The organism is Salinivibrio proteolyticus, assembly GCF_001996165.1.
In the GTDB taxonomy this organism is placed as follows: Bacteria; Pseudomonadota; Gammaproteobacteria; order Enterobacterales; family Vibrionaceae; genus Salinivibrio; species Salinivibrio proteolyticus.
Window position 1 is genome coordinate 1 of record NZ_MUFP01000015.1, and the last position, 55,547, is coordinate 55,547.

The 55,547-nt window shown below is 45.7% G+C and carries 67 protein-coding genes, 4 pseudogenes and 1 other annotated feature (1 of these 72 running past the window's edge); of the genes and pseudogenes, 35 read left to right on the forward strand and 36 right to left on the reverse strand.

What is annotated here, in order from left to right:
- Positions 1-268: hypothetical protein (locus BZJ19_RS17280; RefSeq protein WP_235608223.1), on the reverse strand; the 268-nt coding region annotated here is incomplete at its 3' end.
- A 1,337-nt stretch (positions 269-1,605) separates the two neighbouring features.
- On the opposite strand from BZJ19_RS17280, the gene BZJ19_RS11560 reads away from it, so the two are divergent.
- From BZJ19_RS11560 to BZJ19_RS11650, 19 genes are all read left to right on the forward strand, one after another.
- Entirely contained in the window at positions 1,606-1,830 is a 225-nt protein-coding gene (locus BZJ19_RS11560; protein WP_077675746.1) for a hypothetical protein, read from the forward strand.
- Between the two features lie 76 nt (positions 1,831-1,906).
- The gene (locus BZJ19_RS17115) at positions 1,907-2,059 is read left to right on the forward strand and encodes a hypothetical protein (protein WP_157891187.1); all 153 of its coding nucleotides are present in this window, start codon (positions 1,907-1,909) and stop codon (positions 2,057-2,059) included.
- Entirely contained in the window at positions 2,035-3,159 is a 1,125-nt protein-coding gene (locus BZJ19_RS11565) for a helix-turn-helix domain-containing protein (protein WP_077675747.1), read from the forward strand. The genes BZJ19_RS17115 and BZJ19_RS11565 overlap by 25 nt, the downstream gene beginning before the upstream one ends.
- A 162-nt stretch (positions 3,160-3,321) precedes the next feature.
- Positions 3,322-3,531: a hypothetical protein gene (locus tag BZJ19_RS11570; protein WP_077675748.1), complete on the forward strand. Its 210-nt coding sequence runs from the start codon at positions 3,322-3,324 to the stop codon at positions 3,529-3,531.
- A 3-nt stretch (positions 3,532-3,534) separates the two neighbouring features.
- Positions 3,535-3,813 carry a hypothetical protein gene (locus BZJ19_RS11575; protein ID WP_077675749.1) on the forward strand — a complete coding sequence of 93 codons (279 nt, stop codon included), beginning with the start codon at positions 3,535-3,537 and terminating at the stop codon, positions 3,811-3,813.
- Between the two features lie 10 nt (positions 3,814-3,823).
- Positions 3,824-4,138, forward strand: a complete 315-nt coding sequence (locus BZJ19_RS11580; RefSeq protein ID WP_077675750.1) for a hypothetical protein — start codon at positions 3,824-3,826, stop codon at positions 4,136-4,138.
- Between the two features lie 12 nt (positions 4,139-4,150).
- Positions 4,151-4,627: a hypothetical protein gene (locus BZJ19_RS17075; protein WP_131826396.1), complete on the forward strand. Its 477-nt coding sequence runs from the start codon at positions 4,151-4,153 to the stop codon at positions 4,625-4,627.
- A gap of 698 nt (positions 4,628-5,325) precedes the next feature.
- On the forward strand, positions 5,326-5,808 hold the full coding sequence (locus tag BZJ19_RS11595; RefSeq protein ID WP_131826397.1) for a hypothetical protein: 483 nt from the start codon (positions 5,326-5,328) through the stop codon (positions 5,806-5,808).
- A 19-nt stretch (positions 5,809-5,827) separates the two neighbouring features.
- Complete coding sequence (locus BZJ19_RS11600; RefSeq protein WP_077675754.1) at positions 5,828-6,169, forward strand: hypothetical protein; 342 nt, start codon at positions 5,828-5,830, stop codon at positions 6,167-6,169.
- A gap of 19 nt (positions 6,170-6,188) precedes the next feature.
- Positions 6,189-6,992: a hypothetical protein gene (locus BZJ19_RS11605; RefSeq protein ID WP_077675755.1), complete on the forward strand. Its 804-nt coding sequence runs from the start codon at positions 6,189-6,191 to the stop codon at positions 6,990-6,992.
- A gap of 1 nt (position 6,993) precedes the next feature.
- Positions 6,994-7,212 (forward strand): hypothetical protein, encoded by a 219-nt coding sequence (locus BZJ19_RS11610; RefSeq protein WP_077675756.1) that lies wholly within the window; start codon positions 6,994-6,996, stop codon positions 7,210-7,212.
- A gap of 22 nt (positions 7,213-7,234) precedes the next feature.
- Positions 7,235-8,008 carry a hypothetical protein gene (locus BZJ19_RS11615; RefSeq protein WP_077675757.1) on the forward strand — a complete coding sequence of 258 codons (774 nt, stop codon included), beginning with the start codon at positions 7,235-7,237 and terminating at the stop codon, positions 8,006-8,008.
- 68 nt (positions 8,009-8,076) lie between these two features.
- A complete protein-coding gene (locus BZJ19_RS11620; RefSeq protein ID WP_077675758.1) occupies positions 8,077-8,334 on the forward strand; it encodes a hypothetical protein in 258 nt (85 codons plus the stop codon).
- A gap of 22 nt (positions 8,335-8,356) precedes the next feature.
- The gene (locus BZJ19_RS11625) at positions 8,357-8,866 is read left to right on the forward strand and encodes a phage tail assembly chaperone (RefSeq protein ID WP_077675759.1); all 510 of its coding nucleotides are present in this window, start codon (positions 8,357-8,359) and stop codon (positions 8,864-8,866) included.
- Positions 8,847-9,521: a hypothetical protein gene (locus BZJ19_RS11630; RefSeq protein WP_077675760.1), complete on the forward strand. Its 675-nt coding sequence runs from the start codon at positions 8,847-8,849 to the stop codon at positions 9,519-9,521. The genes BZJ19_RS11625 and BZJ19_RS11630 overlap by 20 nt, the downstream gene beginning before the upstream one ends.
- A gap of 19 nt (positions 9,522-9,540) precedes the next feature.
- Complete coding sequence (locus BZJ19_RS11635) at positions 9,541-9,885, forward strand: hypothetical protein (protein ID WP_077675761.1); 345 nt, start codon at positions 9,541-9,543, stop codon at positions 9,883-9,885.
- Positions 9,886-9,892: 7 nt separating this feature from the next.
- A complete protein-coding gene (locus tag BZJ19_RS11640) occupies positions 9,893-10,159 on the forward strand; it encodes a hypothetical protein (RefSeq protein WP_131826398.1) in 267 nt (88 codons plus the stop codon).
- A gap of 10 nt (positions 10,160-10,169) precedes the next feature.
- Positions 10,170-12,098 carry a phage tail family protein gene (locus BZJ19_RS11645; RefSeq protein ID WP_077675763.1) on the forward strand — a complete coding sequence of 643 codons (1,929 nt, stop codon included), beginning with the start codon at positions 10,170-10,172 and terminating at the stop codon, positions 12,096-12,098.
- Positions 12,099-12,110: 12 nt separating this feature from the next.
- Positions 12,111-12,617 carry a hypothetical protein gene (locus BZJ19_RS11650; protein ID WP_077675764.1) on the forward strand — a complete coding sequence of 169 codons (507 nt, stop codon included), beginning with the start codon at positions 12,111-12,113 and terminating at the stop codon, positions 12,615-12,617.
- Positions 12,618-13,518: 901 nt separating this feature from the next.
- Here BZJ19_RS11650 and BZJ19_RS11655 read toward each other — a convergent pair.
- From BZJ19_RS11655 to rnm, 7 genes are all read right to left on the reverse strand, one after another.
- A complete protein-coding gene (locus BZJ19_RS11655; RefSeq protein WP_077675765.1) occupies positions 13,519-15,180 on the reverse strand; it encodes a site-specific integrase in 1,662 nt (553 codons plus the stop codon).
- Between the two features lie 450 nt (positions 15,181-15,630).
- Positions 15,631-15,858 carry a hypothetical protein gene (locus tag BZJ19_RS11660; protein WP_069590133.1) on the reverse strand — a complete coding sequence of 76 codons (228 nt, stop codon included), beginning with the start codon at positions 15,856-15,858 and terminating at the stop codon, positions 15,631-15,633.
- A gap of 16 nt (positions 15,859-15,874) precedes the next feature.
- The gene (locus BZJ19_RS11665) at positions 15,875-16,693 is read right to left on the reverse strand and encodes a hypothetical protein (RefSeq protein WP_077675766.1); all 819 of its coding nucleotides are present in this window, start codon (positions 16,691-16,693) and stop codon (positions 15,875-15,877) included.
- A gap of 50 nt (positions 16,694-16,743) precedes the next feature.
- Positions 16,744-17,820: an HBL/NHE enterotoxin family protein gene (locus tag BZJ19_RS11670; protein WP_077675767.1), complete on the reverse strand. Its 1,077-nt coding sequence runs from the start codon at positions 17,818-17,820 to the stop codon at positions 16,744-16,746.
- A gap of 13 nt (positions 17,821-17,833) precedes the next feature.
- A complete protein-coding gene (locus BZJ19_RS11675; protein WP_069590127.1) occupies positions 17,834-18,958 on the reverse strand; it encodes a hypothetical protein in 1,125 nt (374 codons plus the stop codon).
- 430 nt (positions 18,959-19,388) lie between these two features.
- Positions 19,389-20,009, reverse strand: a complete 621-nt coding sequence (locus BZJ19_RS11680) for an L-threonylcarbamoyladenylate synthase (protein ID WP_077675768.1) — start codon at positions 20,007-20,009, stop codon at positions 19,389-19,391.
- A 90-nt stretch (positions 20,010-20,099) separates the two neighbouring features.
- Positions 20,100-21,002 carry an RNase RNM gene (gene rnm, locus BZJ19_RS11685; protein ID WP_077675769.1) on the reverse strand — a complete coding sequence of 301 codons (903 nt, stop codon included), beginning with the start codon at positions 21,000-21,002 and terminating at the stop codon, positions 20,100-20,102.
- Between the two features lie 415 nt (positions 21,003-21,417).
- Positions 21,418-21,512: a sequence feature (Trp leader region), on the forward strand.
- Positions 21,513-21,595: 83 nt separating this feature from the next.
- Here rnm and aroF point away from each other — a divergent pair.
- The 7 genes from aroF (at position 21,596) to trpA (ending at position 29,359) form a co-directional block, all read left to right on the forward strand.
- Entirely contained in the window at positions 21,596-22,609 is a 1,014-nt protein-coding gene (aroF, locus tag BZJ19_RS11690; RefSeq protein ID WP_077675841.1) for a 3-deoxy-7-phosphoheptulonate synthase, read from the forward strand.
- Positions 22,606-24,210 carry an anthranilate synthase component 1 gene (locus tag BZJ19_RS11695; protein ID WP_077675770.1) on the forward strand — a complete coding sequence of 535 codons (1,605 nt, stop codon included), beginning with the start codon at positions 22,606-22,608 and terminating at the stop codon, positions 24,208-24,210. Before aroF ends, BZJ19_RS11695 begins: the two co-directional genes overlap by 4 nt.
- A complete protein-coding gene (locus BZJ19_RS11700) occupies positions 24,207-24,821 on the forward strand; it encodes an aminodeoxychorismate/anthranilate synthase component II (RefSeq protein WP_077675771.1) in 615 nt (204 codons plus the stop codon). Before BZJ19_RS11695 ends, BZJ19_RS11700 begins: the two co-directional genes overlap by 4 nt.
- Positions 24,822-24,883: 62 nt before the next feature.
- Positions 24,884-25,888 carry an anthranilate phosphoribosyltransferase gene (gene trpD / locus BZJ19_RS11705; protein ID WP_077675772.1) on the forward strand — a complete coding sequence of 335 codons (1,005 nt, stop codon included), beginning with the start codon at positions 24,884-24,886 and terminating at the stop codon, positions 25,886-25,888.
- The gene (gene trpCF, locus BZJ19_RS11710; protein WP_077675773.1) at positions 25,885-27,273 is read left to right on the forward strand and encodes a bifunctional indole-3-glycerol-phosphate synthase TrpC/phosphoribosylanthranilate isomerase TrpF; all 1,389 of its coding nucleotides are present in this window, start codon (positions 25,885-25,887) and stop codon (positions 27,271-27,273) included. The genes trpD and trpCF overlap by 4 nt, the downstream gene beginning before the upstream one ends.
- Before the next feature lie 74 nt (positions 27,274-27,347).
- On the forward strand, positions 27,348-28,541 hold the full coding sequence (gene trpB, locus BZJ19_RS11715; protein ID WP_077675774.1) for a tryptophan synthase subunit beta: 1,194 nt from the start codon (positions 27,348-27,350) through the stop codon (positions 28,539-28,541).
- A complete protein-coding gene (gene trpA, locus BZJ19_RS11720; RefSeq protein ID WP_077675775.1) occupies positions 28,538-29,359 on the forward strand; it encodes a tryptophan synthase subunit alpha in 822 nt (273 codons plus the stop codon). The genes trpB and trpA overlap by 4 nt, the downstream gene beginning before the upstream one ends.
- Before the next feature lie 32 nt (positions 29,360-29,391).
- Here trpA and BZJ19_RS11725 read toward each other — a convergent pair whose 3' ends face one another.
- The 4 genes from BZJ19_RS11725 to cls all read right to left on the reverse strand — a co-directional run bounded on the left by BZJ19_RS11725 (position 29,392) and on the right by cls (position 33,455).
- The gene (locus BZJ19_RS11725) at positions 29,392-30,609 is read right to left on the reverse strand and encodes a GGDEF domain-containing protein (RefSeq protein WP_077675776.1); all 1,218 of its coding nucleotides are present in this window, start codon (positions 30,607-30,609) and stop codon (positions 29,392-29,394) included.
- A 10-nt stretch (positions 30,610-30,619) separates the two neighbouring features.
- Positions 30,620-31,162, reverse strand: coding sequence for a putative pterin-binding protein (locus BZJ19_RS11730; RefSeq protein WP_077675777.1), 543 nt, complete (start codon positions 31,160-31,162; stop codon positions 30,620-30,622).
- A 304-nt stretch (positions 31,163-31,466) separates the two neighbouring features.
- Complete coding sequence (locus BZJ19_RS11735) at positions 31,467-31,772, reverse strand: hypothetical protein (RefSeq protein WP_069590104.1); 306 nt, start codon at positions 31,770-31,772, stop codon at positions 31,467-31,469.
- Positions 31,773-31,994: 222 nt separating this feature from the next.
- Positions 31,995-33,455 carry a cardiolipin synthase gene (cls, locus tag BZJ19_RS11740; protein WP_069590102.1) on the reverse strand — a complete coding sequence of 487 codons (1,461 nt, stop codon included), beginning with the start codon at positions 33,453-33,455 and terminating at the stop codon, positions 31,995-31,997.
- 566 nt (positions 33,456-34,021) lie between these two features.
- Between cls and BZJ19_RS11745 the strand changes: the two genes are divergently transcribed.
- The 3 genes from BZJ19_RS11745 to yciA all read left to right on the forward strand — a co-directional run bounded on the left by BZJ19_RS11745 (position 34,022) and on the right by yciA (position 36,549).
- Positions 34,022-35,365 carry a sodium-dependent transporter gene (locus BZJ19_RS11745; RefSeq protein ID WP_069590100.1) on the forward strand — a complete coding sequence of 448 codons (1,344 nt, stop codon included), beginning with the start codon at positions 34,022-34,024 and terminating at the stop codon, positions 35,363-35,365.
- 150 nt (positions 35,366-35,515) lie between these two features.
- The gene (locus BZJ19_RS11750; RefSeq protein ID WP_077662984.1) at positions 35,516-36,058 is read left to right on the forward strand and encodes a septation protein A; all 543 of its coding nucleotides are present in this window, start codon (positions 35,516-35,518) and stop codon (positions 36,056-36,058) included.
- A 92-nt stretch (positions 36,059-36,150) separates the two neighbouring features.
- On the forward strand, positions 36,151-36,549 hold the full coding sequence (yciA, locus tag BZJ19_RS11755) for an acyl-CoA thioester hydrolase YciA (protein ID WP_069590096.1): 399 nt from the start codon (positions 36,151-36,153) through the stop codon (positions 36,547-36,549).
- Between the two features lie 126 nt (positions 36,550-36,675).
- Here yciA and BZJ19_RS11760 read toward each other — a convergent pair whose 3' ends face one another.
- The 11 genes from BZJ19_RS11760 to BZJ19_RS11815 all read right to left on the reverse strand — a co-directional run bounded on the left by BZJ19_RS11760 (position 36,676) and on the right by BZJ19_RS11815 (position 43,227).
- The gene (locus tag BZJ19_RS11760; protein WP_131826399.1) at positions 36,676-37,158 is read right to left on the reverse strand and encodes a hypothetical protein; all 483 of its coding nucleotides are present in this window, start codon (positions 37,156-37,158) and stop codon (positions 36,676-36,678) included.
- Positions 37,159-37,192: 34 nt separating this feature from the next.
- Positions 37,193-37,933, reverse strand: a complete 741-nt coding sequence (locus BZJ19_RS11765; RefSeq protein ID WP_077675778.1) for an SDR family NAD(P)-dependent oxidoreductase — start codon at positions 37,931-37,933, stop codon at positions 37,193-37,195.
- 31 nt (positions 37,934-37,964) lie between these two features.
- On the reverse strand, positions 37,965-38,360 hold the full coding sequence (locus BZJ19_RS11770; RefSeq protein WP_077675779.1) for a GFA family protein: 396 nt from the start codon (positions 38,358-38,360) through the stop codon (positions 37,965-37,967).
- Positions 38,357-38,854, reverse strand: a complete 498-nt coding sequence (locus BZJ19_RS11775; RefSeq protein WP_077675780.1) for an ASCH domain-containing protein — start codon at positions 38,852-38,854, stop codon at positions 38,357-38,359. The genes BZJ19_RS11770 and BZJ19_RS11775 overlap by 4 nt, the downstream gene beginning before the upstream one ends.
- Positions 38,855-39,075: 221 nt before the next feature.
- Positions 39,076-39,549, reverse strand: coding sequence for a hypothetical protein (locus BZJ19_RS11780; protein ID WP_131826400.1), 474 nt, complete (start codon positions 39,547-39,549; stop codon positions 39,076-39,078).
- A gap of 138 nt (positions 39,550-39,687) precedes the next feature.
- The gene (locus tag BZJ19_RS11785; protein WP_077675782.1) at positions 39,688-40,233 is read right to left on the reverse strand and encodes a GNAT family N-acetyltransferase; all 546 of its coding nucleotides are present in this window, start codon (positions 40,231-40,233) and stop codon (positions 39,688-39,690) included.
- 56 nt (positions 40,234-40,289) lie between these two features.
- Positions 40,290-40,628, reverse strand: a complete 339-nt coding sequence (locus BZJ19_RS11790) for a hypothetical protein (protein WP_077675842.1) — start codon at positions 40,626-40,628, stop codon at positions 40,290-40,292.
- A 153-nt stretch (positions 40,629-40,781) separates the two neighbouring features.
- On the reverse strand, positions 40,782-41,468 hold the full coding sequence (locus BZJ19_RS11795) for a GNAT family N-acetyltransferase (protein ID WP_157891188.1): 687 nt from the start codon (positions 41,466-41,468) through the stop codon (positions 40,782-40,784).
- A gap of 144 nt (positions 41,469-41,612) precedes the next feature.
- Positions 41,613-41,861, reverse strand: a complete 249-nt coding sequence (locus BZJ19_RS11800) for a hypothetical protein (RefSeq protein WP_235608225.1) — start codon at positions 41,859-41,861, stop codon at positions 41,613-41,615.
- 785 nt (positions 41,862-42,646) lie between these two features.
- Positions 42,647-42,949: a type II toxin-antitoxin system RelE/ParE family toxin gene (locus BZJ19_RS11810; RefSeq protein ID WP_077675785.1), complete on the reverse strand. Its 303-nt coding sequence runs from the start codon at positions 42,947-42,949 to the stop codon at positions 42,647-42,649.
- Complete coding sequence (locus tag BZJ19_RS11815; RefSeq protein ID WP_077675786.1) at positions 42,946-43,227, reverse strand: type II toxin-antitoxin system Phd/YefM family antitoxin; 282 nt, start codon at positions 43,225-43,227, stop codon at positions 42,946-42,948. Before BZJ19_RS11815 ends, BZJ19_RS11810 begins: the two co-directional genes overlap by 4 nt.
- An 82-nt stretch (positions 43,228-43,309) precedes the next feature.
- Here BZJ19_RS11815 and BZJ19_RS17460 point away from each other — a divergent pair, with 82 nt between their 5' ends.
- Positions 43,310-43,516 (forward strand): hypothetical protein, encoded by a 207-nt coding sequence (locus tag BZJ19_RS17460; RefSeq protein WP_420876437.1) that lies wholly within the window; start codon positions 43,310-43,312, stop codon positions 43,514-43,516.
- A pseudogene (locus BZJ19_RS17505) lies at positions 43,513-43,684 on the forward strand (type II toxin-antitoxin system RelE/ParE family toxin). The gene BZJ19_RS17460 and the pseudogene BZJ19_RS17505 overlap by 4 nt, the downstream one beginning before the upstream one ends.
- A gap of 45 nt (positions 43,685-43,729) precedes the next feature.
- Here BZJ19_RS17505 and BZJ19_RS11825 read toward each other — a convergent pair.
- Entirely contained in the window at positions 43,730-44,083 is a 354-nt protein-coding gene (locus tag BZJ19_RS11825) for a hypothetical protein (RefSeq protein WP_131826401.1), read from the reverse strand.
- A gap of 37 nt (positions 44,084-44,120) precedes the next feature.
- On the reverse strand, positions 44,121-44,753 hold the full coding sequence (gene catB, locus BZJ19_RS11830; RefSeq protein ID WP_077675788.1) for a type B chloramphenicol O-acetyltransferase: 633 nt from the start codon (positions 44,751-44,753) through the stop codon (positions 44,121-44,123).
- Positions 44,754-44,861: 108 nt separating this feature from the next.
- Here catB and BZJ19_RS17365 point away from each other — a divergent pair.
- Positions 44,862-44,969: pseudogene (locus BZJ19_RS17365) on the forward strand (IS110 family transposase); the annotation flags it as partial.
- 229 nt (positions 44,970-45,198) lie between these two features.
- Here the strand turns inward: BZJ19_RS17365 and BZJ19_RS11835 are convergent.
- Positions 45,199-45,714, reverse strand: a complete 516-nt coding sequence (locus tag BZJ19_RS11835) for a P-loop NTPase family protein (RefSeq protein ID WP_077675789.1) — start codon at positions 45,712-45,714, stop codon at positions 45,199-45,201.
- 274 nt (positions 45,715-45,988) lie between these two features.
- The gene (locus BZJ19_RS11840; RefSeq protein WP_077675790.1) at positions 45,989-46,444 is read right to left on the reverse strand and encodes a GNAT family N-acetyltransferase; all 456 of its coding nucleotides are present in this window, start codon (positions 46,442-46,444) and stop codon (positions 45,989-45,991) included.
- 206 nt (positions 46,445-46,650) lie between these two features.
- Between BZJ19_RS11840 and BZJ19_RS11850 the strand changes: the two are divergent.
- Positions 46,651-47,148, forward strand: a pseudogene (locus BZJ19_RS11850) (IS110 family transposase); the annotation flags it as partial.
- Positions 47,149-47,485: 337 nt separating this feature from the next.
- Here BZJ19_RS11850 and BZJ19_RS11855 read toward each other — a convergent pair.
- The 7 genes from BZJ19_RS11855 to BZJ19_RS11885 all read right to left on the reverse strand — a co-directional run bounded on the left by BZJ19_RS11855 (position 47,486) and on the right by BZJ19_RS11885 (position 52,464).
- On the reverse strand, positions 47,486-48,493 hold the full coding sequence (locus BZJ19_RS11855; protein ID WP_201249194.1) for a hypothetical protein: 1,008 nt from the start codon (positions 48,491-48,493) through the stop codon (positions 47,486-47,488).
- Positions 48,494-48,586: 93 nt separating this feature from the next.
- The gene (locus tag BZJ19_RS11860) at positions 48,587-49,081 is read right to left on the reverse strand and encodes a DUF695 domain-containing protein (protein ID WP_077675792.1); all 495 of its coding nucleotides are present in this window, start codon (positions 49,079-49,081) and stop codon (positions 48,587-48,589) included.
- A gap of 418 nt (positions 49,082-49,499) precedes the next feature.
- Complete coding sequence (locus tag BZJ19_RS11865; protein WP_077675793.1) at positions 49,500-49,844, reverse strand: 5-carboxymethyl-2-hydroxymuconate Delta-isomerase; 345 nt, start codon at positions 49,842-49,844, stop codon at positions 49,500-49,502.
- Between the two features lie 91 nt (positions 49,845-49,935).
- Complete coding sequence (locus BZJ19_RS11870) at positions 49,936-50,532, reverse strand: hypothetical protein (RefSeq protein WP_077675794.1); 597 nt, start codon at positions 50,530-50,532, stop codon at positions 49,936-49,938.
- Positions 50,533-50,631: 99 nt separating this feature from the next.
- On the reverse strand, positions 50,632-51,258 hold the full coding sequence (locus BZJ19_RS11875; protein WP_045153292.1) for a LysE family translocator: 627 nt from the start codon (positions 51,256-51,258) through the stop codon (positions 50,632-50,634).
- Positions 51,259-51,358: 100 nt separating this feature from the next.
- Complete coding sequence (locus BZJ19_RS11880) at positions 51,359-51,919, reverse strand: SMI1/KNR4 family protein (protein WP_077675795.1); 561 nt, start codon at positions 51,917-51,919, stop codon at positions 51,359-51,361.
- 149 nt (positions 51,920-52,068) lie between these two features.
- On the reverse strand, positions 52,069-52,464 hold the full coding sequence (locus BZJ19_RS11885) for a hypothetical protein (protein WP_131826402.1): 396 nt from the start codon (positions 52,462-52,464) through the stop codon (positions 52,069-52,071).
- 136 nt (positions 52,465-52,600) lie between these two features.
- Here BZJ19_RS11885 and BZJ19_RS11890 point away from each other — a divergent pair.
- A pseudogene (locus BZJ19_RS11890) lies at positions 52,601-53,706 on the forward strand (IS110 family RNA-guided transposase).
- Between the two features lie 377 nt (positions 53,707-54,083).
- On the opposite strand, the gene BZJ19_RS11895 reads toward BZJ19_RS11890, so the two are convergent.
- Entirely contained in the window at positions 54,084-54,572 is a 489-nt protein-coding gene (locus BZJ19_RS11895; RefSeq protein ID WP_020840814.1) for a hypothetical protein, read from the reverse strand.
- Positions 54,573-54,707: 135 nt separating this feature from the next.
- Positions 54,708-55,145 carry a DUF695 domain-containing protein gene (locus BZJ19_RS11900; protein WP_157891189.1) on the reverse strand — a complete coding sequence of 146 codons (438 nt, stop codon included), beginning with the start codon at positions 55,143-55,145 and terminating at the stop codon, positions 54,708-54,710.
- A gap of 378 nt (positions 55,146-55,523) precedes the next feature.
- Between BZJ19_RS11900 and BZJ19_RS17390 the strand changes: the two genes are divergently transcribed.
- Positions 55,524-55,547, forward strand: partial view of a phage integrase N-terminal SAM-like domain-containing protein gene (locus BZJ19_RS17390; RefSeq protein WP_276526538.1) — the 5' portion only. It continues 117 nt past the right edge of the window; only the first 24 of its 141 coding nucleotides appear in the window; the start codon lies at positions 55,524-55,526; its stop codon lies off the right edge, out of view.

The window sequence follows — 55,547 nt, forward strand, 5'->3', positions numbered from 1 at the left end:
GTAAACTCTTTACATAATAAACTATGTACCAAATTACATTACTAACAATTAGAATAAAAACTATTAATAAAGTCGCAACAGTATAGAATGTAAAACCTTCACAATTATATATAGCTTTCCCTATTGCTGAGATAAAAACAATCATAATGATATTGGTTGTATATCTAAAAGAGGCTTCTAATAATTCTTTAATTCCAACGGTATCTTCTAAACTCGATCTGTTTAATTTCTTCTTAACCCGTGATTTTCTTGCTCTTCTCTTTTTCATAAATCCTCAGTCACAAACTCTGTTAATAAAAACCACAGTTAACATTAACAGCTTCAAAGTTTACTGCAACATATCAAAACACACACTTAGAGGAACACAACCATCAAGGAGGAACGACACAGAGGGTTGATGTAGTGACGACAGGAACGATCCTCTTATACTTACCTCAAACCAAAGCGTAGCTTTAAAGATTATCTCAATGTCTACAGGACAACACAATATTAGCGTTAGCTAAAGTCTTAACACACAAGCAGTCAACGGAGTGACGTAGGAACGTAGTGATTGCTTGAATATTATTACTATCTCTTTATAAAAGATTATCTCAATCTAAAAAGAAAAGAACGCCGTAGGCTATGAAACACAACGAAGAATAAGTTGATGTTGAATCAGATGTTCATGGAGTGAGGAACGAACGTAGTGAACGATGTTCAATTATTATTGGGACAGCGAGGTAACGAGCGTAAGTGATCTGGAAGAGACGAAGGAACGGACAGAGCACTTAGAGCATTATTACTTTTAGAGAGCGAAGCTCTATACATATTATTATAGGGGCAATACGGGTGATCCGGTAGCGGTTCATATGGGTGAACTGGTCTATATTACTAACCAGATCATATGGGTGAACTGGTTCCCTATCTTAACCCTGCATATATTAAACTATAAGCGGTTCATACGGGTGATCCGGTTAACACCTATCCTTGACCAGATCATACGAGTGAACTGGTTGTGTAATGGAACCGCCAGCGGTCTCAAATCTAACCGGTTCATATGGGGGAACTGGTGACTACCTTCCTAATCCTGCTAACCTCAACTTTGAGGGCACCTATGTCCCAATATCTTAAATTCTGTGTTGACATAAAATAAATTTGGTGAATGATAATTTTACTGTTAAAATCGGTGTATGTAATAAGAAAAACACAAAACCTTAAAAGATAACACCCTAACCTATATAAAGTCAATCAAAAAGGTTGACATTGGTCACAAATAATGGCATAATTATTGTATGAGGTGTTGTTGAGGGATGAATACATTCACTAACGATCAGGGATTTTCACCCTTGGCATTACCTCAGAGATTGACAGGTGATGTTTCATTCGTCGATGGTTTGCAATCCTTGTCATTCTCTCCCCACTAATACTAAGGACGGGATGTCTCGAAGCTGACACTACTATTAAACTCAGGTTTTCTCTTATGTGATTCGTTATCTAAACGTTAGCTGACAGCCTCCCTTACCCTTTCTTACACCATAAACACCCAACCTGAACACACTTACCCAGCTTTGGAGCTATACAGCTTCCACGGCCTTTTTGTGTGTTTAAAATGGAGACATAAAGCAGATGAAAGATTACCTACTACAAAAATTTGAAGATATGGTGAAAGCGGCACCTGTTGAAACGCAAGTGATTATTAATGAGGTTTTGAGTAATAAGACGAATACCCGAGCGTTGGCAGTGCGACACCAACGAGCCAAGGCACATGGACAGATTGAAAAGGCTTTTTATATTAAAGCAGCAATGAACCTTCTCAAAACCCATGCGTGGATTATGGAGCTGGAACAATGATTTCTTTACTTATATGTGTGTGCATCGTCGTGCAATTCGCTGTATATAACATTTAGTTATAAAAGGAGGTTATTCAATGAACTACAAAATACCAAATCACTTACTTGATTTACTGATGCCGTTAGCGCGGGAACATGGCGTATCCCCCACTAAACTGATTGAACAAGCAATTCTACAAACCTATAACAATAAAGAGGACAATGTATGTCACAAGAGCACCAAGAAGTAAAAATCAACTGGAACAAACTTGACAAGTTTACAGCACTACCTTTTGAAATTTCCTCAATTTGCCAATATGCAGGTAAAACTCTAAGCTTACACCACAAGGTTTTGTACTCTTACTTTGCCAAACTGCAAGCTGATGGAAAGCTTAACGAAAATGGTTATGCAAGCTATGAGACGCTTATCCAGCGATTCGGGATCGGCTCACGTAACACTTTAACCAAATACATTGATTATCTTGTTAACCTTGGTTTGCTCGTTAAGCACTCTGAAAACGGTAATTGTAACACTTACGAAGTTAAACCCTTGCAAGCAGATCTTGTAAGTTATCCCGCCAAATCACACAGAGCAGACAGTAACAAAGCCCGTCGAGAAAAGCAGAAGCAGAAAGAACAGGCCAAGGAAGACAAGCCCAAAAAAGTTGACAACTACCTGATCATCGTTAAGCAACGAAAACTATACGAAGACAATCCAGAAAAACTCAAAGCGTGGAATAAGTTTGCAATCGGGTTTGATAAAGATAACCGAGAGATCACCAAGCAAGACATTGTAGATTTCACACGTAGTTATCAAGAAACGTTGGAACCAGCGACAGCCAAGCCAGAACCTTTTGTGTTCACCTCAGAACAATGGGTGTTCACCCCTACACTGGATGACCATGTTGATCCTGACATGGATCCTTGGGGCGACGAAGAAGAAGGGTTAGAACAGTGTGCGGAAGATTTTGTTTTACCTGCGACAACCCCTGATGTTGAGTCAGGTTTTAACAGTGACAGGGTAACGGACAGTAACAACGATGACAGTAAACAGTGGTTGCTTGCTTATCTTGAAAGGGGAGGTATTAGAGCAGATGCAGATTATGCAAACCGCGCCCAAGGTGCGGGATACTTTTTAAACCCATTAACCCATCGCTTAGAAACCTTGGATAATGACGAAGTGATCTCAGCACTTGCGGGGCTTGTATTCCGTGACTGGATTGATCAGTTGGATGCTACTACAGCAAGCAGAGTAAAGTTAAAGATTGAAGGTGAAAACGTCCCAGCGCCAACACCTGAACCAGAGCAGCATCAAGAAGACGACGAATTAGACGACCAGATCCCTTTCTAAGCTGCTACACGAATAATAACCCCTCCCCGCTACACCTTGGTAAGCTCAACTTTGAGTACACCTATTTAGCTAAAGCTAATACACATAATGACACCCCGCACTATCAGCCCACACGCTGATCGGTGGAATTTTTTTATATATATAACCAGAAGGAATAAGAATATGAATTTTAAAGAATACAAAATTAACACCGTCGAAATTGAAGCCCTTAAGAACCTCCTGAGCAAAAAGCGTGATTGCCCTATCACCAAACAAATTGCTTTAAGCATCATCGAAAACATTGAGAACCCACAACCCGACACCGGAAAAGGTTTTGACATGGGCGATGAAGACACTACCACCAACGACACCGACACCAACGAGGAGAAATAAGCAATGATGAACTTACTATCAGCAAATGCAGTGCCAGACGTAACCCACACTGACGGAGTTACAACAATTCGATTTTATGAACCAACAGCAGAAGAACTTGCGGGGCTTAAACAAGCACAAGAAACCCTTGATTTTATTTACTCACTTGATAGCGAAGCATACGGGAATGATTGCTTGCGGGACGTTGTGTCTGATCAGTATAGGGACATCCTTGAAAACTGCAAGCTGGCTTTAAATTACAGCTTTGTTGAGTCGCTCGAAGATTTCCACAAGCGGGGGTAAGGGGTTAACAATGACAAGTAAAGTAGAGTTTAAGCAAGCAAATGACGGGCGTGGAAACGCCCTCCCATACGGATCAATGACGGTTGACGGTGTTGAGTTTGGGCTTGATCGGCATGAGTGGCGAAAGTATCGAACTATGCAAAAGTGCGGGGAGATCGGGTTTTTTGTGGTTTGGTATTTTGAGCGTAAACGTAAGCCACTGCGCAAGCCTGGGACGCACTATAGCCCAGTTGAATTAATGCAGAAAATACAAGCTAGCGGGAAGCAATCAGGCGGTTTAATTGCTGACATCGAGCGATTAGCCAAGATTATGCAAGTTGAGTAAAAGGAGGAAATATTGAAGAAAACAAGAAAATGCTGCATATGCAGATCAGAGTTTACACCAAACGCGGGACATCCTCGCCACCTTTGCTTTAATCCTGAGTGCGATAAAGAGAAAAAACGATTACGCAGACAAGGGATTTATAAATACAGTTGCCTCAACTTAAACTGTAACAAGGTTGTGACGCTAAGCTACCCGATGCAAAAAAGTTGTTATTGTAGCGATGAATGCAAGCCACCAGAGCCAGTAAAGCAGCAAAAAGAAGAATCACCTGCAAATGATCCTAATTTCCCAGAGCAGCAGTTAATCCAGCAGACATACTACAAAATGCTAGCAGCAAAATCACCTTTACCAGAAGATGTAGACGCGCTGGTAGCACAGCTCGTTAAATTGTATCCAGAAGACGATTTAACCCTGCATAAAATAAGCTACAGATTACCCCTTGATGCTGTATTTAAAATCTCAGCATTCTACGGCACACACCTTAAATAGAAAATCAATAAAAAAGTTGAAATAAATATCTAAATGGTATTGATTCTTATTCTCATTCGCGCTATAATAGTATTATAAGGTAAAGAAATATAGATTACTTAGCTTTATTAGCAAGTTTTTGTTTTGTGATTTCTCCTTAGCTTCTCAAAATTGAAAAATACTCACTTCCTCGTGTTGAGTTGATTAAAACTTGTGGGTTTTCCGCCTCCTCCGGCCTCTTTTTCCCACACGATACCAAAGTTTTAGCCCGTCAGAGCCGCTTCCACAAGCGGGGGTTTTTCAAGGTATCACCTCCTTTTACATGATTCATGGTTCTACATAAAACATTATTCCTTTTGTTATTTAAAGACGGCACCCGAAACGGTGCTTCTTTTTTAACTATAGATGAATACCTTTTTGGTATTGGATACTAATGACACATGAATCAATAACACACCTCCACACTTTAAGATAAGGGTTACATATCGAAATGAATTTAAAATTATATGCTGACGAAGCAGAAGTTTTGCAGCTACTAACACACAACAAGTTATTAATTAGCTCAGCGTATGGTCATGCAAAACGACTCGAAAAAAAGGGTTACTTAAAACAAGCACAATTAATTCGCAACGCTGTTAAAAAGTTTAGAGTGCTGCGAAAAGTAGAAAAACTATAAATAACAACAATAAATAATAATAACAATACAGGAATACAGGAATATGAAGTGGAACGATGAATTAGTAGATACACTACCCCCGCAAACACGTAGTGCAATTAACTGCATGTGGAATAATATGCACCATCGGTGCCTTAGCAAGCCACAATACAAAGACGTAGAAGTATGTGAAGAATGGAGCAGCTTCCCGACGTTTTGTAAGTGGGTAGTGTGCGAAAGCAACTGGGAATATGACAAACGCAATGAATTATGCCTCAGCCGCTTAGGCGATAAAGGCGATTACTCCCCAGAAAATTGCACTTTTTATACAAAACAAGATTCAGCCAGAGAAGCGCACCAGAACATTTACTTGCTGTATTACTCGGGTGCAAGGAATTTGAATGAAAGTCGTGAAGTGTTTTTTGGATTATCGGAAATTGCAGAGTTGACAGGTGTATCAGCAAGTACATTAAGTAACTATACAGACACAGACAAATATGTAAACAGCGGGCGCACTCAGCCATTTAAGCTGTATAAATTAAGTTAATAAAGGTGGAAAACAGATAATGACAAACACGACACGAAAGCTGCAAGCACTATTAAAACAGTGCAATGCAGACGCAGAACTAAAGAAGCGGGTTTACTCAAGTTTAAAAAAGCTGGGGCTTGATAAAAACCCTCCGATCTCTATTCGCAAATCGCTACATATTACCCCCGCAAATATTCACACACTTGATGTTAAGCTTGCAAAAATTGCAGATGACGCAACACAACTACAAGTGGTGACAAGCACAACACTTAGCCACGGACAGCTATTTACTGTGTCTCAGATTATTAATTCGCATGGCTGGAAGCTGTTACACACAGATGCAGCAGAACACAACATTTCATTTTTTAAGCGTAAATAACAAATAAAGGTAGAAGACAATGAGCAAATACTTATTTTTAAAAATGGCGACAGGAACACGTCAATTAGAATATACTGATGTTGACACAGAGATTTACCCCAATGGCAATGTTAAGAGTATCAAGATTAATCTCACTGCAGGTGGAGAAGATCGTGTTGAAATTGTTAGCAGTGAGAACGGTGGCTCACCAACTATTACACACTACAAAACCAATGCTAACAACAAAGCGTTAAACAGTGACAGTGTAACAAGTGAACGTGCAGATAAGATCATTGTTAACCGTCATACACTGACCTCACTTGATACCGTCGAGGAGCTTAAAGAGTGGTATTCAAAGACCTTCAAAGCAGCTACCTTGATGAAGTCTGTGAAGAAAGCTAATACACCAACATTTAACACTGTAGAAAAAAGCTATAGTAAGCCAAAAACACAAGCTGATTCCCGCAGTGAGCAACTTAAAGCGTGGGTAGCCAAACATAAGGCAGTTAAAGAGTCAGCAGCTAAGCAAGCTGAGATTAAAAAGAGTGATCAGGAAATTATTCGCCAAGCTATCAGCAAGGCGAACCGAAATTATGATATGACTTTTGATGAAGTAGAAGAATGTTTACTTGTAAAAAATAACAAGACAAGCGAAGTTGTTAAGATCTCGCACTCCCCGTTTATGTATCACTTGTCAAAGATGATTACTAAATCGGGTTACAAGATGGACGGTGAACAACAAGACTATGTGGCTGCTATGGCGATCATGCACTCAGTCGAAACAGACGTGGTAAAAGCCGAGGAGCTTGCAAAAGAAGTCTTTACGCAAGTGATGGGGCTTTAATATGAAGCTATTAACAGTTAGCTATAAAACCCTTGAAACTTTTATGCAGCAAGTAAACGAACTTGAAGCTGATGAAGTTTGTGTGCAAATTGTGAGTGAGTTACCACAACGATTACACCTTACAGCAACAGTGACACAATTTCTAAACGTGCTGGGTTATTACGTAAAACAAAATAGCCATGTGACAGCGCAACATTTAATCTTTACTAAAAACCAATAATATAACTAATAAGGAATAGAACATGAAAACTTTAGACCAAATCGTTGAACTATATAGCCAGCAATTCTCGACAGTAGCCCCTACACGCGAACAAGTAGAGAAGCGTATCAAATTAGAGTTTGATAGCTTTATTCCACAAAAGCATGGCTGGGAATTTATTAAAGTACATATTACTCAGCAGGTAAATGTAGATCATTGGGTAGAGCAAATTAATACACGTAAAAACGAAAGGAATGGCTACTTATTCCCGCAAGTTGTTTTACAGACACGTTCAGCAACTAATTACGACTGGAACGCACTACTATTTAAGCTGTTTGAGCAAGGTTACACACTTGTTGACGATGCACAAAAACACCGTGGTGGTGGTCATGGTGAAAAAGTGATTGCACTTAATCGCCCCGATCATGTAATGCAAGCAAACCAAGTTGATATTGAAGCGGTAATTGATGCTGAGTTTAAAAAGCGTTACAAACAAGCTAAAGATGATTATTTTAATCTTGATGCTGTTGAAAAGTTTGTTGATGAATACGAAGAAAAGCAACGTGTTGAAGCTGCTAAGAGTAAACGCGATTCAATGATGCAATTGTTAGCTAAACAAGAACAGGACGCTGATTCTGCACAAGCTTTAAAACAAGCTATTAAGCAAGCTGGTGACACTGTTAAAGCAGCAGACGTGCATGAGCAAGTGAAAGACGTGTTTACTCTGCGTGAAGTGACAGACATGTTAAGCAGCTTGGGATACGAGAAGAAACGTCGTGCAGAAGGTAGCGTCTGGGTAGTTGCTGACGCTGAGTAATTGCTGATAATAATCAACAATAAAGGGAGCTACGCGCTCCCATTTTAATAACTGAGGAATAAGAGAACATGAGCATTATAGTTAATATTAAAAGTAAACAAGAAGAAATTGAGAAATTACAAAAACGTGTAGACCACTTACAAGAAAACTTTGATCAAGTGTTAGAACAAAAACTTGAAGAGTACCAAGCGGATCATATCGGTGGTTTAAATTACGGTTATTTAATTGAGGAGTTCGGGGAAGACATGGTGTTAGGTGAATTTGCAGAACAAGTAAAAATCGAGATTGCTACATTGCAAGCTCAAATCGAACAACTACAACAATAATAATTAAAGGAGAGAGAACAAAATGTATAACGATAACGTATTAGCAAACACTGAGATTGACGGCACGATTGTTAAGATTGTAGGTATCCAGCCGATCAAGAAATCATTGCTTATGTACAAGCTGAGTAAAGCTGTATTACCAAGCCTTGGATCACTGGGTGATGGGATGATGAGTAATGATCGATCAGTGATGTTAGCTTCATGTTTTAATATCCTTGCACGTAACTGTAATGCTGAGTTATTCGATGAACTGCAAGTAACCTTGTTGGGTAGTATCCTCGGAAGTGACAGTAATCCATTAGCAACACCAGAACGCATTAATGACTATTTAGAATCTAAGCAGCTAAACATTTTCGATCTGTTGGTGTGGGTGTTTGGTGAGCAAATTGCAAGTGAGATTACATCAAGCAACCTCTTTAAAGATAACATCGACAAGCTGACAGCGTTGAAAGCACAAGTGGGTGATTTGTTTGTTATGCCAAGTAAAGAACAAGCAGAGGAACAGCCAGCCGATGATGAACAATCCGAGTAATACCAAGGGGGCTACGTGCTCCCTCCCTATCCTTTCTTATACAACTATCTTTGATTGCCTTGACCACCTTGAAACCTCACAAGAGCTATCAGACAGCCTGTTAGAGCGACTATTAGAGCTTACTAATACAATCGGACAAGGTGAACTCCCAAATGCAATAGACGCCCTCTCAGCGGCTTACGCACTACTTGATGATGCTGTAAATTGTTTAACACACCACGAACGGCTGTTAAGTTTTGATGAAAATACAAAACAACTCGCTGACGATACGATTAAGCATTTAAAGCAACAACTTGCAAAAGAACAGGCAAAGCCAGATTGTAAAGATAGCACTGTAGATTGGCTACAAACTGAACTTAAAAACGCCCAGAAAGCGCGGGATAACTTAAATGAGAACCCCATGCATTCGATGAACCAACGCAGAGCACTGCGAGATCTGGAATCACAGCTCGGTAAAAATCGGTTTCGTGTTGAGAGTTGGATTAACACAGTAGCTGATAGCAATAATTTACAATTTGATGTTGTAGCCGCTTTACCGTATCCAGATTTTATACAAATGTATAACCGGATCGTGATGAAAAATAATCTTGAAGCTGCGAGAAATAAAGACGAAGAAGCGCAGAGAGCACGCCAAGCAGCAATGCAAAAACGATAATAATAAGAGACTTTAATTTATGGATGACAGCAACAGCTATAAGATTGATAAGAAATATGCAAAACATTACGGTTTTTTAGTTGTTGTCGCTTGTCTTTGGGTAGCTGTTAACGTGTGGTTTATAACAAGCTGGAACCGCTTACCAGCCGTGGGAATTATTACGGCTGTGTTGTATTACCCTACTAAAAAATACGCTGATAAAAAATATCCGCTCACTGAACTTACTGATAGTGAAAAGCAAATTGATGTAACTATCAGTTTAGAAGAATACAAGAAATTAAGAGAGATGAGAAATGCAGAACATGATAAACAGGTTAACACACAGGACGAAAAAGTTGTTAACTTTAGAAAGCATGGTGAATAAAAATTGTATGGAATATGTAGAGGATGATGCAGGTAATTTATTTGCAGACTGCGACACAACAGCTTTAAGTGATTTAGCAGACGTGCAAAGTTATGAGCAAAACTTAGTATTACAGTATAACCCACAACATGCAGAAGCACTTAAAAAGCAACATTTAAAGCGATTACAAGTAATGCTGCACAACTTGAAGACATTGGAAAGCGAAGGTGATTTAGAAGCTGTAGAGTTGCTTGCAGAGTTACAAGCTGAATATCCAGAGCTACAAAATTTATAGGTAATAATATATGAGCACAACACACCAATTCGTGTATGAAAGCGTGTTAGATAACAAACGCTTTTTAAAATCTCAAAAGAATTTAGAGCGTAGTATTCAACGGTTTGAAACCCGTGTGCAAAAGTTAAAAGCGGATACAGCACGTAAAGAAATACAGCACGAACAAAGCGTTCAAGCTGCTATAAAACGCAGTGAGACTGTTAAGCGTGGTGAGCTTGATAAAACCGCAGTCAAACAACAACGTGAGCTACAGAAGCAACAGCGTAAACAAGCAGCTTTTGAAAAGTGGAAGCTTACACAATTTCGATCAACAGCATTCCAACGGCTTAGCCTTGAACAGCAGATTAATGTAAAGCGGATTTTGTCAAGTAAGAAGTCAGAAGAAGAGATCAGGGACGAATTTCAGAAGACGACCCAAGCCTTCAAACGTGAGTTACAGCAACGTAAAGCATACGAGAAACGCCAGCGTAGTGTAGGCGGTGGCTCTGGGGCTGGTGGTGCTGCTGTAGCTGCCCGTGGTGGTGCTATGGGTGGTATGGCTGGTGGCTTGCTGGCTCTAGCGTCAAACCCCGTTGCCCTTGGAGTTGGTGCAACAGTTGGTGCTGGTGCAATGCTTGTTAATGCTGGTGCTGACCAATTTAAAGACTTGCAACGTGGTAGTGAGCTTACGGGCGTAGGCGTCCAACAATTACAACGTGATGCTTTTGTTGCAAGTAACTTGACGGGGATGAGCACAGAAGCATACACGGATAAGCTTAAAGACGTTAACGAGAAGTCTAAAGATTTTCGAGCTAACAGTGAGTTTGATGCAAAATCTGGGCAGTTTAAAGGCGGTGGCGAAGGTGTAGATGCTGCAAATGCTATGCTACAAGCTGGTTTAAAACCTTCAGAAGTTAAAGCTTTATTTAGTCAGCAAGATCCCACAAAAATTATAGATAGCTTAAACAAAACATTAGCTAATGCGGATGTGGGCACAAGGACACTTGCTTTTGAAGGCTTAGCAAACGACTTAACAGGCTTGGCGAACGCTTTACAAAACACTGAACGACGTCAAGCGGCTGAACAAACATACGACAGTTTAAACCTTGGTTTTAGTGATCAGGATTTAGCAAAGATCAAAGAGGCAACAAAAGCCACTGATTCGTTTTTTAGTGTGATTGCTAATGCACCCCTGCAAGCTTTTAAATCCTTTGCAAGTAACTTATCTCCAGAGACGCTGGAAATGCTGGGTAAAATCGGGGAATTGATTGTTAATGTTGCTGGGATCATCGGTGATGTACTATCCGTGGCACTGAATACCCTAAGCCCGATCCTCAATCCCTTACTTGATGTGCTGAACTGGGTTGTCCGTGGCTTAAAAGCGGTTACAGGGGCATGGGCTGATTTTGTATCAGGTTTCCATCCGATCACTGCCGCACTTGAGATTTTAGATAAGATTTTCAAAAAGGTGTTTGGTATCAGCTTAACAGACAGCTTTAAAGGCTTTATCGAAGATTGGGAGAATGGTTTAAGCATGGTGTTTGGCTTTTTAAAAAATAGTTTCAAAGGTTGGATCGCGGATTTGATCAACTTTTTACCCGACTGGCTTAAAACCGACAACATGAAAAAGTGGGCGGAAGGTGGTGATGATATGCCTAAAACCGCCAGCACAACAAAGCCTGTTACCCCACGTCCCCAAAACACAATGCCCAGTGCTGCAAGTAGTTACAATTTACGAGCGCAAGCAGCTAAAGCACAGCAGGCACTACCAACACCTGAAACTACACAAAACGCTTATGCAGCTAGGGTGCAAGCTATGCAACGTGTGCAAGTGCAGAATCAGGCGAATGTAACGCTTAATCTCGACGGTGAACAAATTGCAAATGTTGTAGTGGACAGTCAGCAGTTTAATGAAGGCACACAACGTGCGATGCGTAACGCTGCATTACCAAACTATTGATAAGGTGTTGATATGTTTAAACTTGATAGGAAACGTAGCACTGCACTGAGTAAGCTTGAGAAAATGCGTAAACGTGCAGAAGCAGCACACAGGGCAAAGATTAGCACTGGTATTAACAAGGGTGAAGGGATGCACAGCAGCGGCTTGAAGTATGCTGAGCTAATGGCTATCCATCACAACGGGGTGCCCTCACAGGGTATCCCTCCCCGTCCTGTTTTATCAATTGTAACCCGCTTATACGGTAAGCTGATTGCTAAGAAGGCTAAGCACGAGGTGTTTAAGTACTTAGACGGACAGCAATCACTTGATCACACATTGGCAAGCATTGGTAAAGTGAGCTTGAGCTACACACAAGATGTATTCGGGGATCCCACTGTGCTCCCTCAGAATGCTAAAGCAACGATTAGGATTAAGGGGCGTGATACACCCCTTGTTGATAGTGGTGAACTACAGGAGCACTTGAGCTACAGCTACACATGGAAAGGTGGTGAGAGTGGCAACGAGTACACGACTTTATAATCGTTTATTGTACGTAACCTGTTACCTTCAAACCTTCCTTCTCTAAGACTTAGCAAAGGGAGAGTTGCCCCTCCCCTGATAGTCGCTTATCAACTAAACCAATCATCAAAGTGGTCTTTGATCACAGAAATGATATAGAACCAACTGCTTATCAAAGAGTCTTTGAGCAAACACCAATTATCACTACGAATCAATGCTTTAACTAGTTTACCAGCAAAGATTCTTACTAAAAGCCGTAAAAGCTTCTTCATCTTTATCACCTCCTATAGGTGTAAAGTAACTTTACAACCAGCTGAGGTGTTGACTACAATGCAAATGGATTTATTAATACGCTGTAGTAACTATCTTCAGCTAGTCCCTTGACGACCGGAAGTAAGAAACACTGCCATGTTTCTCGCTCTGGTCGTTTTCTCTTTCTACAAGGTCAGAGTATACATTACCGAGATCTGAGGTTCGAAGCTTTTCCAAGCGATCTGTTCCCAGATTAAACAGTTACACGCATGTCAGCTTAAAACACCAAATTCAAAAAGTGTCGTCTCCTACTTGTAGTAGTTAAACCCAAGATACTCACACAAGATGTGGTGTCTTATCGGTCAACGCTTTACAAGATAGTGAGATAGATCTGATATTGCAAGAGAACGACACGCTGATGAGGTGTGGATATCTTGGGGATGTTATAACGCAAGTTAGTAATCACAAACCTAGCGTTCCAAGTGCGCCAAGATTACCGAGAATTTCAATGTCTGATGCAGCAAAAAGACCAAGAGAAAAAATTTATTTTGATTGATCTCCGCAATGATCAGTGATCGGTTTTAACTGATTGAAAAGGCGACAAACCCCACGGTTTGTGGGGTGTGATTTGGTTCTACAAAAAGGTTATTAATAGTAGCTCAGGCGCTTTTTATGATCTGCTTCCGCTTTTAGGTTCCTTCGCCCCTACTCGATACTGCTCTACCGCCTTCTGTAAAGTCACTAAATCAATATGCCTGTAACGCGCTGCTATCTCATTGCGATCACTGTGCCCCACCAACGGATTAACAGTAAGCTCACTAACCCCTGCACTGTGTAACGTACTGATAAAGCTATGACGCAGAGAATACAGGTTAAGGGCGTTACCCTCTGGATCTGAATCCGGCAAGCTCAAGGCTTGTTTCATCTGCCTGTAGGTATGGGCTAAGTTGTGAGTAGTGAAGCTGAACAAGGGTTGTTTGTCTTTAAGTTGCTCGACATACTCAATAAAGCCACGTTGTATCAAGTAGCTGTGGACAGGGATCCGTCGCTTACTTGCTTTTGTTTTGAGCGTCTTACCTTCCCCATCATCATTTATATCGATGAACCAGATCCCCTCTTCCTGCCTTACATCCTCCTTTGTAAGCTGAATCAGCTCTTTTTGTCGTGTCCCTGTGTGCATTTGCAGAGTTATGAAGCTATACCGATCACCCCAGCCGTCTGACTGGCTAGCACTATGATCACGTATTTTAACAAGCTGTGTTGGACTGAAAGCACCTCGACGGGCAGCAGCACCGATCTTAAATCGGGAGTTACTAAGCGGGTTTGTGTCGATGTGGTGTTTAGTGATAAGCCAATTAAAAAGAACATTCAGATCCTTTTTATACTTACGTACTGTTTCAGCACTGATCCTATTTTTCGGCTCACAATCCCCCGCTTTAGCAATAGCTAATTTTTCTTCTACACTGATACGCGCTTTAGGTATTTTACTGATGATATCAAGGGCTGTATCAAGCATACGGCCTGAGATTTGATCTACAGGTGTTTGTGGGTCAATTAGTGTTATCCAAGCTTGAAAAAACCGCTGGCGCTGATCACGCATACGCTCTGATAATCCTTTAGCCTCATCACTCGACCAATACAGATCAAGGGCTTGTTGTAATGTCGGGGCTGTTGGTGTCTCAGGAGTAGTAGCTGTGGTTGATTGTGGAGGTTGGGCTGCGGTTATCTCAGAGGTGAAAGCTTCAGGGGCAAAGGTTTGTTTAATGTTGTCTAGGTGGGTCTGTGCTTTGGTGAAATCACTCACTTCCAGAGCATCACGGATCGGATGGGTAGCATTAAAGAAGTTAGTTAGGTGGTGTACAGCTTGATAGTAACCTTGATCTGTGGGTGTAGCGATTGCATCTACAAGACTACGAGCTGCACGATCTGGATCGTCAGGACTTACAAAGCTTAGAGATATGTCACGCTGATCCGCGCAGGCTTGTACTTCTTGTACAGGTACCCCCTCTTCCTCTGCTGTATCAACGGCTCCATCTTCAAGCAAGAAATACAACTCTTCCCCTTCATCCCCAAACGGGTCACTAAAGCCAGTAACACGGCTTTCAAGACGCTTTATAAGTTGTACAGTGAATTGCTGTATTAGTTGTTTTGTAATCGCTTGCCCCATCGCTTTCGCCTCCTCTTTCTTACCCGCCAGTATTGTAACGATTTTCTCAGCTTGTGACGCACTATCTGTTTTTAAGCTTTGACGTAACACACCATCTTGGCACCGCATATTGAGCCAATAAGTGTTACCTCGGATAGTCGTGTTTTTGATCTTTTTACTAAGCATATGTAACCACCGTTGATCACATGCTTGTAACCATCCAGAGAGGATAAAGGGGGTTGAATCGGGGGTAAGATACTGAATTGATTGTGTAACTTTGGAAGCGTGACATAAATCACACCAAGCCTTCACAGGCGTCAAACTATTATCTGTCGGAAAGCGTACTTTCTTGCCCTACAAAACAATCACTTACAACTTAAAGTGAGTATGGAACACCTAGCGTAGATCATGTATTCAACTAGGTCAGTAACCACTTTTGTAACCAGCAAAGATTATAAAGCAGAGTAACGATGAGGAGAAGAAAAGATATGGTATCGCAAGCAACTAAATACGCCTCGTAGACAACCTGATATGTAACCAAACACCGGTCTACAGTGTGAATGGTCTCGATAAAGCCGGTCACAAGGCAGCGCTACCAACCTGACCGGCTTGAAAAACGCCGAGAGCGTAAGCCCTTTATATTTCGTAAACCTTACCGCTAGTCGGGACACCTTGAGAGCTACGATAATGTCCCGCCACGACTTGATTGATATCTAAATGATTAAATTCCGCATAGTTATCAATTGCGGCGCGAGTAAAGGCTTCGGACTCTTCGTGGCTAACATGCGGTTGACTCTGTTTACGGTAGTAAGTAATGGGTATGGTTTTATCGGCACTCATACTTTGTACCATATAATTTGCCATGCTTGTCTCCTCCTGATTAAGAAGCGTCGTTGACGAGACTTTTTAGCTCTTGAGAAGCCGCAGTAAAATACAACTTAATTTGGCTGCGATCAGTGATACCATCGTGTTCGATGTCTCCAGCAATATTGTTTACGTCACCAATGACAAAACTCAACGCATTACCCACTTTACTCACTTTATCTGTGAGGTCGCTGAAGTCTTGATTAAAATGCTGGGTCTGCATCAAAAACGCTTGCTGTTGATTTATCTGTGTCTGACAGCTTTTTATTTGCGACTCAAGCCCATGTACCTTGTCTTGCGCTTTAGATATTAATACGCCTAACGCAATCAGCCCTGGCGCGCCAAAAACACCCAGTCCGAGAAGGTAGTATTTTTTCTTATTTAAAGCATCTAGCTCCTGTTGCTCCCCCTGCAAATTAGACTGCAAGCCGGCAATATTCGCTTTTAATTGCACACTGATTTTTTCCAGCGCCTGAATGTTTTGTGTAATACTGGCGTTGGCATTGCGAGTTTGTTGCAAGCTCTCCTGAACCAACTGCTGCGTCGGTTTAGCCTGTTGCTGAATGTCATTGACAAAGGCTTGAAGTGCCGCCGCCGACTCCGTATCAACTAATTCAATTTGTTTTTGCAGCTTGTCTGAAAGTGACTCAGCAAACGAAAGCACTTGCGTTTGCATTTGCTGAATTTGAGGCAAGATACTGGTAACTGTGTGCTCGACACTCTGTTGAATAGCGATGGCATTACTAGGTAGCCCGCTAAACTGACGAATAATTTTCTCCGATGCCTGCATATTGGCAATCGCCTGAGACAAAATACCATTGGTTGACGTTGTCATGAGAGTCTCCTTTTCGATGGGAAAAGCCGGTTTCCCGGCTTTGCCATGATTTATGCCGCCAAGTTACCGACAAAGTCAGCAATAGTGGTATTTTTAGGGACAGAAAGCTCGCTAACACCTGCCATTTGTGCTTTGATCGTATTCACATCGGTCAACACAGTTTTAACCGTGCCATCGGCAGCCGTCAGCCATAGCTCACGCAGTGAGTCTGTGCTGGTAATGCCTTTGTCCAGATCAGCAATCATGGTACCCAAGTCCGAGGTTAGTGCGTCCCAAGCWTTAGCCATTTGTGTCGCCGCGTTTACCGAATTTTGTGCCTGCACTTGTAAACCTCGGTAACCACTACCAATTTGGCTAGCTAAGTTAACTTCAGCTTTCAGATTTGATTTCTTTTGGTATAAATCCTGACGTGCGTTTAGGGAGTTATGCAACACAATCGAGCCAGCTGTTATACCAGCAGTCCCAGCAACCATCATGGCAACACCGCCGATGACAACTGGAGTAGATGTGCCTGCGGTGACAAAGTCAGCCACTGCCCCGATAGCCGTGACGAACGCACCGCCAATCACCAATAAACCACCCGCGACAATCCCCGCAATCGCGCCATCAATGGCGGCATTAATTTTATCAATTTCCCCGTCCAACTGGCTAAGTACACCATTGTCCCCTTGCACTTTTGAATTGAGGTCAACCACAATGGCTTGGAAATTCTTCGAGTCCGTGATCAAGTTATTATTCAGATCAACAATGATTAACTTTGTCCCTTTGGACGTTTCTTGATAGGCCAAAGCTTGATCTCGAAGTGCTTGTAACTGTTTCAGCCACTCTTGTTTTGTTGCTCCCTTGGGAAGCACCGTRGGAATGGCATTATGTAGCTGATAATAATTGGAAATGTTTGAAATATTGGTAATGATTTGTGGCTGAATATCTGATAGATAGGAGTTAGCATGTTTTTTTGCTGTATCCAGTCCATGGTTAATTTGCGTTTCATTGTCCTTCAAATTTGGGAATTGAGAAAAATCAACGGGTACCTGCTGCAGCACACTGTTACAGAAGTTTTGAATTTGGAGTGCTTGTGAGCTTTGATGCGCCATTCCTTGATTAACGCCAATTGCTGTATCTGTCATTTTTTCGTCCTCTTTACGGGTGAGTGATGCCGTGTACCATGGGGATACCGGCATAAATTGCTTTGATACTGTCCATTTGATCTGAAAGCAGGTTCCACTGCGCGACACCTACTTCCAAAGACTCACGAATCACTTGAACCTGTTGCTCACTGGTGGCCGTTGCAACAATTTCTGCGCTACTCGAAAATTGTTTTTCAACTTTCTGCCAGTTTTCTTCTAGCCCACTCAAAGCCTGATAAGTGCGGGAAAATGCCCCCACAAACAGGTTGTTCTGAGCTTGGATAGACTTTACGACAGACAGCAAGCTGTTGTTTTTTGCGAGCTGTGTGTACAAAACACCCAATTTTTCGTTGTTGGTACGAAGCTCTCTCACTGATTGACTGGACTCACTGGCTCCCTGAGAGATGCCATTCAAGCCTGCAATCAGATATTGCGTGTCGATTTTCGATTTATTTTCATCTTCGTTTTTTTTATCTTTTTCCTTGTCTTGATCTTGCTTCTTATCTGTCACATCGATACTGGCCAGTATTGTTTGACCAATTTTATTTACACCCTCACCCGCTTTGGTGCCACCGTCGACGATCCCTTGAATGTTTTGCGCAATCTTTTGATTAAGCGTTTCAATTGCTTCTGTTTGCTGCTTAATATCAGCGGAGACGGACTGCTCTATCTGAGCGATAACCAAGTCATATTGCTTGTTGGAATAGGAGAGCTCTTGATTCATCACTCCGGCCTGAGCATATAAGCCTGCGGCATGCGTGGCGTACAGGCGCGCCTGAGTGGTTAAAGCACTTAGGGTATGAACAATCTGATCAGCTTGAGCAAGTAATGCGCTGTTGCTATTGGGCAGAGCACGCTGTGCAGCCGCGACTAACGCAGAGAAATTCGATCCGTTGGAAAAGGTAGTGATAACAGCAGGTAGCACGATCTGTAGATATTGATTGGCTTGCTGCCTCAGCTCCTCTTGAAACGCGCTAGATTTCACTGCCAAGTCTGAGCTCAGCTCAAAGCCTGCCAAGCTTTGCTGGCTGAGAAGCAAGTTAGCGTTCTTTTGTGTTATCAACCCACGGTTTGCAGCACTCAAGTAGGCTGCTAGCAAACCAGCATCTCCCGTATCGATAGTATTCACACCCGTCATTATTTTTCCCCTCTAACTGGAATAAAAACAGTCTGTTAACCACATAGGCATTCTGGCTTAGGCAGCACTAACACACCCCTCTCTCCTACCGTATTCTTCTACCGCGAGAACACAGGAGAGTTAAGATGGAAGCATAGAGTGAAATGCCTACTTTGCTGGGCAATATTCTGATAATGAGTCAATCACGGCACTTTTAGTGTGTAGGTAGGCAACCTATTGCACACTTCTATCAAGCGATCTCACCAAATCATTATTCGCCGAAACAACAAATGCGGATAGGCTCAAAGAGGACAAAAAAACGCCCAGCAAGGCGGCTGGGCGGGAATGGAAGGTCAACATGTCGCTGACACAACATCAGAACTAGCACATTGTCACAATGCAATCGCATTGTATGAGTAATTACGGCTCATGGTGACACTTGGTTCATTTTTTATTCAAATGATTGTGGATCACCACTGCCGTGGCGGCGAATTTCTGGGTTGCCTTCACTAAAATCAACCACTGTGGTGGGGTGCTCACCCAATACGCCACCGTGCATAATCAAATCCACACTGTGTTCGAGATGATCACGAATCGCTTCGGGATCGGATTCGGTAAAGTCGTTACCCGGCAGAATCAATGACGTCGACATCAAGGGTTCGCCCAGCGCCTCGAGTAAATCAAGCGCGATACGGTTATCCGGTACGCGAATGCCAATGGTCTTACGCTTCGGGTTCATTAATCGACGCGGCACTTCTTTCGTCGCCTTCAAAATGAAGGTGTAAGCGCCGGGGGTGTTATTTCGAATCAAGCGAAACGCGGTATTGTCTACCCGAGCATAAAGCGATAACTCGGATAAATCACGACATAGCAACGTAAAGTTATGGTCTTTGTCGAGATCACGAATCCGGCAAATGCGTTCTAGCGCCTGTTTATTTTCTAGTTGGCAGCCTAATGCGTAGCCCGAATCGGTCGGATAAATAATCACCCCACCATTTCGGATAATCGCCACCGCTTGATTAATCAACCGCGCTTGCGGGTTCTCTGGGTGGACGTAAAAAAACTGACTCATGGTTCCTCCTGCTTTAGCTCCGCCACACTAGGATGCTCAACCGCGATCCAGCGTTGGTGGCTAGCGCGCCGGATAATCCTTCTTATAGGTCTATTGTAACGCGTCTGGCTTGTCGCTATCTAGTTGATTTACTGATTGCCATTTTTGTTCAGCCGCCTCTAACCATGTCCAATCACACCAAACCGGCTGACTGTCCTTCGGCAGCCATAAATTGCGGCCCAGCTCTGTCCAAGGAGAGGGGTAATGAAAATCCGACCCCAGCGAGGCCAACAAACCATAATCTCGCGCGTAATCGGCCAGCAAACGACGCTCTTGTTGCGACTGCTGAGGAAGAGCGACTTCGATAGCATCGCCATTGGCTTCAGAAAACGCAGCCAGTAATCGTTTCAGCCACTTGGCTTTGAGTTTGTATCGACCCGGATGAGCAAGCACCGCTTGTCCCCCAGCCTCATGGATCGCTTCAACGGCCTCTGCAATCGAGCACCAATTGGGCGGCGCATAACCGGTGTTCCCTCGGGTTAAAAAGCGCTTGAAACAGGCTTGCATGGTTTTCGCGTGACCCTGCTCGACCAACCAGCGTGCAAAATGGGCACGGGTGAGCGGCGCATCGCCAGCCAGTTCACGCGCACCCGCGAGCGCCCCTGTGTAATGCGAACGCTCTAACCGCTCAGCAATCAGCTCAGCCCGTTGTTGGCGTCGCTCAGCTTGTTCCGCAATCAATGCGGTTAATGCCGGGTGCTGGGACTCGACATTTAATCCCACAATGTGAATATCAAAGTTCTGCCACAAGGTCGAAATTTCAATGCCATTGACCAGTGTAAGGGGCAAGTTTTGATGGTCGATTTCTGCTTGCGCCTCCACCAGCCCAGCGGTGGTGTCGTGGTCGGTAATCGCCAACACGCCCACGCGACGCTCGACCGCGCGCTGTACCAAATCTTTGGGTGATAGGCGACCGTCGGAAGCAGTGGTATGGCTATGTAAATCAATGATCATGGTGTATCGGGTTTCCTTAATGCGCTCGCGCCTTGGCACTGTCGGTTTGTGTCTTATCAGCCTGAGGCTAAGTACGCGCTACGGGGCTCAGTCAATGCGAACGCGCCAAGTTAATCAGCGCTTAGCGAGCACGGTGAATATCTTTGTTCTTTACTATGGTGTGCTTATTCCGCACTTTTTCTGCATTCTTTTCGATTTCCCCGTTGACACAGAAGCAAAATATCAGTTTACTAGTACGCAAGTTAACGCGCACCGTTTCTCTGTCTTGGGGAGCGATATGGCGCTAAGGGTAACAGTCACAACGGAGTCTCGCAGCATGTATTTCAACGCCGCGTCTAGATCACATTCGATTCACACTGCACCAGCTGCCGCACAGGCCGTGTGTGTATTGGCGACATCCATGACCTCTGTTGCGCTTATTTGGTGGCACGGCTCCTCGCGGGCGGTGTGACGCGCTGTATAAACAGCAACCTTATTCACAACGCCCGCCACTGATGCGGGCGTTTTTGTCTCTTAGTTTTGCCATCACGCGTTATCGTGCCACCACGCACTCAGCCACGGTAACCGGCAACCATAGTTTAAAAGGATATTTGATGATTATTGTACTTAAGCCCCAAGCCACCGAGCAGGATGCCAACGTCCTCCTCAATCAAATCGAGCAATGCGGTCTAAAACCGCTTTATATGCCGGGTGTGGAACGCATTGTATTGGGTGCGCTGGGTGATGAACGTGTGCTGCAACAATGCCATTTTGAAGCCAACCCTCTGGTTGAGGAAGTCAAACCGATTCTAACCAAGTACAAACGCGTGAGCCGTGATGTGCAGCCGCACGACAGCGTGGTGCATATCGGCAATGTACCTGTAGGCGGTCAACACTTCGTGGTCATGGCAGGTCCCTGCTCGGTGGAGTCCGAACAACAGCTATTGTCTGTGGCCGAGCGCGTTAAAATCCATGGCGCACGTGTGTTACGGGGCGGCGCCTTTAAACCTCGCACCAGCCCTTATGATTTCCAAGGCATGGGGGTTGAGGGGCTAAAGCTGCTCAAACAAGCCAGTGACCTGACTGGCATGCCAACCGTGTCAGAAGTAATGGAAATTAGCCAAGTCGACACCGTGTGCGAGTACATTGATTGCTTGCAAATTGGCGCACGTAACATGCAAAACTATGGCTTACTCAAAGCGGTAGGCGAAACCGGAAAACCTGTCTTGTTAAAACGTGGGCTTTCCGCCACTATCGAAGAATGTTTGCTGGCGGCGGAATATATTGTCGATGCAGGTAACCCCAATGTGATTTTATGTGAACGCGGTATTCGCACTTACGAAACCGCCACACGTAACACCTTGGATTTGAATGCCGTGGCCTTGATGAAGCAGCGCAGCCATTTGCCTGTGTTGGTCGATCCAAGCCACGGGACCGGTGTGCGAGAGCTGGTGACGCCACTATCACGCGCCGCAGCGGCCGTGGGCGCGGATGGCATCATTGTGGAAAGCCACCTAAACCCGAGCGAAGCACTGTCAGACGGCCACCAAGCGTTAACCGGCGATATGTTCGCGCAGCTGATGCAAGAACTTACCCCCTTTGTGCAAGCGGCAGGGAGAAAGCTGTGAACACTCATGATCCCCAACATGGCGAGCTTGATACGCTCCAACTCTCGGTGCCTTATGTGGCCGACCCGACCGAGTTGTATGCCGCCGTGTGCCAAGATAAGCCTTATAGCATGCTGTTGGAGTCGGCAGAGATTGACTCCAAACGCAACCTTAAAAGCTTGATGCTGATCGATGCGGCCGTGCGCATTGAATGCCGCGGGCAGCGCGTCACCTTACAAGCGCTTACTCATAATGGCAGTCATTTGCTGGAGAGCATCGCCCAGAGCGCAGCGCTGAAAGCCCTCGTCTGTGAGGTAGCACATGCCAACGATGGAGACTTTCCCGCCCTGACGTTGACGTTCCACCATCCTAACGACAATGGTGCGCTATTGGATGAAGACGCCCGTCTGCGCCAAGCGTCGGTGTTTGATGCCCTGCGTGTCATCAAACAAAGTATCGCGTTGGATAATCAACCGGACGATGCGCTCTTTATCGGTGGCCTGTTTGCCTATGATTTGGTGGCCAGCACTGAAACGCTGCCGGCGGTGGACGGCACCGAGCACTGCCCCGACTACCTGTTTTATGTCGCGGAAAGCTTACTAGTAATTGACCACCAGCACCGCCAAGCGCGCCTACAAGGCACCTTATTTGGTGGTGATAACGCCCGCGCTCACTATGTGGATTTATCGCGTCGCTTGCAGAGCATCAAAGAAGCCTGCCTATCGCCTGCGCCGCTTCCAGAAGCGCCCGTGGTCACCGATCACAGCGTCGCGGTTTCGGTCTCCGATTCAGATTTTTGTCAGCAAGTTGACGCGCTGAAAAAGCACGTCATTGCCGGAGATGTGTTTCAAGTGGTGCCATCGCGCCGCTTTACCCTCGCCTGTCCCTCGCCGCTCAATGCTTATCGAGCGTTGAAGCGTGGCAACCCTAGCCCGTATATGTTTTATCTGCGTGATAGCGAATTTAGCTTGTTTGGCGCCTCGCCGGAAAGCGCCCTCAAATATACTCAAGCGACTAATCAGGTTGAGATTTATCCCATCGCCGGTACGCGCCGACGCGGGAAAACTGCCCAAGGCGACATTGACCACGACTTGGATAGCCGCATTGAGCTTGAGCTGCGCAATGATGAAAAAGAAAACGCCGAGCACATGATGCTGGTCGATTTGGCCCGCAACGATGTGGCGCGAATTAGCACGCCCGGCAGCCGCCATGTCGCCGACTTGCTCAAAGTCGACCGCTACAGCCACGTCATGCATTTAGTTTCTCGGGTGGTGGGTCAGCTGAAACCCGATCTAGACGCGCTGCATGCGTACCAAGCCTGTATGAATATGGGCACGCTCACCGGTGCGCCCAAGCTTCGCGCGATGCAACTTATCCGTGACACCGAACAGTGCCGTCGCGGCAGTTATGGCGGGGCCGTGGGCTATTTTACCGGTTCGGGTGAGATGGATACCTGTATTGTGATCCGCTCTGCCTACGTTGAAAACGGCCTTGCCACCGTACAGGCCGGTGCGGGTGTAGTGTTTGATTCTGACCCTCAAGCCGAAGCGGACGAAACCCGCGGCAAAGCACAAGCGGTGATCCATGCGATTCAAACCGCCCATCAAGGAGGCCAATCATGAGTACCCCGCCAATGGACATCGTCCTGCTCGATAACATGGACTCCTTTACCTATAACTTAGTGGATCAATTTCGCGCACTCGGTTACCCGGTCACGGTGTTCCGCAATCATTTAGAGGCTGAGGCGATTGCTCGCCACATTCGAACCCTGCCCCAACCACTGCTGGTGCTCTCGCCCGGCCCTGGCGCGCCGGCTGACGCTGGCTGTATGCCCGCATTGATTGAAAAACTGCGCGGCCAAGTGCCAATGCTGGGGATTTGCCTAGGTCAGCAAGCGATCGTCGAAGCCTACGGCGGCACAGTCGCCGGTGCTGGCACCATCATGCACGGCAAGGCTTCGGCCATGCATCACCAACAGCATGCGGTATTTGGCCCATTGGCATCCCCACTCACCGTGGCCCGTTACCACTCACTGGTGGCGACTGAGGTGCCTGCCAGCTTGAATGTCATCGCCACCGTGTTTGATGGCGACGATCAAAAAGTAATGGCGGTGGTGAGCAATACCGACTACGTGGTCGGTTATCAATTCCATCCAGAGTCCATTTTGACCGCACAAGGCGCCGCCCTGCTCACCCACACTATCGATTGGGCGAGTGGCTACTATCAGTGCTAACAACAACACGTGCCAGATAAGCACGGAGCTCGAACAGACAAATACCGAGGTTAAGTACAGTGATGGATCAACTACTAGAGACGCTCTACCAACAACAGTCACTCAGCCAAGCGCAAAGCGAGCAGCTGTTTGGTGCGATCATTAAGGGTGAACTCGAGCCAGCACGATTAGCGGCTGCGTTAACCGCATTGAAGATTAAAGGGGAAACGCCTGAAGAAATCGCGGGCGCGGCAAAAGCACTCACCGACAACGCCGAGCCTTTCCCTCGACCTAGTTATCCGTTTGCCGATATCGTTGGCACGGGAGGCGATGGCGCGAACACCATTAATATTTCAACCACGRCCGCCTTTGTCGCCGCGGCCTGTGGCGTGAAAGTGGCCAAACACGGCAACCGCGGGGTATCGAGCAAATCGGGCTCCTCCGATTTACTCGCTGCCTTTGGCATTGATTTGGCGATGCCTGCCGACCACGCCCGCGAGGCCTTGGATAATCTGGGGGTTTGCTTTTTATTCGCGCCGCAATACCACACCGGCGTACGACACGCGATGCCCGTGCGCCAAGCGATGAAAACGCGCACCATCTTTAATCTGCTTGGGCCGTTAATTAACCCAGCGAAACCTAGCATTGAGCTGATGGGCGTGTACGACCAAGCCTTAGTTGCGCCAATTGCACAAACCATGCAAAACCTCAATATGACACGCGCGGCCGTGGTTCACGGTGACGGTCTGGATGAAGTGGCTATCCACGGCCCCACGACGGTGGCAGAAATCACCCCGACCCACATCGAGCATTACACCTTAACCCCCAACGACTTTGGTGTATCCCAATACCCGCTGGACAGCATTGCCGGGGGCACGCCGGAGCAGAACCGCGCGATGATCAGCGCGATTTTGCAAGGCAAAGGCACAGACGCCCAGCAAGCGGCGGTGGCTGTCAATGTGGCACTCTTGCTACGCTTATTCGGACAAGAAGACTTGAAAGCAAACACACAACAGGCCTTGGACGTGATGGCGTCGGGCAAGCCTTACACCATCATGCAAGCGTTAGCACAAAGGAGCGCAGTATGACCACCTCAGCCCTCAACGACACTATTTTAGGCCGCATTGTCGATGACAAAAAACGCTGGGTGGCCGCGCGTAAGCGCACTCAGCCGCTGGACAGCTTTATCGACCAACTGACGCCCAGTGATCGTGACTTTCGTGCTGCACTGGCCGCGCCGGGCTCACAGTTTATCTTGGAGTGCAAAAAAGCCTCACCTTCAAAAGGGTTGATTCGAGAAGACTTCGATCCAGCCAGTATCGCCCGTGCCTACCGACCCTTTGCCGCGGCCATTTCAGTCCTGACGGACGAGGACTACTTTCAGGGCAGTTTWGACTTCTTGCCGATCGTACGCGAACAAGTCGATGCGCCTGTGCTTTGCAAAGATTTTATTATCGACCCTTATCAGGTTTACCTCGCGCGTCATTATCAAGCCGATGCGATCTTATTGATGCTGTCAGTACTCGACGACGCCGAATACCGCGAGCTGGCCGATTTAGCCGAGTCGCTAAAGCTAGGAGTGCTTACCGAAGTGAGCACCGAAGACGAGCTCGCGCGTGCCAATGCCTTAGGGGCGGTGGTGATTGGGATTAACAACCGGAATTTACGTGATTTAAGCATCGATCGCGATCGCACCAAACGTTTAGCACCACAAGTGGGCGAAAAAGCGATCGTGATTTCAGAAAGTGGCATTCATAGCCACCGTCATGTGCGCGATCTTGCCCACCACGCGGATGGCTTTTTAATTGGCAGTGCATTAATGGCAGAACCTGATCTGACCCTCGCGCTACGTAAAGTGATCTTGGGGGAAAATAAAGTCTGTGGGCTTACCACCGCCGACGATGCCCTCGCCGCCTATAACGCTGGCGCTGTCTACGGCGGACTTATTTTTGTTGAGCACTCCCCTCGCGCGGTGACATCCGCCGTGGCCGAGCGCGTACAGCAAGGCGCGCCGCTGCGCTATGTGGGCGTGTTCCAAAATCATGCGCTAGATACCGTGGCTGAGTACGCACAACAGCTCAGCCTTCACGCGGTGCAACTGCATGGTGATGAAGACGCAGCATATCTACAAGCACTGCGCGAAAAGCTCCCTGTGCACTGTGAAATTTGGAAAGCGCACGGTGTCTCTGATGTCGCACCGGCTTTAGACGGTGTGAATGCTGACCGCCACCTTATCGACAGCCGAGTCGGCCAACAATCTGGCGGCACGGGTAAAACCTTTGATTGGCACCTGATCCCTAAAACCGCCAAAGACAAAGTCATGATTGCCGGCGGGCTCACCCCCGAGAATGCGGCCAAAGCGGCTGAACAGGGCTGCCTCGGGCTGGATTTTAACTCCGGCGTCGAGCATGCGCCCGGCGTGAAAGATGCCAACAAGTTACACGCGGCGTTCCGCGCCCTTCGCCGCTATTGATTTGGCTGAGAGGATAGATGTCGCCAAGACAGTCAACGTATCTCGGCCCCAGTTAAAGACGTAAAAGGATAATTATGAGCAAGCTTAACCCGTATTTTGGCGAATTTGGTGGTCAGTATGTGCCCCAAATTCTAGTGCCTGCGCTTGATCAGCTCGAACAGGCGTTTATTGATGCCCAAGACGACCCGAAATTTAAAGACGATTTTATCCGCCTGCTGCAAGAGTATGCCGGACGACCCACCGCGTTGACGCTTTGTCGTAACCTCACCAAGGGGACGAACACCAAGCTGTATCTTAAGCGTGAAGACTTGCTGCACGGCGGGGCGCACAAAACCAACCAAGTACTGGGCCAAGCGATGCTTGCCCAGCGTATGGGCAAATCAGAGATCATTGCCGAAACCGGAGCCGGCCAACACGGTGTGGCGACCGCACTGGCATGTGCGCTCTTGGGGCTGAAATGCCGCATCTACATGGGGGCCAAAGACGTTGAGCGCCAAAGCCCTAATGTGTTTCGAATGAAGCTGATGGGTGCCACTGTGATCCCAGTACATGCGGGCTCTGCGACGCTAAAAGATGCATGTAACGAAGCGATGCGCGACTGGTCAGCCAACTATGATACCGCCCACTATTTGCTCGGCACTGCGGCAGGCCCGCACCCCTTCCCGACCATTGTGCGCGAGTTTCAGCGTATTATTGGTGAGGAAACCCGTGCGCAAATTCAGCAGGTAGAAGGCCGATTGCCGGATGCGGTAATCGCCTGTGTGGGCGGTGGCTCAAACGCGATTGGCATGTTTGCTGACTTTATCGAAGACAAAGATGTGCGTTTAATTGGTGTTGAGCCCGCGGGCAAAGGACTCGATACCGACCAACACGGCGCGCCTTTAAAGCACGGCAAGCCCGGTATTTTCTTCGGTATGAAGTCCCCATTGATGCAAGATGAATATGGTCAAGTGGAAGAGTCGTATTCAGTGTCTGCAGGGTTAGACTTCCCGTCGGTGGGGCCGCAGCATGCGCACCTTAACGCCATTGGTCGTGCCGAATATCCGGCGGTCACCGACGATGAAGCCTTAGAAGCGTTTCAATCACTTGCGCGCAACGAAGGTATTATTCCCGCGCTAGAATCTGCCCATGCACTGGCTCAAGCCCAAAAAATGATTGCCGCTGATCCTGAAAAAGAGCAGCTTTTGGTGGTCAATCTATCCGGACGTGGCGATAAAGATATCTTTACTGTATATGACATTTTAGAAGGAAAAGGAGAGCTGTCATGATGGCATCATCAACTCGATATCAAGCGATGTTCGCAAATCTGGATGCCAAACAGCAAGGTGCCTTTGTTCCTTTTGTCACCTTGGGGGATCCAAATCCAGAACAATCACTCGCCGTGGTCGATGCCTTGGTTGAAGGCGGCGCCGACGCGCTGGAGCTTGGTATGCCGTTTTCCGACCCATTGGCTGATGGACCTACTATTCAAGACGCGACATTACGTGCACGAGCCGCTGGCACCACACCCGATACCTGTTTCGACATGCTGGCAGCCATTCGCGCCAAGCATCCGACCATTCCAATTGGGTTGCTGATGTATGCCAACCTCGTCTACGCCCGTGGTATTGACGCTTTTTACCGCCGGTGTGCGGACGTCGGGGTCGATTCGGTGCTGGTAGCAGATGTGCCAATTGCTGAATCTGCGCCATTTCGCGAACAAGCGCTAGCGCATGGTATTGATCCGATTTTTATTGCCCCACCCAACGCAGACGATGCAACCTTGGCTCAGGTTGCGGAGCTGGGTCGTGGCTATACCTATCTGGTGTCGCGCGCCGGCGTCACAGGGGCAGAAGCCAAAGCAGAGGCTCCGGTTGAGCATTTACTCGGCACCTTGCATCATCATGAAGCACCGCGTCCGCTGCTTGGTTTTGGCATCTCAACCCCTGAGCAAGTCCAAGCGGCAATCAGCGCTGGGGCGGCAGGCGCCATCTCTGGCTCGGCGGTGGTGAAAATCATCGAGCAGCATCAACATGATGTGCCCACGATGCTGGCGGCACTAACGGACTTCGTCAAAACCATGAAAGCGGCGACAGCACGCCAATAATACCAAGCTGGATAACACTGAGCTTGATAACACTAAGCGTTGGGCGATGTCTGTTCAGCATCGCCCTGCGGATGGCTACTTACCTGATATGTGACCTCTTCGAACCGCGATTCCTCACGACTGTGCCGTTTTCCATTGGGAGGCTGCATAGTGTCATGATACATGCGATATTGGTTCTTCCCTGCCCGCTTTGCGGCGTACATTGCCGTGTCCGCATGGGTCAGTAAACGCTCTCCGCTCAGTTTATCCTTTCCATGCGCGATACCCACGCTGGCCGACACTTGGCAGAGGTATGTGTCAATGAGGATCGGTTGATGCGCCACGTCGACAAGAACACGAGCAAGCACTCTCGACTCATCGTCGCGCTGATAAGGCATCACCACTGCAAACTCGTCGCCTCCTAACCGTGCAATGACCGCATGCGGCGGGAGTGCCATCGCTAGCTTTTCTGCCAACGCAGACAGAAAAAGATCGCCCACATCATGGCCAAAGTTGTCGTTAATCGCCTTAAAGCCATCAAGGTCGATCACCAATATCGCCATATTATGGGTATTGAATACATAGCGACCGTTTAACGTATCAAACAGCCAATGGCGATTGTGCAACCCTGTCAGTTGGTCTTCGCGCGCTAAGCGATAATAGCGTTTGGCATCCAATGCCAGCAGCATCAATACTGTCGCGCCCACGGCTATCATCCCTAACGTCATCACGGTGGTCAGTTGTCCGAGCTGGTTAAGTAACCGCGTATGCTCGCGATAACCATGACCCGGCATGGCTAACGATTGCTGAAAAAAGCCATCGAGCAATTGACGCTGCTGGCGATAATGCGCAATCAGCGGGCTCATGCCCTGACTGGAAAAGCGCAAGGCATAGAAGCGGCTTTCATACCCTTTAAGATCAGCAAACAGGGCTTTTAGTAGCGCCGTCGGATGCGCCTGTTCCGTATCACCACTATTCGCCATTGTTATCGCAACCGGAAAGCGACTCCATAAGATCTCGTGCTGAATCGCCAACTGATCAAAACTGCTCTTTCCACCTTGGTAGCGTTCCAGCAAGCTGATCAGCGCATCGTACTCTTTGGACAAGCTGAGCATATACCACACAAGCTTGCTTTGGCCATTGGTTAGGCGCTCAGATAACGCGGTGATCTTATTGGTGGTTAACACCACACCGACTGCCATGATCGCAATACACACCACTAAAATAGTGCGTTTAATCGGCATCACCTTCAGTTGGGCATTTCTCATCATTCGTCACTCCTTAGGGCTGGCACGCTATGTCAGTCAGCTGCCACACCATTGCCGAGTAGAATCGGTCATTCTGAATGGCCGGGTATTGGTCGAGAGGAAACACTAACCAAAGTGGACCGAGTGTTCTGAGTGTCATCGCTTGCCCGTTGCGTTTCATCGCAATCACTGGCTGATAACGTGCCACCATGTCGGCACTGAGTATCGCTTGGTATCGATTCATCGCGCTCAGTGTTAAGTCAGCACATTCCCCTATCCCCGCAGCGTCCAAAACGGTTGATAGCGCCACACCCTCAAAGCGTTGCTCACCTTGGGTAAATGGGGTCTGAGTGATGATTTGTGCCGAAGGTAAGGCCTCGAGCGCCTGTCGATTGAATCGCATACTGTGCTCTGGTGTAACACTTACGGTGAGATTGATCGGCACGCGCAAGGAGGCGACAGCGCTGAAGGTAATCAAAACGCCAATCACCACCATCGCGACAGTGGGGGCTTGAACTAAACCACGCAGCAATACAATAGGTGCTGCAAGAAAGGCTGTGCGAGGTTTTTCTTTCATTTTTCACCAGTGACATCATAACGACAACCGGAGACTTGGCGGTCAGCAGCAAGGGGCTTGAAGCTGGCCTCACAAATGTAAGTCACGTGTCTGTATTACGTCACGGATGTGACGCTGTTGGGACTAGTGTGCTTGAAAGGGGTTAACGATTTATAGTGTTTGAGCCAGCATTTATTAACAAATCTCACAATTGAGATAAACTCGCAGCACAAAAAAAGTCAGGGATAGAGAGCTGACGGTGGCAATAGGCCATAAACAAAAAAGCCTGCCGATACTGTGTGTATCGACAGGCAAACAACGCTGATTAGCTAAGATCGCGCATTAATATTTCAAGCTCTTCCTGAGCCTGATCAATCAAGGACGCCAGCTCGTTTGCATCATCATGATGCATTGGCAGTGCCCAATTTTCTCGTCTTCCCGGCTCGACATGCTCTGCGACCAGCTGGGTGATTTTTCCTTTACGCTCAAACTTCACCTCATCAAATTCCGCGAGGTGCGGTTTTTTTTCGTTGGCAATCTGGATCAACACATTGCCATTTGGCACGACCCGCACGTGCGCCTTTCGCGCGGGTGTGGTGTTCAATGTATAACTGCGTGAACGGATAGACATGTCTACCTCCTGTCACTCGATATGGGGCACTAGTAAGTGTAGTAACTCTGCCCTCAAACGGCAGCGAAAGGCGCCGGATTTTTAGGATATAAGGGAATAAATGGTTACCAATTGTGAGGCACTTAATAATCTTAATACTGACAAGCGATTAGGATAACGGCCCCTATACGGTAAGCATAACCAAACGCACTTTGTGCATGTTCAATCAAACGCGCGCGCAGATCATAGCAACGGACTGAACATGTAGAAAAACTGTTCAATCGGCTTGTGATAAACCGGTCGTTGTTGCCACGTTTTGGGTTCCACACGCAAAGATTGGGTGAGATAGCGCTGGTGTAACGCGTTCACACTGGCACAAAAATCAGGATCATCGACCGTGAGCGTTAACTCAAAGTTCAACCACAAGCTGCGCATGTCGAGGTTTACGGTGCCAATCAAACAGTACTTTTCATCAACCAACACAGATTTGGTGTGTAGTAAGCCGCCGCCAAAGCGGTAGATCTCAATACCTGAGGCCATTAGATCGGCAAAAAAGGATCGACTGGCCCACTCCACCATTAAGGAATCGTTTTTCTCCGGCACAATCACTGTCACTTTCACGCCTCGTTGCGCTGCCGTTTGTAGGCTAAACAGTAGCCCTTCACTCGGCACCAAATACGGCGTGGTAATGGTAATGCTGTCATGGGCTTGGTGGATAGCCAAGGTTAGCACCTGCTGGATCATACCATCCGGCAAACCCGGTCCCGATGGAATGGCTTGCACCGCGTGATTGGCATGTTGGTGATCTTCAATGAGTGAGCATTCTGGTTGTGCGGGTAAATTGCGCAGTCCCGTTTCTACTTCCCAATCCCAAGAAAAGATGCTGCTGAGCACAGGAACGGTGGGGCCGGTGACACGTACCATCACGTCTACCCATTGACCCACGCCCGCGTTTTGCTTAAAAAAGCGCGGATCGACCATGTTCATCGAACCTGTGTATGCCAGATGATTATCGATAATCACCACTTTGCGGTGCTGGCGAATGTCGAGCCGACGGAAAAACATCCGAAACGGATTGACGGCCAGTGCTTCAATCAGCTCTATCCCCGCTTCTCGCATCACACTGGGCCATTTGCTGCGGAAAAACGTCTTACTCCCCGCAGAATCAAGCATGATACGAACCGGAATGCCCCGCTTCGCGGTATCACACGCGGCTTGCGCAACCTCATCGGCATGGCCGCCAGGATGCCAAATATAAAACACCATGTTCACGCTTTGTGTAGCGTGACGAATATCAAAGGCAATGGATTTAAGAATATCTGCCGGATCGGTCTGCAAGTGAAGTTGGTTGCCCGTTAATTCAGGGACACCAATCCGCGCTTGGCATAATTGGTTAACATGATGAGATTGCTCGCGCACGTGCTGAGGACGATGCGCCGGACACGCCTGTAAGCTGAGCAACCATTGCCGATACGGTTCAAACATCGCTTTGGCACGTACCGCACGCGTCTTACCTAGATTGAGCTCGCCAAATAGCAGGTAGGCGATGACACCGACAATCGGCAGGATGTAAATAATCATCAACCATGCGATAGACACCCCGAGCGCACGACGCTTAAAGACCACACGAATAGTGACCGCCGCGATCGTTAGCCAATACGCGAGTAACAAAATAAGAGTCAGGATCTCGTAGACTTTTTCCATGCTTGTTTGCGCACACCTTATTGTTGGAATCGACGGGTTATCAACCACATGGTCTTCCCCTATTCTGCCTAGCTTGCCTCTGGGTGCAAGCAGTGTTTTGTCTAGATTTATGACAACACCAGTCACCAAAAGTGAAGTGGCCCACAGTAGAAATGTCATAGATGAATAACCGACACATAAATACGTGACGCAACATCACCTTGTTAACATTGTGTTAAATCAATAATTGCGACAGAGAAAGCCACTGTGGTACTGACTATAGACAGTGAATCGCACTCGCTATCGGTGAATAAGTAAGCAGACGCGGAAAGAATATCGGGAAGTTGGCTCGTTTGGGGGTATTACATACGGCAAGATCTTCAAATTTTACGCATAAACTGTTTTACTTACGAGCCTTAGAGGAACGAATCACTAGCTTCAATCTGTAATTATAAGTTTACACACCATGAGGTGTCGCTCGCGCATCAGCGATGGGCATTATGAGCAGTATCAATCATCTATACCCAAGCAGCTGGACGCACTCGCGTAGAGCTAAACGGGTATGTCGCATAAACTGACGAGTAGATATGGCAAACACACAACGCGCACAATTTTCATCCCGATTAGGGTTTATCTTGGCGGCAGCCGGCTCAGCGATTGGGCTGGGCAATATTTGGGGGTTCCCGACCCAAACAGCTTCAAACGGCGGCGCCGTTTTTCTGTTCATTTATTTGATCATGGTTTTTGTCCTGGCGTATCCCCTTTTAATAGCAGAACTCACTATTGGACGCTACGGCAATGCTAACCCGGTTCGGTCTTTGTCCTCAGTGGCAGGTGGGCAAAAATGGTTGGGTCGCTTACTCGGCTTAGTCGGTATGCTCGGGGCAACCGGTATCCTTAGCTTCTATGCTATTGTCGCTGGTTGGTTGGTCGGCTTTATGGTGTCACCACTGCTTACCGCGCTGGGTTTTGTTAATGCGGCGAACTGGTTAGAGTCATTTAGCGAAACCCGTAACCTTGCCCTCATGCTGTGCTTTATGGTGCCAACTATTTTGGTGGTTCGTAACGGGATTGCTAACGGGATCGAGCGTTGGTCGTCTCGCTTAATGCCGGTACTGTTTTTACTCTTCGTGGTAATGGTGGTGTATATCTTGTTCCAGCCTGGCGCGATTGAGGGGTTAAAAATGTACCTGATCCCCGATCCTTCTCATCTTTCGCCAAGTCTGGTGGTGAGTGCAATGGGGCAGGCTTTCTTCTCGCTCTCTCTCGGTGTGTGCGTAATGATGGTTTATGGCTCTTACTTATCAAAGTCAGCCAGTATTCCCAAAACTGCCGCCCAAGTAGCACTGCTCGATACCGGTATCGCCTTTATTGCCGGACTATTGATTATGCCAGCGATGTTCGTTGCCCAGCATAACGGGGTAGCGATTTACAGTGAAAGCGGGGATCTACTCAGCAGCGATACTCTGGTCTTCAGCGTCTTGCCTGCCATGTTCGATACCATGGGCAGTGCTGGCTTGTTTATCGGCTTCGCTTTCTTCTTACTGATGGTCATTGCGGCTCTCACATCGGCCATTTCAATGCTTGAAGTGCCCGTGGCTTGTGCAACCGAAGAACTGCGCCAGTCTCGCGAGAAAGCCGTTTGGTGGATTGGTGGTTTGATCACCCTTGCCTCTGCCACCATTGTGTATAACTTTGGCGATCTGTTCGGCTTGGTGGTTACCGTGACCACCGAATACGCACAGCCTATTCTCGGCCTGCTGTTTGCCTTGGTCGCAGGTTGGTTGTGGCACCGTAACGAAATCTTGAAAGAGCTGGTGCAAGGTAGCCCTGAGCTTGGCGAAACCTGGTTTTGGAAGATCTGGCCGGGCTATGTACGAGTGATTTGCCCCATCTTAATGATCTTGGTCTTTGGTTGGGACTGGATCTAACCGCACACCGCTCAGTACATGAGGTGTTATGCGCTGGGCGGTATCTTCTCTTCCCCCTTTTTACGCCATTTCGTATTTCCTCCCCTCGCCACAATTGGTTACACTGCCAAAACATTTGTTCAATCCGCCTAAAAGGCATCGTGTCGTTTTATGAAACAACTGATTGATTTTATTCCACTCATTATCTTCTTCGCGCTGTATAAGTTTTACGATATTTATGTCGCCACAGGCGCCCTGATCATCGCGACCCTGATCCAAGTCGCCTTAGTGTGGGTGCTGTATAAAAAAGTGGAGAAAATGCAGATTGTCACTGCGGCTTTAGTGGCGGTGTTTGGGGGAATGACACTCTTCTTCCATGATGACAACTTCATTAAATGGAAAGTGACCATCGTCTATGTGTTGTTTGCGGTGGGCTTGGTGGCCTCTGAGCTGATGGGTAAACCCTTAATCAAAAACATGCTCAGCAAAGAACTAGACTTACCCGATCGCGTATGGCGCACCATTAACTGGGCGTGGGTGAGTTTTTTCTCGGTATTAGCCGGGGTCAATATTTACGTCGCATACAGCATGCCGCTTGATGTCTGGGTGAACTTTAAAGTGTTTGGCACCATGATCTTAACGTTCTTATATCTCATCGCGACAGGTATCTACATCTACCGCCATATGCCCAAAGAGAGCAACTCGGACCAATAAAAACTTGCCCAAATGCTGTGTCAGAGGTCACAATTCTAATCTTATCCTGAAAAAAGGGGCTAGCCCCTTTTGAATAAGATGTGAAGAGAGCCATGTCTGACAATAAAAACAACTGCCCACGCGGCCAACTGTTGCTGCGTACACTTGCGATGCCAGCCGATACCAATGCCAATGGCGATATCTTTGGCGGCTGGATCATGTCTCAGCTCGATTTAGCCGGCGCAATCCTCGCCAAAGAAATCTCTGGTGGACGTGTCGTGACTGTCTCAGTGAACGAAATTACCTTCAAAGCGCCAGTTAGCGTGGGTGATGTGGTCTGCTGCTATGGGACATGCAGTCGCATTGGTAATACCTCGATGAGTGTCGCGCTCGAGGTATGGGTAAAACCGGTTAAGCATGACGGTGTCGGCGAACGCTACAAGGTGAGCGATGCCGTATTTAACTATGTTGCCATTGATGAAAGCGGTCGTCCGCGTCCGATCAAAAAATAAAAAAAGGGCCTGCTAATCAACAGGCCCTTATTCTTCAACTCATCGCCACATCACTAGCGAGCGACTTCGCGCTACAACACGCTGGTTAAGCTAAGCAGCGCAGGTGTTGATGTGGTTTGCTACGCCCTAGTCAGCGCTTGCGTTTCTTTTACATTGCCAACTGTCGTAGTCATCGCCGATTTGCATACGCGATTCAGATAACGCCTCAACGTCGTACTGAAATCGCCGAGTGCCATTCCATGCTGGCGTAATGTATACGGTTTCAATCTCTGACAGATAGGCTTGGCTAAAGCTATCATTGCTCTGAAATTCAAAAGGATTGTAAACCAGCTTAATCGTGTCGTTGATTAACTCCCACTCACCCGTAGCATTGTATGAAAAGCGCGCACTTTCCTCGCCAAGAAAATATTCAACACGCCCATTTAATACGAATTCCTTGTGATCTTTTAATGCCCAACTTTCCTCATAAACTTTGTCTCCCTGCATAGTAAATGAGCATATCCACTGCCCCGTTACGTTACTCTTATTGATCGGCAGTTCAGACGCTGCCGCGGAGGATAACCCCAACGAAGAGAAAAAAAGTACAACACATGTATTTAGCGATTTCATATTAATGTGATTCTCTTAATCCTATGTAAATGGCTTACACCAAAGAGAGGCCACCATCAACAACGAGCGTATGGCCGACGATATAACTAGCTTTATCCGAGAGCAAAAACTCAATGGCATCAACAACCTCCTCCACGCGTGCAAAGCGCTTGGCGGGCACTTGCTCTTCAACATCGAGCTTTATTGTCGGTTGACGAGTTTGTCGCTCGTCCCACCTTGGTGTCCACGTTACGCCCGGCGCCACAGCGTTAATACGGATATTATTTCTGATTGCTTCTAGCGCGACGGATTGTGTTAGCCCTTCTAGGGCATGCTTTGCCGCACTGTACATCGCTGCATTTGGCGTTGGTCGCAAGCCATTGATTGAGCTGACATTAACAATGGCTCCACCTGTCTCCATCAACTTAATTTGATACTGCAAGCATTGGGCGTGCCCCCAAAAGTCATTATTTAACGTTTCTTTCAACGCAAACATATCAACTTGATGATAAAGGCCACTCGATCCTAACGCCGGTGAGGCATTATTTACTGCAATATCTAACTGACCATATTGCTCGCGAATATGGCGGAAAAGCTGCTCTAGCGAAGCCTGATCGGCTAAATTAGCTTGTTGATAATCAACGGTTTTAAGTGCAGGGTATTCAGTAACAACGGCCTGCCACACATCTACGTTGCGCGAGCACGTGATCACTTGATAACCTGCCTCAACTAACCGCAAAACACAGCCTAAACCGATTCCTTTCGACCCACCCGATACAAATGCCAATTTCGTCATAGCCACTCCTCAAAACGATATCCGCGACATCCTAGCGATCCGCTGGATGATGAACTCCATCCATCACGGGAATATTCTCCAACTCAAACGGATTGACGCCATCTAAGCAGGCAAGATTGAACCCAAACTCACTCGGATTGGAGCGACGTTGGTGATGGGTGTAAATGCCACAGCGTGAGCAGAAGTAGTGCTTAGCTGTGTGAGTATTAAAGGAATACACACTGAGTTGCTCACTGCCAGCAACGACACGCAATTGTGCAAGCTTGACTGAGCCAACAATGGCGCCCCGGCGTCGACACATCGAGCAATCGCAGCGTCTGGGGTTTTCAATCCCATTGGGTAACGCGAGGGCTAACACAACCGTCCCGCAGTGACAGCGAGCCAAGTGTTCGGGTTGGATGAGCGTTTGACCGACTTGTTTTATCATGCGCTTACCTGCTCAGTTTCATGGTGATCAAGCGGATAGACTTTCTCAAAGCGCTCTAACACCAAAGGGGATTGAGTTGTAAACGGTACACCGAGAGCCTGCCCCTCTTGCTCAAAAAACGCAAGATGTGCCTGCCGCCACCACGCATAACTCTTGTCGCCTTCACCTTCCGCTGCGGCGAACTCAGCAGTCACTTGATCAAACGGGCACTCGCTCACTTCAGTCACTTTAATAATACAAACCGGCTGCTGCGCCCAGTTAAGCACCACGGTTAAACGCCCGACTTGCGGGTAAGGTTCGTTTTCGATCTCGTAGCAAGCTTTTAAGCTGCACGATGCGCGTTTTATGCCTTGATCAATCAAACGGGCGCATTCGTTGGCATTGTATTCATCCGCACAAAAGTACTCGGCAATGGCTTCAGGCACCGCCTGACGTTCTGCTTCACTTAAGGTGGCAAGGTAGGCGTTTAAAAATTCCTGTTGTTCTGTATTCATCATGATCCTTGATTAGTGACACCACACCAGCGTGACTCCAAAATGAGATGCTGTATATTTGTCCCTGTAGGCTTTCTAAAAAAGAATATATTCGAGCGACTCAAATCGCCTACTTAAAAGTAGGCAGTGAGCTAGAGTAGTGCTAAATAAATATCGATAGGCCAATAAATATATCTATTAACCCATCGATTATTGCCCATAATAATATAAAAGTTATACCGTTAGTTTAATACTCTCTCGCAACGGTCAACACTAGCATTTCCTTGGCTATGCCAAAACAGATACTCTGAGTCCACCGATAACACGGTTGAAACAGATTCGTCATTACTCTCAATTGCTTTAGTGAACATAGGTTTAAACGACTTAGACAGCTCGTTCAATGGTTCAACCGATACACTTTCGATGTACTCATAAACTTTATTATGCTTCAGTTCCCAAGTGCCCTGAATATTGACTTCAAACAAGAATCGGCCGTCAACATCAGGCATCTGTCCATCAAAAATAGCGGTCCCATCCAATAAACCATCAGTCCAATAGGTCGTTTTTCCATCAAAATTTAGGTCATCGGCATGAGTCGGGCTAGCGCAGTGCCAAGTACCAACAAACAAGTCTCTATCTATTGGTTTGCTAGTTGTTGAAGAGCAGGCAGTTAGAAAAAAAACCAAAAAGGCAACTGAAAAAATTTTTACATTCATATTATTTAAATTATTCCCAATAGCGCATATTAAGATATAAAACTCATTTTATATCGTTCAGTGGATAGTCAAAGATTTTTACTATTTAATAATAACAGACTAGTCAATCCACTCACATCCTAAAACTGGAGATATAACTTATTGTGTGAGCCACGTTGTACGGTCTAAACCGTAAATGGCATGGTCGACAATGCGTCCGTTTAAATTTTCAGCACGACGTATTACACCTTCGAGTGTGAACCCTAAACGCTCACAGACCTTTCGGCTTGGCGTGTTTTCCGTTGCCGCCGATATCTGTACTTTTTCCATACCAAACTGGGTAAACGCCAGCTCAATGAGCTTAGCCACGGCTTGACTCACAATCCCTTTCCCTTGGTGTAAAGAACTCAGCCAATATCCTATTTCTACCTTTTTAAGCGACTGATTGATAGTGTTGTAACTCACACTGCCTACCAATTGCCCCTGATAAATAATGCCACATACCAATGATTTACCTTCTGCATAATCGTGAAGGGATTTTTTAATAAAGCTCAAAAAGAACGCTTCATCATGGGCATGCGGTGGCCACACTAACCATTGGCTTAAATACTCCTGATCGCGGGTAACGATATCCAGATAAATCGGCGCAAAGCGTGTATTGATAAGCTCCAATTTTAGGTCACGATTAACATCCAATGTAAACATACTTTCCTCATTATTAATGCGACATAATTGTCGACGTTTATTGTTTTCAGTGCGGTTTATTCAATCATCCAATTCGCGGCGCCAGCTCCCGCCTCCTGAAAGCGAAGTTTTATCGGATAGGTGTCACCACAGCCTTCGATAATCCATAGCTCCCGCCACACCCTTGTACCTACCTCACCTGACGGCATTTCCCGCACGTAAGGTACAAATTCCTTTGGCTTCTCACAGCCTTGAGATGCCACCGTAACAAGCACCCCTGCCATCGCATCTTGGATCAATTTTTGATTAGCTAGCGTTCCTTCTTGGATCGCTCCTTCTGGTAGCGACTGCGCCATCGATGAAAAAGAGACAGCCAAAGCCCCAAACACGAGTAAAGCCCGTAGCCAATTAATCATACTCAAAAACGCCCTTAAAAAATGAGTCATCAACAATCTCAATGGAGGGTTCTAAAGACAACATTTAATCTCCATGAATATCAGCCACAAACCCCTCTCCCACTCATCATATTGCGATAACCCCACCAATGCGTATTGGGTCGTTGCCGCTACTCATAGTTTTGCCAGTATTTGAATATGACTGTGAGCAACAAAGCCTAACGACTCGCAAAGGCGTCGGGAGGCAATATTTTCCCGGTTGGCACGATATCTGGCGACACGTCCCCTCTTTTCAACCTCTTTGACCCACCTTGAAATCAGTGCCTTGCCGACACCACGCTGACGATAGCTTGGTGTCACCAAGATAGACAGCGATTCAAAGGGCTCGACGCCACAATATGACGCAATGATCCCAACAGGCTGCCCTTCTAGATATGCCATATAGAAATAGTCTGAGTCCAGACTAAAATCCGCTTTAAATAATTCTTCCTCATCAAACCTTGTGATAAATTGTTCGATGCATTCTCGATGGGCTTCAAGCGTGAGCTGATCAATCTCTACCTTTGATTTAGCGTCACAAATATGACCTGATAGATAATAATCAATATCATCAATATAGACCTCAAACGCTTGAGGATTTAAACCGTTGATATAGTCATGCAGCGATCGCAGCTTAGCTTTTTCTAGAACTGTTCGAACGTCTTCATTGCAGCTGACCAGTGTCAGGTTATCAGACGCATACAGAAACGCTAAATCCTCTTCACCACCTCGTTTATAATAGTCGCAGCCAGTGAAAATATAATTGCTCTCAATATGATTCACGCCCAAACGCGCAAGCCAAGATTTATCAATGTTATCCATCGCCTTATTCTCCATACTTAGTCAAAAGTGCCAGCTACGCGACACGCATTATTAGTCGTGCTCTCCGCGATTGTATGCCGTTAAAATAGCACGAAGCCTAGTCAACTTCTGTAAGTAGTACTGAAAAAAATAAGCTATAGCCATTTAAACAAATGCACAACTAATTAAAAATTTACCACTACCTTCATATATGCCTGAAAGACCCAAAAATAAAGAAAAACAAGCGAAAACCGTTATAATAGAATCGTTCGTTTTTACTTTGCATTCATCGTCAGATATATCTTTTACTATCGAAACTGGGTTTGAGAGACCGTCAAGTCTAACTGAAACTTTTCCATTTTTTACTCTGGCATTTAAACCATTACTTTTTAATAAATCGGCTAAATCTTCCATAATGAGTATTTTCCATTTATATAATGACATAAATAAAAACGAGGGTCTTATCTTGATTATTTACAATCAGTTCAATACAATTTCTAATATAAGAGATTACTATATCGAGTTAATTATTTATAGCGTACCTACACTCCTGCGCAGGTACGAGTTATAAACCTAGCACTAAACTTAGTGCTTGACGAAAAAACCGTTTTTGATGTTAATTATTATATTGTGAGGAAGGCTATCACCACACCGATGACTATTAATAAAAGTGGTGTATAATATCCAAGTATGATTAAACATACTGACTCACCTCGGAATAGCCTAGTTCTTAGCTTGTCACCAACCTTAGTCGCCACATAATAGTTGCCAACCCATCCTAAAAGAAAGCATAAGAAACTCAGAACATTAACCACACCACCTTGGAAAAAATATGTCAATCCTGCAGGTATAAGTAGTATTACAGGAGTATATGGAATTGATGCTAACGGCCCATACCCCATATACGTATTCGAAAATGCGTTAACGATACTACCCTTCCGCATACTAGCTAACCTCTGCTTCAATGATGGATTACAATCTTCACATATAGGCTTTTCCAATCCTTTCGCTCTGTAATATTTTTCTTGGCTTGGTTTATGTTTCCACCCGCATTTAGGGCATGTATATGCCATTTCTGCTCAATATCCCTTACTATATGACTAATTCTTACCATTCCGCCCAGCTCAACTGCCTGTTTGGAGCCGACTAGCGGTGGGAAGCAGAGCACCGCGAATTCAACTGCGAAGTGCAACCGCTGGTTAAGTTTCGTCACCACCGATCTCGGACATCCGCAATAACTGGCTACTGCGGCGTACTGTCAGTACATCGATCTGATCTTTGACGCTGTAAATTACCCGATACGTTCCAAATATCAGCTCTCTGATGCGAGGAGCCCCCACCTCAGGAACCATACGCCCGCTTTTAGGAAAATCAGCTAATCGCTCGACCGCGGCAAATAAGTCATCAACCCACTGTATCGCAGCAGCTGGGTTATCTTCTGCAATATACAGAGCAATATCCTCAACACGCTCCAGCGCAAGCGGCGACCAAACTATCTTCATCGAGCCAGCCTGCTCAGAACACGTGCCTTCGCATCTTCATGTGCAATACCATCCCCAGAGGCTATCTGTTCTTCAGCCTTATATACATCTTCTAGTATCTCCAGACGTTCCTGCATCTTCTCGAACTCGCGAACATCCAACAGTACGGCAACACCACGGCCTCTTTGTGTCAGCACCATAGGACGACGCGTTTCATGGATCTGCTTTACAAATGTCGCTACACCTGCTCGAAATTCAGACAGAGGGCGGATATCTTCATCTACTCGAACCCTTGACATGAAATCACCTTAGTACGTTTATGTGTACAACTAAGAGTACGTTACTGCCCGGCAGCAGGCAAGGTGTTTATAGTGGTGTCCTATATTGAGTGAGAGAATTCAACAAACTCGCCCACGATCCCCACATCATGGCCGCACGTTGAATGATGCTTGTCGTGAACTTACTGAACGAGTAAACCATGCGTTTGAGCAGTTTGACTCAGGAAACTCCGTTTTCGTTGAGCACCAGACAGCTAAATCTCAAATGGAAGAGCGCAAAGCCAAAATTCGTCATCGAGGTAAGCAGTGATTGTATGGGAAGAAGCGTCACTTAATGATCGTGAAAAGATCTTTGAGTTTCTCTATGACTTCAACCCTGACTCCTGAGATTTCGATGATTATCTCTTACTGGGCTTATGACGATATCATCCGAGTGATGCGTGTTCTCCACCATAAACAAAAGTCCCCTACGGATTAATTGCTTTCTCTGGGGAATTAACGCTAATTACAGAGATGACTCAGTCTAGTTATCAAAGCAAGGGTCTCCCTGCTGATATGACCAAGATGGCGAAACCGCCAATAATCTTTCGTCGTCGCCAAACTTCAGACCTACCCAGCCCACCCAGATACAGCCTTCTTTTTCATAAGTTTCTTGGTCTGTGACAGACTCGAAAGTAGCAACAATTTCGGCCTTTTCCTGAGAGGCTGCCAGCTTGGGTATGGAAGCCATAAGCTGTGCCTGTGTTTCCTGAAGCTTATCGATTGAGTCATCCCGATAAGCTGCCGTGATACCAGAATCTAGCGCTTGGTAAAACCAAAACGCATTGGTTCCGACCAGCAGAATGATTAAGACAAATATCGCGATTTTCATAGACACTTATAACTCTAGGACTTGGGGCGACAACAGCCGTTTGTTAGGCACCCGAGCGCTGCGAAAAATGGTACAAACCTTCAATATCGGACGAACACAAAAGAGGCATTGCTTCTTTAATTTTCTCCAACGGCCAATCCCACCACCTCATCTCTAGTAACATTGAAATTTCCTGTTCTGAAAAGCGCTTCCTTATCGCTTTTGCGGGGTTGCCACCAACAATTGTATATGGCTCTACATCTTTGGTAACCAAAGCCCGACTGCCAATTACCGCTCCATGGCCAACCTTTACGCCGGGCATAATCATGGCCTCGGACCCAATCCACACGTCACTTCCTATAACGGTATCACCTGCCTTTTGGAAAGCATCAAATGATTCCGAAAATGCCGGCTCCTCACTCATATAGAAAAAAGGGAATGACGTCACCCAATCATATCGGTGACCTTGATTGCCAGCCATGATAAAAGAAGCTCCCGATCCGATAGAGCAAAAGCTTCCAATTATCAATTTATCGACGTCATCACGATCAGGCAGGAGATATCGAGCGCAATCATCAAATGAGTGTCCATGATAATAGCCTGAATAATAGCTATAGCGGCCTACCTTAATATTGGGGTTCTTAACTTGCTCTATCAGAGGTTTCCCCTTGAAAGGGCTCTCAAAGTAATTTTTCATTTAATTTACATCCAATCCAGAATGACATCATTGCCTAACGAATGATATGGATTCCCCCTCTTGAAATCTACCACACTTAGGTGCAGCCATTGGATAATGGGGGTAACCATGTCTGCTCAATTCATTTGTGGCGCTGTTCTCGCCAAGCACCACTTTTCTCTTCACGCGGTGGATGACCACGGAAAAGTCATTCTCTATAACTCGTTCCCACGCTCCTGCGTGGGAACGGGAAGTAATGTCTAATGGCCCTGTCACATGATTGGCAGGCAGCGGTGAGACCGCAGTAAGAGACCTTCTATATGTGTTTGCCGTAAGCAATGACATAATGGCGGAAATGACAGAGCGAAGTAGACGACTTTGTTGTTCGAGAGCATTGGCTGCTGGCGCAGCCAAAAAATGCTATTGCCTATTGACCGGGGAAGGGCTCATATGTGTTATATGCGTACTATTTAGCTTGCTTAGAAACAAAATCATCTAGCTCGGACACTGTTTTGATGATGTAGACTTCTTTATTACTAGCGTATTCGATTAGCTTAGAGTTAAATTCATCGTTCCAGAACTTAGGGCTTAACTTGAGCATTTTATAGCTATTTAAAGTTCCTTTTAAAACTGAACTTCCATCAGGCCAACCCTCTGGCCTAACAAAGAGCGCTTTCAAAAAGCGCTTAGTAACAAACCAATAGCTCACTGAATATGGTATATCTATGTAAACGAGAGTATCTGCCGCAGCTAAGCGTTCATAAAAAGAACGTAAAGGACCAAGCCCATCAATGACCCACGACTCTGACTGAAGAATATCATCGTGAACAGAATCAAATTCTTCTCGAGCTACAAACTCACCGTTTGGTTTGTAAACAATTGAATCTAACTGATAGAGCGGTAAAGCGCTCATTTGCGCTAACACTGTACTCACTGTTGATTTTCCACTACCAGGCTTTCCAAAAACAGCTACCTTTTTCATTTTAAATTCCTCCAAGAGACTAGTTCCCTAAAGGCAGAAAAAGAAAACCCACCTTATAGGGTGGGGTCGAGTTATCCAAAGCACACAAAATCCCACCATTCCTAAGGAATGATGATAATTCGCTTGTTCAATTGCACTTGTTCAACTTTCATACAGTCACTGTTATATAAATACACTCAGTTGTCAATTTGTCTTTGAAAAGGGTTGAATCGGTTGCCAAAGCATATAACGCCTATAGCACGCGCGAGTTTACGAGTCGCCGTGCCTATTATTGTTAGTATTCTATTGATTTTACGTAAAGCATAGTCGGCAATCCATCCCAAAGGTCTTTAGTCTGGAACAATCTCTTAAAACCATAATTTTCGTAAAATGCTCTAGTTTTCTTATATCCTGGGTGCGGCACTTGATCACCCAATGTTTTGACATGAAGGAAGTCAAAGCCTTTCTCTTTGGCAAGTTTTTCAGCAGAAAGCATCAGTTTCTTTCCTAAGCCTTTACGATGATTCTTTAAGCTTATTGCCATTGAATAAATTTCTGCTGTGGACTCGAAGTGCCAATCAATTGAAATAACGCCTTCAACTTGACCATCTATGATTGCGACGAACGCTCCATCTTCACTTAGTTGGTTTGCATAGTCGGAATTAATTTCTTCACTACCAAACCAGCCATCAAGCTCATTAAAAATTTCAAAACAGCGTGCTTTATATTCACTTTTATAAGGATGAATCATACACTTCCTAAAAATACTAACGCCCTGCTAAGGGGTGAGCAACGCAATACCGAAGTCGCCGCAAACCACCTTAATCACCAAATTGAACGCATAGTAAAGATGCCACGCGTTGCGAATCCCTCTTGAGCAGTTTGATACTCATTGAGCCTTCAGCTTAACCATCAGGCTAAGCTGGAAGGCGACAAACCCAAAAAGGAGAAGACTCGATGAGATTTTATAACCAACAGCATGATTATTACTGCGGCATTGATCTGCATGCGCGCATTCTTTACGTCTGTATCATTGATTCTGCAGGTAACACCGTAGTTCATAAGAAAGTTGACGCCAACTCTGACGCACTCTTAGACATTCTCGCGCCCTTTCAAGACCAAATTGTTGTCGGCGTCGAGTGTATGCATTGCTGGTATTGGGTGAGTGACCTTTGCCTCGATTACGCCTTTGACTTTGTGCTCGGCCATGCCTTGTACATGAAAGCCATTCACGGCGGCAAAACCAAAAACGACCGCATTGACTCCTATAAGATTGCTTCTCTTCTCAGGGGTGGTAACTTTCCGCTGGCTTATGTCTATCCAAAAGCGATGAGAGCCACTCGCGATTTACTTCGCCGCCGAACCAAAATCATGCGTCACGGTGCTGATTTGAAAGCCCATGTCTCCAACACCTTTAGTCAGTACAATCATCCTGCACCTAATCTCCAACTACGCTATCCCTAGGCCAGAGAGCTGGTTCGCAACCGCTTCAACGGACAACAACGTTGCTTACCCCCAAACTGAGCCTGAAGATAACTGGAAAACAAACGTTTAGCTTTCTTTTTGAATAGCTCCTGCGTGGGAACGGAAGTAATGTCTAATGGCCCTGTCACATGATTGGCAGGCAGCGGTGAGACCGCAGTAACAGACCTTCTATATGTGTTTGCCGTAAGCAATGACTTAATGGCGGAAATGACAGAGCGAAGTAGACGACTTTGCTGTTCGAGAGCATTGGCTGCTGGCGCAGCCAAAAAATGCTATTGCCTATTGACCGGAGAAGGGCTCATATGTGTTAAAAGGCATTGTCACGCTCTGCCTCATCTAATTTTTTTAAGGCAAACTCACCCCTTTCAGATACAGCGTGTGAGCTATCCGAAGCAAAGCGTTCGGCAAATTCTCTGGCTTTAATGCTAGGATTGCCCAATTCTCTTATTAAAAACTCCGCTGAAACACGCCTAGCGATGGATGAACGATCTTCAGATGAACTTTTTAGTAAATCAACTAGTGGAGTTTTAATTTCTAATTTTCTCTCGCCAACGATAGGTTTTAGCCTACCTTCACAGTATCTTATATCAGTCCACTCCCATTTGCGGCCTTCGAACCATGCAACCCGCCCTTCAAATAAGCTGCGATATGCTTTAGCTCGAACCGAAGGCTGAATAGCGGATTTAGCTATTTCTTCAATTTGCCCATCGAGTATCGGAGTGCGGCCAAGCTGAGAAAAGAGTGATGGCATAGGTCCAGAAGCAGACAAAATCAATTTAGTCCGAAAGGACTTTGCTATCTCCTTTTCAGAAATGATTTTTAAAAGAACCTTTTTATCCCCTTCTTCTATCCTACCCCAAGAGTTCCAATTGGAAAGCGCGACGCATAATGCCTCTACTACATATTCAGGATCACTTGACCTTGCTATCTCTGGAAGCGTTTCCCTAGCTGCTTTACGAACTTGGGGAACCCAATCGTTGAGCCTACGAACAGCAAGAGAAAAAAAGAAAGCATTTGGCGCAGCCACAGATAGAGTCCTAAGTGCTTTTTCACGCTTGTAACCATCCCAGCTAATAAGATCAAGCCAAGTTACTAACTCCTTGGGTTTAGACCACACTTTCCACTTAGGGGGAATAGACTCACTAATAGCTGAAGAAAACTCTGAACGAATAACTCGCTCCCAGTAGTTAAAACTCGAAAGAGGTAACTGAGACGTAACTTCAACTAGTTCAGACATATCAGCGACGACTTTGCTACCCGAGTTTATCGATCTAGCAAAAGCTTTCACTGCTGAAATAATCTTATCTTCCATCATCTGTGATTGTTGCACCTACTATTCTTGCCTCTTAATGCTTAGCTTTACGGCGTGCCAGAGCGCAGCGTAGGCACATCTGACAACAGCCACTTGTTATGCTCTTAGTTGCTTGAAGTACCATTCGGCCTGGCCCCACTCAAGGTCCTGTTCCATACTCCAATCAAAAGGTCGAGGATGCCGGTGGTGATCAACTAAGTATTGAAGGTGTTGATGGGCAATTTCTGGATCGTAGACTCTCCAGACCAAGCGCCGAGTTTTGTTCCAAGTTTCTCTAACAAGGAACAAAGCGTTTCCTCCTACTTTGATTTCTTCGTCCAATTTGTCGCAGAACGGATCGATAATTTCTCTTTCTTCCTCCGAGGGCATGCCATTTTCGACTGTTTCCTCAAAGTCGATGATCACTGAAAGGTGCCACCCAAAAATCTGTTTGTGCTCGAAGTCACTGAGTGCAGAATTGAGCATTCCAATACATGGCAAGCTGTCCTCTTCCCATTCCATCAGCGTGTAGGACTCCTCAGGAAGGACTACACGCACCTCATTTTCTTTGAGAGGCTCTTCCTTTTTTCTTCCAAACAACTTCCCTAGCACAACATTTCTCCTGGAACATAACGTCCGCAACTAGCGAACTCCTCATAAATATATTTTAAAACAATGAGGTAGACATACATCGCTCCCTCTGATCGATTGGATTTCGCCAAAAAAACACTCGATACAGACAGATTCAATAGCGATGCTAACGATGCGTGATAAGCAGATCCTACTACAAACACTGTCAAAGTAGTGCCCCAAAACTCACCAAAAACGGCTTATTTCTCTTACTCTTACTACTAAAACCTTACTCGACGGCGCTAATTTAACCCTCACCAAACTTGAGCTTGAGACGCAAACCTCAGTTAAACATACGATTAAACGTATTGACCGCCTGTTAGGCGATACGCTGTTGTATCAAGAGAAAAACCTCACCAATATTTAGTGATTGAAGACATATTCGTTTGTTAGCAATACACTACAGCATTGTTCGATTACAATAAGTAGCCTTTTCAAAGTCTCTTATGTTCATAGCGATGTTGGGAACATTAGGAAACAAGGCAACAAGCTTTGACACGACTTGTTGAGATAGTATAGCCTTCTGTTCTGTAGTTCTTCCTTGCATGATAGATGCAAACACATGAATAAAATCCTCTCGCTTATTACCCACTGAGTACGTTTGAAAAGAGTTTATTCTGACCTTGATATCATTCACATCAAACAGCCCTGTACCATGAACTACCAAAAAGATTTGTTCGATAATAAACTCTTCATCATGAGACTTTAAAATACCTTCTGAACAATCCATTACAAAATGTGGCATTCATCCTCCTAACTATCATTGTATTGCTAACGCCTAAAACAGCAGAAAACAAAAGCGAAGTGAAACGTAGCCTTTGGTTTTCCGACTGCCTTTACTTGTTAAGCCTAGATCGGTATTCGCTAAGTTTTTTAACATATTGTTCGATAAACTCACTATGTGCATGTTCTTTATCTAGTTTTAGAACTCTTTCAACCTCAGCACCTATTTCTTCACACTGCTCAATAGTAGCACCATCATTGCCATACAAAATTCCGCTTGGCCATTCGTGCCCAGAGTATTCGAGCCACGATACTAATATCTTAAGCAAAAGCAACCGAGCCTCATCGTTACTCGGGTCAATTTCGTAGCTTTTGCTGTATAAGTTTAACTCACTGATCCAGTTTAGCTCTTCATGAAGCTGCTGAGTTTGATATATATTTTGTACGAGCTTACCCAACCAGAGAGTACTAGCAAAATGGTTGTTCTCGTAACCAGCCTTTAAAATTGGGTATACCAGCTCATGGAATATCTCATGACGAATTCTCGAATGCCTATTTGTTTGTAATGTAGGAAGATACTCCCACACCCATTCTTCTTTTTCTATTTCATTTTCGAATGACGAAATAAAGTTACGCAGCGCCTTTGATGCTGGCTTCTTCAGTCCTTTTTCTTCGAATTCTCTGTACTCTTGATAATGATCGATATTCATAATAGCTTAACGCCTTTAGCAGCGGCCCAGTGTAGGCGCGAAGCGCCGAAACGGAGGTCCAGCCCCCGAAGAATCCGTCTTAAAGCGTTTGTTATGCCACTAGCGATCGCTGATCGCAACTTTGCTTGCTAGCCCAATAAGTAAAACACCAGATACGCCCTCTAGCCCTCGTGAGTAGCGTTGAGAATTCGGGCGACTAAAGACCCAACTACCTACTGACGCATACAGGATATTACACATTGTAGCCAGTACGCTAAATAACAAACCAAGCCACAATAATTGCATCGAAGCCGAACCTGATGATGTGTCAATAAACTGAGGCAGGAACGAAAGGAAGAACAGTGCAACTTTCGGGTTTAATACACTAACAATTACGCCTTGTACAAATACATTTTTGTCACTTTCAACGCTTTCACTTACTTTCAATGTGCTACCCCCACGCCACATTGAAAGTAACGACTGAACACCCAAATAGACTAGATAAGCGGCACCCAACCATTTGACTGCGCTAAAAGCTACCGCTGAGCTGAGGATAATTGCAGATAATCCTAATGAAGCTGCTAAAGTATGAACAAAATAACCTACACCAAGTCCCATTGCAGCTTTGAACCCAGTGACCAACTTACCTTTCATTGTGTTTGAAACAATATAGATAACGTCTGGCCCTGGTATCATATTGATAGCAAGACAAGCGACTATAAACAGTAGTAGTGAATTAAGATCCATTTCCTTTTCTCCATATTTTCTGGCTGTGGCATAATGCCCGGCTCACGCGCCGGTTTGGAGCTGCGAAGCAGCGGAAAAACGGTCGCCGTGCAGCTGATTGTTAGACATCGTCGGCATTGATGAGGCCGCCATATTCTTCAGCGTAGACGTATTGACCTGAAAGAACGCCAGCGACATACCCTTGGAAATAATCTCCGAAGGTTTTAGCCTGCAATTCTCTGGCCTCCATGTCATGCCACATGGTGATTACCTGTCCGATAGATCCCGATTCTGAAGGATCGAGGTCTAGGCAAAGGTGGTCACCGCCACCGTTATGCGTGAAAGGGATCCACTTTGAGTTCCACCAATGATTCTTGATTCCCTTGTCGGGCTCGGAGAAAGTGTCTTTAAACTCACCAGCATCCAGTAACTCTTTCCAGACAGCCCACTGGCTATAGATTTCTTCGCACGACAAGAACTCCATACCATCGAAAAATGACAAAAATCCGTCTTGGCCATTGTGGACTTTGAGGCAAGCGACAAAATCGAGCGGAAGCTTAATTTCAAGCTGTCGTTCAAGTTCTGAAATTTGCTCGTCAGTCGCCGGAGGATTTAGGCGAGACAGACCTTCGGGCCAATGTTGCGCCAGCCATTCTTCAAACTTCTTCCATGTCTGCTCCATCTCGTCTCCTTGTGTGTCTAGCGCAAAGCTCAATGGAGCACCCACTGAACTTTCAATAATTTCATTACTTTATACCACAAACGCCGGACGGTAATGCTTCCATTGGAGCGTCTTGTTAGGCATTTATTCAACGCTATAGCCAATATGACCTACGAGCTTTTCGGAGGCCAGTCAACAAACCATGCATCTTGCGAGTAGTTACTCCAAGAAAGTTCAAACCTACTACTTGTAATATGCCACTCAGTCCAACCTGTTGAATGAAAGCCCTTTAGGGTATAAGACAACACTACCCCTTCTTCATTTACACTACTTATTGCCTCTAATATTTCTTTGTCAATAGGTGCTTTTGGATGCTGATGCTCTTCGAATATTTTAGTCTCATCGTTGTAAACAGAAGCAAGACTCTTAGTAACACCATGAAAAGTCAGGACACAATTATCTATACACTTCGCTACAGAATGAGGATTATCAACGTGCTCACGCAGAATATTCGCGAACTCTAAATAAACACGAATGCATCCCTTCTCAATATCAATTTTTGACACTGGGCTATCGTGGAAATCCAAATTGTGAAATTGACAGTTCGTTGTGTATCTCATATAAATTCCTAACGAATGACATGGATTCCCCCTCTTGAAGATCTGCCAAACTTAGGTGCGGCCTTTATTACCGGAGGTAACCATGTCTACTCAATTCTTTTGTGGCGTTGATCTCGCCAAGCACCACTTTTCTCTTCACGCGGTGGATGACCACGGAAAAGTCATTCTCCATAAATCTGTTTCACGCGCTAAGCTATTGGCTACATTAGCAAATATGCCTACGATGTGCATAGGCATTGAGGCCTGCAGTGGGGCACATTATTGGGCCAGAGAATTCAACAAGCTCGGCCACGATACCCGCATCATGGCCGCAAAGTACGTCGGTCCTTATCGCACAAGAGGAAAAAATGACCTGAACGATGCCGTTGCCATTTGTGACGCTGTTCAGCGTCCAAACAGCCGTTTCATTCCTGTTAAATCACCCGAACGCCAAGCGATTCTCGCCATTCATCGTGTACGTGAACATTGGGTCAATGAACGTACCGCCCTCATTAATCGTATTCGTGCATTACTGGCAGAGTTCGGCATTATTATTCCAACAGGACGAGCCGCCGTTCACCGTCAAGTACCACTTATTCTCGAGGCAGCAGAAAATGGCCTGCCTGATATTGCTCGTNTCCAACAGGACGAGCCGCCGTTCACCGTCAAGTACCACTTATTCTCGAGGCAGCAGAAAATGGCCTGCCTGATATTGCTCGTGCTGTCGTGGCAGATTGTTTTGACCACCTACAAACACTTAATCAGCGTATCGACGATACCGAGCAGTGTTTCGATATGGTGACCAAGGCCAGTCCTAATGCCCAGCGTATTCTTAATGTTCGCGGCATTGGTCCACAAACAGCAACAGCGATTATCGCCACTATCGGAAAAGGCGAGCAGTTTGATTCCGGTAGAAACTTTGCGGCTTGGCTTGGATTAGTGCCCAAACAGTACTCAACCGGAGGAAAGCCTCGATTAGGTCGTATTAGTAAACGAGGAGATAAATATCTCAGAACACTCTTAGTGCATGGCGCGAGAGCCGTCATCACGAACCTAGGCGATAAGCAAGATAGACTCAGTGTTTGGGGGCGAAATATCCTTGAGCGACGTGGCATGAACCGCGCCATTGTCGCTCTCGCAGCCAAAAATGCACGTATTGTGTGGACGTTATTGCACCATCAAACGGATTATCAAGACTACGCGGCCTAACTCGTCGCTGTCGTAAGGAGAATACACCAACCGGGTCATTGCACACGCAAGTTGATGAGTATCGGTGAAGACCATTTGCAGAGAGCCTGTTAATGCAGCGGGCACCTTGATGCCTTCTAACGAATTAGGCACTGCAACCGCGCAATGTCATCAGGGCCATGACGTGAGTCAGTAAAAGGCCGAATGTAGAGCGGCAGTCCAAACCAAACTCAATACGCTTCGCGGATGCTTGACGAACGGGGGAATCCATGTAGCCCAATTAAGGTGTGAAGCACGCGACCACGACACCTAATTTGACCACCGAAAACACTGAACTTGACCCAAACCAAAAATGCCAAGCGTGCTGAATCACTCTTAAATTGTTTGTTAAATGTAAATCAACCTTTGGCCAACCATCCAATAAAAGCAGCAAGAACACCACCTAGAATGCTCAATAATGGATTAGATAGCCATCTATATTCCTTATTTTGTTCAATAGCTCTAGAATGAAGTTCAATGGCAGTTTGAATAAGAACGGTTATTTCTTCTCCACTAAGCGGCGTTCGTGAGATTCTCTTTTTCTCTTCATCATTCAGCGCATTAAATTCTTGAAAACTCAAATCTCTTTGTTCATCAACATTATATCGTTTTCGATAGCTTCGCCTCCAAGCTAAAGAAACCTTTTTACCTTCTCCGTCAACACGAAAAAACTCTGGGTGCTCTTCAAATATCGTTTTCCAATAATCTGCATTATTTTCATCACCTGTAATTCTCATCGCCCAGCCAGCATAATCAAGCTTATAGAACCCATACTTACCCATAACTTGGATAGCTGAAATAACATTACCTAACCGGTTGTGATTTTTTAAATAGGGGGATTTCGACATTTACTAAATTATCTCCATTTACATTTAACGCCTTGCTCACCGGAACATACTGCGGAGAGCGTTTTTGTGTAAAATGGAGCGCAGCGATAGGCACAAAAACGAGCGTAGCAGTATGTGTCCGCGTGCAGCAATTTGTTATATTCCTTTTACGCCCGAAACAAAGTTATGATAGGTAGACCATTTGGGGTCATTCTCCATCTCAATTTGTATCGGGTATACATCGTGCCCAGCTAAAAGCTCGTTAAGTTTACCCACCCATTCTTTAGAGTCTTTAACGTACCAGATCCATTCTTTACGTCCATTGCCAGTAACAACCAGCATTAAATGTGAAGTACCGTTTACGTCTAGGGGCGCGATTGCATCCTCGAAGGCGACTTGCTTGTCATTTGTACTTTGATCAGGCATGCCATTATTTTCTTCCTTTTCAAATGGCCAATATATATTTATCAAAGTAGGGAAATCTGCCTCCTTTTCACCTTCGGGAACGCTCTGCATACTCCTATAAATGACAGGCCTTCCTTCTTGCTCCCCTGTTGCAGTGAAATATATGTTTTCGGCAACTGCACTAGACATAATCATCAACCAAATTAAAAGTGTGTTAAATGTTCTCAATCTCTATGACTCTCTCGAAGGAATATAACATTGTATTAGTGCGCGCGCTCGATTTTCCCAAACCGTTATACGCACCTTTTTTTATCTAACTACTTATGATTAAACACATTTTTAACGCTTGAAGCAATCACCTTGTCTGCGAAAGTGTGCACGCCGCCTATCCCGGACAAGGCGTTCACACTATCCTCAAAGGCGAATTTGTAACTCATTGATTATATTTAACTAATATTTTGTCTTTCGGCGATAATGTGAATGTGTCTCGAAAAAGTGTGCACACTATTTGGCTTTCCTTACCGATAGGCTGTATGAATATACAGTCTTAGATGGAGGGAAAAGATCATGACCAAAAGTCCTTTTATGGCA

Coding starts and splice junctions, on each gene's coding strand:
- BZJ19_RS11560 (WP_077675746.1), top strand. CDS start 1,606: ATGAAAGATTACCTACTACAAAAATTTGAAGATATGGTGAAAGCGGCA.
- BZJ19_RS17115 (WP_157891187.1), top strand. CDS start 1,907: ATGAACTACAAAATACCAAATCACTTACTTGATTTACTGATGCCGTTA.
- BZJ19_RS11565 (WP_077675747.1), top strand. CDS start 2,035: ATGTCACAAGAGCACCAAGAAGTAAAAATCAACTGGAACAAACTTGAC.
- BZJ19_RS11570 (WP_077675748.1), top strand. CDS start 3,322: ATGAATTTTAAAGAATACAAAATTAACACCGTCGAAATTGAAGCCCTT.
- BZJ19_RS11575 (WP_077675749.1), top strand. CDS start 3,535: ATGATGAACTTACTATCAGCAAATGCAGTGCCAGACGTAACCCACACT.
- BZJ19_RS11580 (WP_077675750.1), top strand. CDS start 3,824: ATGACAAGTAAAGTAGAGTTTAAGCAAGCAAATGACGGGCGTGGAAAC.
- BZJ19_RS11595 (WP_131826397.1), top strand. CDS start 5,326: ATGAAGTGGAACGATGAATTAGTAGATACACTACCCCCGCAAACACGT.
- BZJ19_RS11600 (WP_077675754.1), top strand. CDS start 5,828: ATGACAAACACGACACGAAAGCTGCAAGCACTATTAAAACAGTGCAAT.
- BZJ19_RS11605 (WP_077675755.1), top strand. CDS start 6,189: ATGAGCAAATACTTATTTTTAAAAATGGCGACAGGAACACGTCAATTA.
- BZJ19_RS11610 (WP_077675756.1), top strand. CDS start 6,994: ATGAAGCTATTAACAGTTAGCTATAAAACCCTTGAAACTTTTATGCAG.
- BZJ19_RS11615 (WP_077675757.1), top strand. CDS start 7,235: ATGAAAACTTTAGACCAAATCGTTGAACTATATAGCCAGCAATTCTCG.
- BZJ19_RS11620 (WP_077675758.1), top strand. CDS start 8,077: ATGAGCATTATAGTTAATATTAAAAGTAAACAAGAAGAAATTGAGAAA.
- BZJ19_RS11625 (WP_077675759.1), top strand. CDS start 8,357: ATGTATAACGATAACGTATTAGCAAACACTGAGATTGACGGCACGATT.
- BZJ19_RS11630 (WP_077675760.1), top strand. CDS start 8,847: ATGATGAACAATCCGAGTAATACCAAGGGGGCTACGTGCTCCCTCCCT.
- BZJ19_RS11635 (WP_077675761.1), top strand. CDS start 9,541: ATGGATGACAGCAACAGCTATAAGATTGATAAGAAATATGCAAAACAT.
- BZJ19_RS11640 (WP_131826398.1), top strand. CDS start 9,893: ATGGAATATGTAGAGGATGATGCAGGTAATTTATTTGCAGACTGCGAC.
- BZJ19_RS11645 (WP_077675763.1), top strand. CDS start 10,170: ATGAGCACAACACACCAATTCGTGTATGAAAGCGTGTTAGATAACAAA.
- BZJ19_RS11650 (WP_077675764.1), top strand. CDS start 12,111: ATGTTTAAACTTGATAGGAAACGTAGCACTGCACTGAGTAAGCTTGAG.
- BZJ19_RS11655 (WP_077675765.1), bottom strand. CDS start 15,180: ATGCTTAGTAAAAAGATCAAAAACACGACTATCCGAGGTAACACTTAT.
- BZJ19_RS11660 (WP_069590133.1), bottom strand. CDS start 15,858: ATGGCAAATTATATGGTACAAAGTATGAGTGCCGATAAAACCATACCC.
- BZJ19_RS11665 (WP_077675766.1), bottom strand. CDS start 16,693: ATGACAACGTCAACCAATGGTATTTTGTCTCAGGCGATTGCCAATATG.
- BZJ19_RS11675 (WP_069590127.1), bottom strand. CDS start 18,958: ATGACGGGTGTGAATACTATCGATACGGGAGATGCTGGTTTGCTAGCA.
- BZJ19_RS11680 (WP_077675768.1), bottom strand. CDS start 20,009: ATGAGTCAGTTTTTTTACGTCCACCCAGAGAACCCGCAAGCGCGGTTG.
- rnm (WP_077675769.1), bottom strand. CDS start 21,002: ATGATCATTGATTTACATAGCCATACCACTGCTTCCGACGGTCGCCTA.
- aroF (WP_077675841.1), top strand. CDS start 21,596: ATGATTATTGTACTTAAGCCCCAAGCCACCGAGCAGGATGCCAACGTC.
- BZJ19_RS11700 (WP_077675771.1), top strand. CDS start 24,207: ATGAGTACCCCGCCAATGGACATCGTCCTGCTCGATAACATGGACTCC.
- trpB (WP_077675774.1), top strand. CDS start 27,348: ATGAGCAAGCTTAACCCGTATTTTGGCGAATTTGGTGGTCAGTATGTG.
- trpA (WP_077675775.1), top strand. CDS start 28,538: ATGATGGCATCATCAACTCGATATCAAGCGATGTTCGCAAATCTGGAT.
- BZJ19_RS11725 (WP_077675776.1), bottom strand. CDS start 30,609: ATGATGAGAAATGCCCAACTGAAGGTGATGCCGATTAAACGCACTATT.
- BZJ19_RS11730 (WP_077675777.1), bottom strand. CDS start 31,162: ATGAAAGAAAAACCTCGCACAGCCTTTCTTGCAGCACCTATTGTATTG.
- BZJ19_RS11735 (WP_069590104.1), bottom strand. CDS start 31,772: ATGTCTATCCGTTCACGCAGTTATACATTGAACACCACACCCGCGCGA.
- cls (WP_069590102.1), bottom strand. CDS start 33,455: ATGGAAAAAGTCTACGAGATCCTGACTCTTATTTTGTTACTCGCGTAT.
- BZJ19_RS11745 (WP_069590100.1), top strand. CDS start 34,022: ATGGCAAACACACAACGCGCACAATTTTCATCCCGATTAGGGTTTATC.
- BZJ19_RS11750 (WP_077662984.1), top strand. CDS start 35,516: ATGAAACAACTGATTGATTTTATTCCACTCATTATCTTCTTCGCGCTG.
- yciA (WP_069590096.1), top strand. CDS start 36,151: ATGTCTGACAATAAAAACAACTGCCCACGCGGCCAACTGTTGCTGCGT.
- BZJ19_RS11760 (WP_131826399.1), bottom strand. CDS start 37,158: ATGAAATCGCTAAATACATGTGTTGTACTTTTTTTCTCTTCGTTGGGG.
- BZJ19_RS11765 (WP_077675778.1), bottom strand. CDS start 37,933: ATGACGAAATTGGCATTTGTATCGGGTGGGTCGAAAGGAATCGGTTTA.
- BZJ19_RS11770 (WP_077675779.1), bottom strand. CDS start 38,360: ATGATAAAACAAGTCGGTCAAACGCTCATCCAACCCGAACACTTGGCT.
- BZJ19_RS11775 (WP_077675780.1), bottom strand. CDS start 38,854: ATGAATACAGAACAACAGGAATTTTTAAACGCCTACCTTGCCACCTTA.
- BZJ19_RS11780 (WP_131826400.1), bottom strand. CDS start 39,549: ATGAATGTAAAAATTTTTTCAGTTGCCTTTTTGGTTTTTTTTCTAACT.
- BZJ19_RS11785 (WP_077675782.1), bottom strand. CDS start 40,233: ATGTTTACATTGGATGTTAATCGTGACCTAAAATTGGAGCTTATCAAT.
- BZJ19_RS11790 (WP_077675842.1), bottom strand. CDS start 40,628: ATGATTAATTGGCTACGGGCTTTACTCGTGTTTGGGGCTTTGGCTGTC.
- BZJ19_RS11795 (WP_157891188.1), bottom strand. CDS start 41,468: ATGGATAACATTGATAAATCTTGGCTTGCGCGTTTGGGCGTGAATCAT.
- BZJ19_RS11800 (WP_235608225.1), bottom strand. CDS start 41,861: ATGGAAGATTTAGCCGATTTATTAAAAAGTAATGGTTTAAATGCCAGA.
- BZJ19_RS11810 (WP_077675785.1), bottom strand. CDS start 42,949: ATGAAGATAGTTTGGTCGCCGCTTGCGCTGGAGCGTGTTGAGGATATT.
- BZJ19_RS11815 (WP_077675786.1), bottom strand. CDS start 43,227: ATGTCAAGGGTTCGAGTAGATGAAGATATCCGCCCTCTGTCTGAATTT.
- catB (WP_077675788.1), bottom strand. CDS start 44,753: ATGAAAAATTACTTTGAGAGCCCTTTCAAGGGGAAACCTCTGATAGAG.
- BZJ19_RS11835 (WP_077675789.1), bottom strand. CDS start 45,714: ATGAAAAAGGTAGCTGTTTTTGGAAAGCCTGGTAGTGGAAAATCAACA.
- BZJ19_RS11840 (WP_077675790.1), bottom strand. CDS start 46,444: ATGATTCATCCTTATAAAAGTGAATATAAAGCACGCTGTTTTGAAATT.
- BZJ19_RS11855 (WP_201249194.1), bottom strand. CDS start 48,493: ATGATGGAAGATAAGATTATTTCAGCAGTGAAAGCTTTTGCTAGATCG.
- BZJ19_RS11865 (WP_077675793.1), bottom strand. CDS start 49,844: ATGCCACATTTTGTAATGGATTGTTCAGAAGGTATTTTAAAGTCTCAT.
- BZJ19_RS11870 (WP_077675794.1), bottom strand. CDS start 50,532: ATGAATATCGATCATTATCAAGAGTACAGAGAATTCGAAGAAAAAGGA.
- BZJ19_RS11875 (WP_045153292.1), bottom strand. CDS start 51,258: ATGGATCTTAATTCACTACTACTGTTTATAGTCGCTTGTCTTGCTATC.
- BZJ19_RS11880 (WP_077675795.1), bottom strand. CDS start 51,919: ATGGAGCAGACATGGAAGAAGTTTGAAGAATGGCTGGCGCAACATTGG.
- BZJ19_RS11895 (WP_020840814.1), bottom strand. CDS start 54,572: ATGTCGAAATCCCCCTATTTAAAAAATCACAACCGGTTAGGTAATGTT.
- BZJ19_RS11900 (WP_157891189.1), bottom strand. CDS start 55,145: ATGTCTAGTGCAGTTGCCGAAAACATATATTTCACTGCAACAGGGGAG.